This is a genomic window from Ruegeria sp. N11 (assembly GCF_056531525.1).
Genome location: NZ_JBQFLX010000021.1, coordinates 1 through 57,671, shown reverse-complemented (window position 1 = coordinate 57,671; position 57,671 = coordinate 1). Strand labels below are relative to the sequence as shown.

The 57,671-nt window shown below is 56.9% G+C and carries 50 protein-coding genes and 1 pseudogene (1 of these 51 running past the window's edge); 35 read left to right on the top strand and 16 right to left on the bottom strand.

Features of this window, described 5'->3' with window-relative positions:
• Positions 1–677, top strand: partial view of an aldehyde dehydrogenase (NADP(+)) gene (locus ACR0J8_RS19650; protein ID WP_480891754.1) — the 3' portion only. 832 nt of this gene lie to the left of the window's left edge; only the last 677 of its 1,509 coding nucleotides appear in the window; the start codon falls outside the window, past its left edge; the stop codon is at positions 675–677.
• A gap of 285 nt (positions 678–962) precedes the next feature.
• On the opposite strand, the gene ACR0J8_RS19645 is transcribed toward ACR0J8_RS19650, so the two are convergent.
• The gene (locus ACR0J8_RS19645) at positions 963–1,301 is read right to left on the bottom strand and encodes a helix-turn-helix domain-containing protein (RefSeq protein WP_170613896.1); all 339 of its coding nucleotides are present in this window, start codon (positions 1,299–1,301) and stop codon (positions 963–965) included.
• 345 nt (positions 1,302–1,646) lie between these two features.
• On the opposite strand from ACR0J8_RS19645, the gene ACR0J8_RS19640 reads away from it, so the two are divergent.
• Positions 1,647–2,594 carry an Ntn hydrolase family protein gene (locus tag ACR0J8_RS19640; RefSeq protein WP_480891751.1) on the top strand — a complete coding sequence of 316 codons (948 nt, stop codon included), beginning with the start codon at positions 1,647–1,649 and terminating at the stop codon, positions 2,592–2,594.
• Positions 2,595–2,966: 372 nt separating this feature from the next.
• On the opposite strand, the gene ACR0J8_RS19635 is transcribed toward ACR0J8_RS19640, so the two are convergent.
• The 4 genes from ACR0J8_RS19635 to ACR0J8_RS19620 all read right to left on the bottom strand — a co-directional run bounded on the left by ACR0J8_RS19635 (position 2,967) and on the right by ACR0J8_RS19620 (position 6,465).
• Entirely contained in the window at positions 2,967–3,416 is a 450-nt protein-coding gene (locus tag ACR0J8_RS19635) for a MaoC family dehydratase (protein WP_480442023.1), read from the bottom strand.
• A gap of 482 nt (positions 3,417–3,898) precedes the next feature.
• The gene (locus ACR0J8_RS19630; RefSeq protein ID WP_480891748.1) at positions 3,899–5,275 is read right to left on the bottom strand and encodes an MATE family efflux transporter; all 1,377 of its coding nucleotides are present in this window, start codon (positions 5,273–5,275) and stop codon (positions 3,899–3,901) included.
• Positions 5,276–5,287: 12 nt separating this feature from the next.
• Positions 5,288–5,875, bottom strand: a complete 588-nt coding sequence (locus ACR0J8_RS19625; RefSeq protein ID WP_170613900.1) for a helix-turn-helix transcriptional regulator — start codon at positions 5,873–5,875, stop codon at positions 5,288–5,290.
• Positions 5,876–5,886: 11 nt separating this feature from the next.
• Positions 5,887–6,465 carry a carboxymuconolactone decarboxylase family protein gene (locus ACR0J8_RS19620; RefSeq protein ID WP_480526696.1) on the bottom strand — a complete coding sequence of 193 codons (579 nt, stop codon included), beginning with the start codon at positions 6,463–6,465 and terminating at the stop codon, positions 5,887–5,889.
• Between the two features lie 313 nt (positions 6,466–6,778).
• Here ACR0J8_RS19620 and ACR0J8_RS19615 point away from each other — a divergent pair, with 313 nt between their 5' ends.
• The 4 genes from ACR0J8_RS19615 to ACR0J8_RS19600 are packed head-to-tail and all read left to right on the top strand — an operon-like array spanning position 6,779 to position 10,176.
• Positions 6,779–7,525 carry an amino acid ABC transporter ATP-binding protein gene (locus ACR0J8_RS19615; RefSeq protein WP_480492299.1) on the top strand — a complete coding sequence of 249 codons (747 nt, stop codon included), beginning with the start codon at positions 6,779–6,781 and terminating at the stop codon, positions 7,523–7,525.
• A 1-nt stretch (position 7,526) separates the two neighbouring features.
• Positions 7,527–8,369, top strand: coding sequence for an amino acid ABC transporter permease (locus tag ACR0J8_RS19610; RefSeq protein WP_170613902.1), 843 nt, complete (start codon positions 7,527–7,529; stop codon positions 8,367–8,369).
• A gap of 36 nt (positions 8,370–8,405) precedes the next feature.
• On the top strand, positions 8,406–9,239 hold the full coding sequence (locus ACR0J8_RS19605; RefSeq protein ID WP_170613903.1) for a transporter substrate-binding domain-containing protein: 834 nt from the start codon (positions 8,406–8,408) through the stop codon (positions 9,237–9,239).
• A 55-nt stretch (positions 9,240–9,294) separates the two neighbouring features.
• The gene (locus ACR0J8_RS19600; RefSeq protein ID WP_480526697.1) at positions 9,295–10,176 is read left to right on the top strand and encodes an amino acid ABC transporter permease; all 882 of its coding nucleotides are present in this window, start codon (positions 9,295–9,297) and stop codon (positions 10,174–10,176) included.
• 33 nt (positions 10,177–10,209) lie between these two features.
• Here the strand turns inward: ACR0J8_RS19600 and ACR0J8_RS19595 are convergent, their stop codons facing one another.
• The 3 genes from ACR0J8_RS19595 to ACR0J8_RS19585 form a co-directional block, all read right to left on the bottom strand.
• On the bottom strand, positions 10,210–10,527 hold the full coding sequence (locus ACR0J8_RS19595; RefSeq protein WP_480526699.1) for a non-heme iron oxygenase ferredoxin subunit: 318 nt from the start codon (positions 10,525–10,527) through the stop codon (positions 10,210–10,212).
• Positions 10,528–10,530: 3 nt separating this feature from the next.
• Complete coding sequence (locus ACR0J8_RS19590; RefSeq protein WP_480526701.1) at positions 10,531–11,487, bottom strand: fatty acid desaturase family protein; 957 nt, start codon at positions 11,485–11,487, stop codon at positions 10,531–10,533.
• A gap of 156 nt (positions 11,488–11,643) precedes the next feature.
• Positions 11,644–12,729, bottom strand: coding sequence for a hypothetical protein (locus tag ACR0J8_RS19585; RefSeq protein WP_480891741.1), 1,086 nt, complete (start codon positions 12,727–12,729; stop codon positions 11,644–11,646).
• 71 nt (positions 12,730–12,800) lie between these two features.
• Between ACR0J8_RS19585 and ACR0J8_RS19580 the strand changes: the two genes are divergently transcribed.
• Positions 12,801–13,754: a LysR substrate-binding domain-containing protein gene (locus ACR0J8_RS19580; protein WP_480891738.1), complete on the top strand. Its 954-nt coding sequence runs from the start codon at positions 12,801–12,803 to the stop codon at positions 13,752–13,754.
• A gap of 98 nt (positions 13,755–13,852) precedes the next feature.
• Complete coding sequence (locus tag ACR0J8_RS19575; RefSeq protein ID WP_480526706.1) at positions 13,853–14,902, top strand: aromatic ring-hydroxylating dioxygenase subunit alpha; 1,050 nt, start codon at positions 13,853–13,855, stop codon at positions 14,900–14,902.
• A gap of 44 nt (positions 14,903–14,946) precedes the next feature.
• Here ACR0J8_RS19575 and ACR0J8_RS19570 read toward each other — a convergent pair whose 3' ends face one another.
• The gene (locus ACR0J8_RS19570; protein WP_480891735.1) at positions 14,947–15,735 is read right to left on the bottom strand and encodes a phytanoyl-CoA dioxygenase family protein; all 789 of its coding nucleotides are present in this window, start codon (positions 15,733–15,735) and stop codon (positions 14,947–14,949) included.
• A 438-nt stretch (positions 15,736–16,173) separates the two neighbouring features.
• On the opposite strand from ACR0J8_RS19570, the gene ACR0J8_RS19565 reads away from it, so the two are divergent.
• The 8 genes from ACR0J8_RS19565 to ACR0J8_RS19530 all read left to right on the top strand — a co-directional run bounded on the left by ACR0J8_RS19565 (position 16,174) and on the right by ACR0J8_RS19530 (position 24,540).
• Positions 16,174–17,340 carry an FAD-dependent oxidoreductase gene (locus ACR0J8_RS19565; RefSeq protein WP_480526710.1) on the top strand — a complete coding sequence of 389 codons (1,167 nt, stop codon included), beginning with the start codon at positions 16,174–16,176 and terminating at the stop codon, positions 17,338–17,340.
• Between the two features lie 13 nt (positions 17,341–17,353).
• Positions 17,354–17,611 (top strand): sarcosine oxidase subunit delta, encoded by a 258-nt coding sequence (locus ACR0J8_RS19560; RefSeq protein ID WP_480526711.1) that lies wholly within the window; start codon positions 17,354–17,356, stop codon positions 17,609–17,611.
• Positions 17,598–20,468, top strand: coding sequence for a 2Fe-2S iron-sulfur cluster-binding protein (locus tag ACR0J8_RS19555; protein ID WP_480891732.1), 2,871 nt, complete (start codon positions 17,598–17,600; stop codon positions 20,466–20,468). The genes ACR0J8_RS19560 and ACR0J8_RS19555 overlap by 14 nt, the downstream gene beginning before the upstream one ends.
• A gap of 1 nt (position 20,469) precedes the next feature.
• Positions 20,470–20,967: a sarcosine oxidase subunit gamma gene (locus ACR0J8_RS19550; protein ID WP_480526715.1), complete on the top strand. Its 498-nt coding sequence runs from the start codon at positions 20,470–20,472 to the stop codon at positions 20,965–20,967.
• Between the two features lie 174 nt (positions 20,968–21,141).
• Positions 21,142–22,086, top strand: a complete 945-nt coding sequence (locus ACR0J8_RS19545) for an AEC family transporter (protein WP_480526717.1) — start codon at positions 21,142–21,144, stop codon at positions 22,084–22,086.
• Between the two features lie 242 nt (positions 22,087–22,328).
• Complete coding sequence (locus ACR0J8_RS19540) at positions 22,329–23,423, top strand: pyridoxal phosphate-dependent aminotransferase (protein ID WP_480526719.1); 1,095 nt, start codon at positions 22,329–22,331, stop codon at positions 23,421–23,423.
• Positions 23,423–23,971 carry a decarboxylase gene (locus tag ACR0J8_RS19535; protein ID WP_480526721.1) on the top strand — a complete coding sequence of 183 codons (549 nt, stop codon included), beginning with the start codon at positions 23,423–23,425 and terminating at the stop codon, positions 23,969–23,971. Before ACR0J8_RS19540 ends, ACR0J8_RS19535 begins: the two co-directional genes overlap by 1 nt.
• Entirely contained in the window at positions 23,968–24,540 is a 573-nt protein-coding gene (locus tag ACR0J8_RS19530) for a thiamine pyrophosphate-dependent enzyme (RefSeq protein WP_480526722.1), read from the top strand. The genes ACR0J8_RS19535 and ACR0J8_RS19530 overlap by 4 nt, the downstream gene beginning before the upstream one ends.
• A gap of 40 nt (positions 24,541–24,580) precedes the next feature.
• Here ACR0J8_RS19530 and ACR0J8_RS19525 read toward each other — a convergent pair whose 3' ends face one another.
• Positions 24,581–25,159 carry a helix-turn-helix domain-containing protein gene (locus ACR0J8_RS19525; protein ID WP_480526724.1) on the bottom strand — a complete coding sequence of 193 codons (579 nt, stop codon included), beginning with the start codon at positions 25,157–25,159 and terminating at the stop codon, positions 24,581–24,583.
• Positions 25,160–25,544: 385 nt separating this feature from the next.
• Between ACR0J8_RS19525 and ACR0J8_RS19520 the strand changes: the two genes are divergently transcribed.
• Genes ACR0J8_RS19520 through ACR0J8_RS19510 form a run of 3 tightly spaced genes read left to right on the top strand, consistent with a single transcriptional unit; the run spans position 25,545 to position 29,317 of the window.
• The gene (locus ACR0J8_RS19520) at positions 25,545–25,841 is read left to right on the top strand and encodes a hypothetical protein (RefSeq protein WP_480891726.1); all 297 of its coding nucleotides are present in this window, start codon (positions 25,545–25,547) and stop codon (positions 25,839–25,841) included.
• The gene (locus ACR0J8_RS19515; protein ID WP_480891723.1) at positions 25,792–27,990 is read left to right on the top strand and encodes an alkaline phosphatase family protein; all 2,199 of its coding nucleotides are present in this window, start codon (positions 25,792–25,794) and stop codon (positions 27,988–27,990) included. The genes ACR0J8_RS19520 and ACR0J8_RS19515 overlap by 50 nt, the downstream gene beginning before the upstream one ends.
• A 4-nt stretch (positions 27,991–27,994) precedes the next feature.
• Positions 27,995–29,317, top strand: a complete 1,323-nt coding sequence (locus ACR0J8_RS19510) for a hypothetical protein (protein ID WP_170613922.1) — start codon at positions 27,995–27,997, stop codon at positions 29,315–29,317.
• A 42-nt stretch (positions 29,318–29,359) separates the two neighbouring features.
• On the opposite strand, the gene ACR0J8_RS19505 is transcribed toward ACR0J8_RS19510, so the two are convergent.
• A complete protein-coding gene (locus ACR0J8_RS19505) occupies positions 29,360–34,570 on the bottom strand; it encodes an AAA family ATPase (RefSeq protein ID WP_480891720.1) in 5,211 nt (1,736 codons plus the stop codon).
• 109 nt (positions 34,571–34,679) lie between these two features.
• On the opposite strand from ACR0J8_RS19505, the gene ACR0J8_RS19500 reads away from it, so the two are divergent.
• From ACR0J8_RS19500 to mtnA, 14 genes and pseudogenes are all read left to right on the top strand, one after another.
• On the top strand, positions 34,680–35,486 hold the full coding sequence (locus tag ACR0J8_RS19500) for a gamma-glutamylcyclotransferase family protein (RefSeq protein WP_480526730.1): 807 nt from the start codon (positions 34,680–34,682) through the stop codon (positions 35,484–35,486).
• Positions 35,487–35,507: 21 nt separating this feature from the next.
• Complete coding sequence (locus ACR0J8_RS19495; protein WP_480526732.1) at positions 35,508–36,218, top strand: MBL fold metallo-hydrolase; 711 nt, start codon at positions 35,508–35,510, stop codon at positions 36,216–36,218.
• Positions 36,219–36,321: 103 nt separating this feature from the next.
• Positions 36,322–38,052, top strand: coding sequence for a hypothetical protein (locus ACR0J8_RS19490; protein ID WP_480526734.1), 1,731 nt, complete (start codon positions 36,322–36,324; stop codon positions 38,050–38,052).
• A 150-nt stretch (positions 38,053–38,202) separates the two neighbouring features.
• Positions 38,203–39,282 (top strand): annotated as a pseudogene (locus ACR0J8_RS19485) (NAD(P)/FAD-dependent oxidoreductase); the annotation flags it as partial.
• 12 nt (positions 39,283–39,294) lie between these two features.
• Positions 39,295–40,605: a glycine cleavage T C-terminal barrel domain-containing protein gene (locus ACR0J8_RS19480; RefSeq protein WP_480891779.1), complete on the top strand. Its 1,311-nt coding sequence runs from the start codon at positions 39,295–39,297 to the stop codon at positions 40,603–40,605.
• Between the two features lie 4 nt (positions 40,606–40,609).
• Positions 40,610–42,160, top strand: a complete 1,551-nt coding sequence (locus ACR0J8_RS19475; RefSeq protein ID WP_480526735.1) for a trimethylamine methyltransferase family protein — start codon at positions 40,610–40,612, stop codon at positions 42,158–42,160.
• Positions 42,161–42,835 carry a TetR/AcrR family transcriptional regulator gene (locus tag ACR0J8_RS19470; RefSeq protein ID WP_480526737.1) on the top strand — a complete coding sequence of 225 codons (675 nt, stop codon included), beginning with the start codon at positions 42,161–42,163 and terminating at the stop codon, positions 42,833–42,835.
• Positions 42,832–44,082: a sarcosine oxidase subunit beta family protein gene (locus tag ACR0J8_RS19465; protein WP_480526738.1), complete on the top strand. Its 1,251-nt coding sequence runs from the start codon at positions 42,832–42,834 to the stop codon at positions 44,080–44,082. Before ACR0J8_RS19470 ends, ACR0J8_RS19465 begins: the two co-directional genes overlap by 4 nt.
• Before the next feature lie 9 nt (positions 44,083–44,091).
• Positions 44,092–44,358: a sarcosine oxidase subunit delta gene (locus tag ACR0J8_RS19460; RefSeq protein WP_480526739.1), complete on the top strand. Its 267-nt coding sequence runs from the start codon at positions 44,092–44,094 to the stop codon at positions 44,356–44,358.
• Complete coding sequence (locus tag ACR0J8_RS19455; protein ID WP_480891713.1) at positions 44,355–47,153, top strand: 2Fe-2S iron-sulfur cluster-binding protein; 2,799 nt, start codon at positions 44,355–44,357, stop codon at positions 47,151–47,153. Before ACR0J8_RS19460 ends, ACR0J8_RS19455 begins: the two co-directional genes overlap by 4 nt.
• Complete coding sequence (locus tag ACR0J8_RS19450; protein ID WP_480526743.1) at positions 47,146–47,655, top strand: hypothetical protein; 510 nt, start codon at positions 47,146–47,148, stop codon at positions 47,653–47,655. The genes ACR0J8_RS19455 and ACR0J8_RS19450 overlap by 8 nt, the downstream gene beginning before the upstream one ends.
• A gap of 269 nt (positions 47,656–47,924) precedes the next feature.
• Positions 47,925–48,425 (top strand): methylenetetrahydrofolate reductase C-terminal domain-containing protein, encoded by a 501-nt coding sequence (locus tag ACR0J8_RS19445; RefSeq protein ID WP_480492313.1) that lies wholly within the window; start codon positions 47,925–47,927, stop codon positions 48,423–48,425.
• Positions 48,422–49,408 carry a methylenetetrahydrofolate reductase gene (locus ACR0J8_RS19440; RefSeq protein WP_170619776.1) on the top strand — a complete coding sequence of 329 codons (987 nt, stop codon included), beginning with the start codon at positions 48,422–48,424 and terminating at the stop codon, positions 49,406–49,408. Before ACR0J8_RS19445 ends, ACR0J8_RS19440 begins: the two co-directional genes overlap by 4 nt.
• Before the next feature lie 143 nt (positions 49,409–49,551).
• The gene (gene mtnA / locus ACR0J8_RS19435) at positions 49,552–50,655 is read left to right on the top strand and encodes an S-methyl-5-thioribose-1-phosphate isomerase (RefSeq protein ID WP_480891709.1); all 1,104 of its coding nucleotides are present in this window, start codon (positions 49,552–49,554) and stop codon (positions 50,653–50,655) included.
• Between the two features lie 108 nt (positions 50,656–50,763).
• On the opposite strand, the gene ACR0J8_RS19430 is transcribed toward mtnA, so the two are convergent.
• The 4 genes from ACR0J8_RS19430 to ACR0J8_RS19415 form a co-directional block, all read right to left on the bottom strand.
• Positions 50,764–51,003, bottom strand: coding sequence for a hypothetical protein (locus ACR0J8_RS19430; RefSeq protein ID WP_480891707.1), 240 nt, complete (start codon positions 51,001–51,003; stop codon positions 50,764–50,766).
• Positions 51,004–51,152: 149 nt separating this feature from the next.
• Positions 51,153–51,947 (bottom strand): metal ABC transporter permease, encoded by a 795-nt coding sequence (locus tag ACR0J8_RS19425; RefSeq protein WP_170613936.1) that lies wholly within the window; start codon positions 51,945–51,947, stop codon positions 51,153–51,155.
• Complete coding sequence (locus ACR0J8_RS19420; RefSeq protein ID WP_170682418.1) at positions 51,947–52,681, bottom strand: metal ABC transporter ATP-binding protein; 735 nt, start codon at positions 52,679–52,681, stop codon at positions 51,947–51,949. Before ACR0J8_RS19420 ends, ACR0J8_RS19425 begins: the two co-directional genes overlap by 1 nt.
• The gene (locus ACR0J8_RS19415) at positions 52,678–53,190 is read right to left on the bottom strand and encodes a transcriptional repressor (protein WP_170613938.1); all 513 of its coding nucleotides are present in this window, start codon (positions 53,188–53,190) and stop codon (positions 52,678–52,680) included. Before ACR0J8_RS19415 ends, ACR0J8_RS19420 begins: the two co-directional genes overlap by 4 nt.
• A gap of 57 nt (positions 53,191–53,247) precedes the next feature.
• Here ACR0J8_RS19415 and ACR0J8_RS19410 point away from each other — a divergent pair, with 57 nt between their 5' ends.
• Complete coding sequence (locus ACR0J8_RS19410; RefSeq protein WP_480891704.1) at positions 53,248–54,273, top strand: zinc ABC transporter substrate-binding protein; 1,026 nt, start codon at positions 53,248–53,250, stop codon at positions 54,271–54,273.
• 320 nt (positions 54,274–54,593) lie between these two features.
• Positions 54,594–56,426: a C1 family peptidase gene (locus tag ACR0J8_RS19405; RefSeq protein WP_480891701.1), complete on the top strand. Its 1,833-nt coding sequence runs from the start codon at positions 54,594–54,596 to the stop codon at positions 56,424–56,426.
• A 31-nt stretch (positions 56,427–56,457) separates the two neighbouring features.
• Here ACR0J8_RS19405 and ACR0J8_RS19400 read toward each other — a convergent pair whose 3' ends face one another.
• Positions 56,458–57,513: a helix-turn-helix domain-containing protein gene (locus ACR0J8_RS19400; protein ID WP_480526753.1), complete on the bottom strand. Its 1,056-nt coding sequence runs from the start codon at positions 57,511–57,513 to the stop codon at positions 56,458–56,460.
• Positions 57,514–57,671: the final 158 nt, after the last annotated feature.

Sequence of the window (57,671 nt, the reverse complement as noted above, 5' to 3'; positions counted from 1 at the left end):
CGACACGGGGTGCTGAGATTGGCGCCGGTTGGGCAGGTTCGCTTACGATGGGTGCGGGCCAGTTCTGCACCAACCCCGGCATTGCAGTCGTCTTGAAGGACCACGCCGAAGAAATCGCCAAGGCAGCAGTCGAAGGCTTGAAGAACACCGCCCCACAAACCATGCTGACAGACGGCATTGCGGCGGCATACCGTAGCGGTCAGTCGATGATTGCTGCAGAACCGTCTGTTACCGAATTGCTGGCAACCGCGTCCGACGGGCGAACGGCAGCCCCGTTCCTTTATCAGGTCTCGGCGCAGGATTGGCTGGGCAGTGAAACACTGGGACACGAGGTTTTCGGGCCATTGGGGCTCCTGGTAGTCGCAGAAAACATCGGCCAGGTGCGAGAAGTGTCAATGTCCCTGCAGGGGCAGCTCACATGTACGCTGCACATGGATTCAGATGACGCGGAAATTGCGCAAACGTTGTTGCCAGTTCTTGAACGCAAAGCTGGCCGGATCCTTGTAAACGGCTTCCCGACTGGTGTGGAAGTCAGCGACACAATGGTACATGGAGGTCCATACCCGGCTTCCACGAACTTTGGGGCAACATCCGTCGGTACACTGGCCATTCGCCGTTTCTTGCGGCCTGTATGCTTCCAGGACGTACCGGACGTAATGTTGCCAGAGCAGTTCTAGCCTCGTCTGTCGTTTCCGGGAGAGGCAAATGAAATCGGAATCGGCCGGGTTCGTCACAGTTCATCATCAGCCTTCAGATGTGTCGATCCGGAAGGGCCGGTTGCGCTGACTTTGCTGGAGCAACTGTGCGGCGGCGCGGGCCGTAAAACAAACCATCGTCGGCCGATGACATTGCTCTTGTCGGGAAAGGTTAGCTCGGCGAGCCGCTCCACAGTGATTGGTGCGAGTGTTCAAGGTCGACACCGAGCCCATGACTGACGTGCGCTGTTCCCTTTCGGAATAGCATTACTGACGTGCTTCCTGATCGCTGAGCAACGCTCGCATGATGGCGCGAATACGGCGTTGATTGTCCGCGTCTAACGCAAAGTACAGTGCATTTGCCTGGGGGTCGCTTTGCTGGGGGCTAATGAGGTCTCCCGGATCAGCGTGAAGCACATTCGCTATTCGAACCAGAGTTGCGACGTTCGGCGTACGCGCCCTGCCGCTCAGCAGGTCTCTGACCGACGTCACGCCAAGCCCCGCCGCTTTCGCTACAGCACCAGGGTTGGTGCCTTGTTCTTCGATGAGGTCCGCGATTTTTTTTGCAATTCGCTTTCCGAGTTCGACGTCGCTCTCAACCTGCATGATTTTCCATCGGTAAATAATGTTCTGTCATTCCTTGGGTTAATGGCGATCTACACATCAGTCAACGGTACCGACAAAGGTGGCATTGCAAAAACAGAATACCGGAGATGTGCGAAAAATCATTGCACATAGATGATTCAACGTCTATATCGGCCTAACAGAGATGATCAATCACACTAGATAGACGGAGAAACGACAATGACCCTCTTTTCAAAAGTAATGATGGCAACCCTCATGGCCTCGACCGCATTGGCGTCATCAGCGGACGCCTGCTCGCGGCTTGCCAAGCAATCAGACCACGGTGTCGCCTGTGTTCGCTCAGTAGATTAGGGCACAAAAACCGGAATGGATCTTGTGACTTTCGGCGTTGGCGATGACGTCACATCTTACGAAGCCTATGGATACTCGCGCCAATCAGATGAACCGGCGAAGAACTTCACTGTAGCTTGGGTAGAGAACGAGTCTTTCCACGGTGTTCAGGCACAGGCCTTCAACGACAAGGGAATGGTTGCGGATACGCTCTATATGTCCCCCAGTGCAGACTACATTGGTGATTACAAGGACAATGGCGCCCCGGCCGTGAACTTGGCCGACGCGCCGGGTTATCTGGTCGCAATGTACGACACCGCCCCCGAAATCGCCGAGGCGTATAACTCGGGTGAGTTCCAGTTCGCCTGGTCAGCAGATTTGGGTCATGCGGGTCAGCACGGAGTGCATGTTTCGGCCGTGGACGCAAATGGTGATGTCGTTCTGTTCCAAGTGAACGAGGGCGGTGAGGTTCTGGTTTACTCCGGCAATGTTGAAGGTTCGGACCTTGGGGTAAAAGCGAACGCGCCATTGTTGCAGTACCACCGCGAGAACATTGCAGCGTTCAATGCGGAAGATGGAAAGACTGCAGAGAACGTTCCGGCGGACATTTCCTCGGCAAGCCGACACCTGCGTCTGACCTGGCTTAACCAGAACATTTCTCTGGGTGGTATGTCCAAGCCGGAAGCTTTGGGAACGGTACAGAACATGTATGACAGCGGTGCCAGTGTCCCGCAGCAGGTGATCGACCCAACCATCGGAGCGACTTATACCACCAGACAGACCAGCAGAACGATCCTGGGAGACGACGTCATCACAGTGCGGGATTTCGCGACCGCTGCGGAAATTTCGTACTCGATCACAGATGCCAAAATCGCCCACGATCTTAACGGTGGTCAGGTCTGTGCGGATGCCATGGATCAAGCCAACGAAGGTGGGCGGATGATCGAGTTCCGCCCGTGCCCGAAACCCGAAGCAGGCTCCTGATGCAACTCCTATGAAACTCAAAAACAGCCCCCGTTACCCGACGGGGGCTTTTCTTATATTGAAATGCCCCGCTGCCAATATCCCCGTCAACTTTGTTGCGCACTGCCAATCTCTGGCGGCGACAGGATATTGCCTTTGAACCGAAGTACGGTCTGACAGGTCGCCACGCAGCTGTGCGACAATCCGACGAACGGTAAGAAAGGGGCGAGTGCAATAGCCTTCGGCAACCTGTTGAAAGGATGCTGGAACCTCTCCGTTGGCGATAGAGTGCTCCGAGCAGATTTTAAAGTGCGGAGGCCGGCCAGGACCGCGATCCGGTGAGGCGCCGAAAACACTCAGAACCCAACTACCGAAATATGAAATTCAACCGACTTATTGCCGCCGTGCCATTACGTGATCCATAACCAAATTGAGCACCTCGATATCATCCTGGTTAAACGTCAGATAGCGGAACCGTACCGTTCCCCGGTCCGGCTTCGAGCGCGACGGTGTGAGCACCTCAACCGTAACACGAGCACGAAGTGTGTCTCCCGGGAAAACCGGAGCGAGCCATCGTACCTCGTCCATGCCATGGCCGCCCAGGTTGGTGCCAGTAAGTACACCGGTATCACGAAACAGCCGGAAGGTGAGCGCTATGGTTTGAAAGCCGCTGGCAATGATCCCGCCGAAAATCGACTCCTTCGCCGCCACTTTATTCACGTGGAAGGGCTGCGGATCGTGCGTAAGTGCAAAATCAATTATTGCGCCTTCGGTGAGCGTAATCCCACCAGTCTCGAAGGTGTCTCCGACTGACAGATCGTCAAAAAACTTGCCGCTGATCATTCCAAGAGCATAGAAAAACGCGCAGTTGTCCGTCAACGACAACCCAACGCCTGCCGATCAGACGTAAGTGGCAAACGCAACGTATACTTGTTTGAACCTGAAACTGACCTCAATAAAGTTGAATGCCGCCTTCAATAATCACTTTTCGTCGCGAGACCGATGGACTGCTGCAAAAAGTCAGAACCTCCTGGGCGAAGTGATCGATGGATGTCGTTGCACCTACTACGTGGCGCACCTGAATGCCCGGGACGCTCTGGCGGGGATCCCTGATCATTCGTAAGGCCGGCGGTCTTGTACATGCAAGCTCAATCCCGGGTATGTTGGAACATGGCAGTGCCCTTCTGAACATTGCGCCGAAATTGGAACAATTGACGCTGAGTGATATCGTCCCTCAGGCCCGCCGGACGGATTCAGCGGCCCCGAGAACGAGCTAGTGGGAAAGTCAGATCTTCTTCACTAGCAGCATACGTACCGGCCTCTGCCTAGATCACCGGCTTCCAGAGTCCACCAAGCTCGCGACGTGCCACATGTGTTGTGATGAGAAGGGCAATCATCCACCCGGTTATGACCGCTGCGGCCGTTCCGATCCACACGCCGATTTCGTTGAAACTCAGCAGGCCGACAAATATCCATACGAAGAAAGCTACCCCAAAACCCTGCCGATACAGGCTGATCCAGACGGTCCAGATCGGTCTTTTCAGTGCCTGCAAAAGCGAGTTGATCGAAAACAGCATCATGTAGAACGGCAGGATCAGGCTGTCGACGCGCAGGTAGCTTAGTCCCACGCGGATCACTTCGGGATCGTCAGTAAACAGGCCCAGAACCGGACCGCCGAAAATCCACAGGACAGGTGCGGCCATGGCGGTCATGATGAACCCAACCTTCCAGCAATAGAACAAGGCTTCGCGCACCCTCGCACCGTCGCGGGCTCCGAAATTCTGGGACGCTATGGGCAGAAGGGCGCCGGTGACGCCCAACACGGGCAACAGCAGGATTTGCTCCAGACGAATGGCCACGCCGTACCCTGCGATTGCGTGTTCGCCAAAAATCTTAAGCGCAAACTGCATCACGAACCCGGACAGCAACATCACCATGAACGATGTGGATGTGGGTAATACCTGTAGCGAGATTTCAGCAAATTTTTCCAGGCGCGGAACAAAATTCCGCGCCCGCATCCGTTGCATCCTGCGCCGTCTGAGGACCTGACGTATCAGGAAGAGCATGACCCCTGTCTGACTGATCACGGTTGAAACTGCCAAACCATCAAACCCGATGCCGGGAACAAGGCCCGGAACCCCGTAGATCAGCAATGGATTCAGTCCGATATTGGCGAAAAATGCGACAATCAGCGCCCGCTGCATGGAAACGGCATCGCCATGTGCCTGAAGGATACCGTTACAGCAAAAGGCCAGCAGAAAGCCGGGAAGAGCAAGGAGCAACCAAAAGAAATACCGCAGACCTGCATCGCGATAATCCCCGGGCTCGGACACCAAACGGATCAGTGCAGGACCATACCACAGACCAGCCAGCGCAAGAACGCACGCGGCCAGGAAGCCATAGCTCATGCCTTGTGCAGCCAGTCTGCGAGCCTTGCGATGGTCACCCGCGCCCAGTGCGTTGCCGACGAGTGCGCTCATGGCGGCGCCAAGCCCAACGCCTATTGAGATCGCAACAAAAAACGCCTGAAACCCAAGTGCGAGCCCGGCCTGAGCACTTGTGGACAAGAGCCCTGCGAAGAACATGTCGACAACGTTGTAGAGCGTGTTGAAAAGCATTCCGATGGCGCCGGGAATGGCCAAGGTGCGAAAATGCACCGAGATCGGCCCTCGCGTCAGATCAAGTTCGGCAGGAATGGCCATTTCAGCATTTCTTTACGGGCGCTCGGCCTGAACGGTCAGAAAAACGAACTCTGGCGTCAAAACCTCTTCGAACCCATGGTTCAGTTCGGCGTCGACGCTGATGCTGTCCCCGGCTGACAGGGTGAATCGCGCCTCGCCGTAACGATAGACAGCCTGACCCTCCAGCGCCTGAACAAAGACGACACCGTGGCCGACATAAGTCGGCGGGCGCCCTTCATCGCGCAGAAGAGTGACCCGCCGCGCCTGAAATCGCAGGTCCTTGCGGGAATGCAGGGCCAGATTGACGTATTCATGGGAATGCCCGCCAGCAAGACGGGTAGACTTCAGCCCCTGTCCGTGGCGAACCAGGGTATAGTCGGTGTGATCTGTCCGCGCTTCGCGAAACAGCGAGACGATGGGCACTTCAAGTGCCTCGGCCAATGCGGCCAATGTATCGATCGAAGGTGACACAAGCCCGTTTTCAATGCGGCTGACCATTGCTGCTGAAATGCCCGATTGCTCGGCCAGACGACGGGCCGATTGTTTCCGGCTTTGGCGCAGCTCCTTCAGCGATGCACCGATCGCGCGGTCAATCTGTCTTCCCGGAGTGTCATCCTGCATGGTACATCCCGTCACTCGTCGGCGTAGTAACCCACGACATCTCCCTCTGTGGTCACGCCGAGACCGTTCAGCAACCGGTTCACGTAGTTGAAATATCCAACAATCTGGTTGATTTCGAGGATTTCTCCGTCGTCCCATCCGGCTTCCTTCAGGGCCGAGACGTCAGACTCGGCCATCGCGGCGGGCGATTGGGTAAGTTTTCCTGCATAGACCATCGCTGCCAGCTCTGCGCCGTCAAATGCGCCCTCGGGGCGGTTGGCTTTCAGCGCGGCTTCAATTCTGTCGGCGCGTGCATCATCCCCGATCAAATGCCGGGCATTGGCCCAGTGATTGGCATAGGAATAGGGGCAGCCGTTCAGGGTGGACACATAGGAACTTATGACTTCCTGAAACCACATGGGCACGGTGTTGACGTCGTCGTGCAGACAGGCCCGGTACAAAATAACGTGCCCATTCATCGTATTGGGCCGCAGCGAATGCACGCGCATGACATTGTCGACGGTTCCGTGCGGCGTACGGGCCAGGTCCAATGCGGCCTTTAGCTGATCGTCGGCATCCTCGTCAGAAATCATCCGAATCCAGGCAGACATTCATGCTCCTTCCGTTGGCCGTCAGCTCAAATTTCAGGCAGTCAGAAACTACCCGCTGAGTTTTTTATTGACGAATATTGCATATTAAGCAACCATATTAATCAGTGCGCAACAGAATTGAGGATTCCATGGCCTTACCAGATTGCCCTACTCAATCGTATCGCCAAGTCGATGGCACTGCTTGGGCCGACCCAGAATTGCGCCGCAACAAATGTTCCGCGCGCAGGTTTTTCCGAAGGCGACCGCTCTCGCCACAGGCTTCCTGAACGCACAACGCCCTCAATATGCGATCCCGAATTAGAACAGGTCAGGCATGAACCAACCCACTCCGATGATCGAGGTAAGCAATCTGGACAAGTTCTATGGTGGCTTTCACGCGCTGAAGAATATCGATCTGACCGTTCACCAGGGTGAAAAGGTTGTCATCTGTGGTCCCTCAGGTTCCGGGAAGTCTACCCTGATCCGTTGTTTCAACGGGCTGGAGTGGCATAATTCTGGGCGCCTCGTGATTGATGGGATCGAGGTTTTTGAAGGGGCCAAGGAGATCCGGGAGTTGCGTCAGGAAGTCGGTATGGTCTTCCAGCAGTTCAATCTGTTTCCACATCTGACTGTGCTGGAAAACCTGATGATCGGCCCCATGAAGGTACGTAAGGTTCCAAAGGCGAAGGCCGAAGAAACCGCGCGCAACTATCTTGACCGTGTCCACATTCCGGAACAGGCCGACAAGTACCCGGCGCAGCTGTCGGGCGGTCAACAACAGCGCGTGGCTATTGCCCGGTCTCTTTGCATGGAGACCCGGATCATGCTGTTTGACGAACCGACTTCTGCCCTTGACCCTGAAATGATCAATGAAGTGCTTGATGTGATGGTCGAGCTTGCCGACACAGGCATGACGATGGTTGTCGTCACGCATGAAATGGGTTTTGCCCGCAAAGTCGCTGACACGATGGTTTTCATGGAAGCCGGTCAGATCGTCGAAGTTTCGCCGCCGGAACAGTTCTTTACCAACCCATCCAGCGAACGGTGCCGGTTGTTCCTGAACCAGATACTGGAACACTGACATGAGCGATCTGGGCATATCTGCACCAAAGGGCCAGCCGCTGCCCAAGCCACCGCTCTACAAGCGCTTTTTCGGCTCGGTCCCCGTTTCCGTCGTCATGTATGCGATCATCGTGGGGCTGATTGCCTATGGCTCTTACGTTGGCGCGCAGGGCATGGGATACAACTGGCAATGGTACAGGGTGCCGCAATTTCTGTACCGCAACACCGAACTGGGGTTCGAATGGGGTGAAATCCCGATCGGGCTGGTGGCCACAATCAAGCTATCGGTCACCGCGTTTCTGCTGGCAACCGTTATTGGATTGTTCGTGGCGCTGCTGCGCCTGTCCGGTCTGGTCGTTGGGTCGGCCGTCGCCGTCGGTTATCTGGAGCTGATCCGTAACATCCCGCTGCTGGTCCTGCTCTATCTGTTCTATTACGTTCTGGGGCCGATTTTCGGGTTTGATCGCTATACCGCCAGCATCCTGACGCTGGCCGTGTTCCATTCCGCCCTGATATCGGAAATCCTGCGCGCCGGGATCAACGCGGTTCCGACCGGGCAGTGGGAGGCCGCCAAGTCCATCGGGATGAGCCCTGCCCAGACGTATCGTTATATCATCCTGCCTCAATCCGTCCGTTTCATGCTGCCGCCGATGACCGGCGAGGTCGTGCACCTCATCAAATCCTCAGCGATTGTCAGCGTGATTGCAGTGGCCGAACTGACCACTTTCGGACGCAACATCATTTCAGACACGTATATGAGTTTCGAAATCTGGTTCACCATCGCACTGGTCTATCTGGTGGTGACCCTGATCCTGTCGATTGGCGTAAGCCATCTGGAGAAGAAATATGCCGTCGACCAATAAAACTGAAACAATTGTCGGACAACAAGGAGAACCAAGATGAAGCTTTCTCGCAGAATGCTCGGGGCAGCCCTGGGCGCGGTCGTGGCGACTGGTGTGGCGACGTCGGGCTGGGCGCAAAGCGCGACCCAGGAACTGTCCAGCGAAAGTGTTATTGAAACCATCAAACAGGACGGGGTGATCCGGATCGGCCTGTCGCTGTTTGTGCCATGGTCGATGCGCGACAAGAATGGCGATCTGATCGGCTTTGAACTGGATGTCGGCCGAAAACTGGCCGAGGACATGGGCGTCGAAGTTGAATTTGTACCCACCGCCTGGGATGGCATCATTCCGGCGCTGGTATCGGGCAATTTCGACGTGATCATCTCGGGCATGTCCGTGACGGCACAGCGTAACCTGACAATCAATTTCACAGACCCATATGCATATTCGGGCCTTGCAATCCTGGCGAACAAGGAGTTGACGGCAGGCATGTCGCGCGAAGATCTGAATTCGTCGGAGGTGACCTTCGCGGCCCGTCGCGGCGCGACCCCGGCGACCGTGATCGCCAAAGCATTCCCCGAAGCCAACCTGTTGCTTTTTGATGAAGATGGCGCGTCCACTCAGGAGGTTCTGAACGGGAATGCCCATGCCACGATGGCGTCGCAACCGACCCCCAACCGTGAGGCAGGTCGCAACCCCGAGACATTGGTTGTTCTCGAGGGCGAACTTTTCGACCCGCGCGGTGAAGCATTTGGCATGCGAAAGGGCGACCCGGACGCCATGAACTTCTTCAACAACTGGATTGCCCAGCAATGGCGGTCCGGCTGGCTGGAAGAGCGTCACAACTACTGGTTCGCCACCGAAGAGTGGGCTGATCAGGTTGCACAGTAACAAATCCGACCGGGGGCGGGCACACCGCCCCCGGAACTAAAGCGGAGCGGACCCGGTGCAGAACTTCCTCAAGAAACTCAGATGGCCTGATTACCTGATCATGGCGATTTTGTTCGCCTTCTTCGGGTATATCTGGGTGTCGATTGAAGGCACGCTGAACTACAAGTGGCGCTGGGAACTGATCCCGGGATATATCGTTGGCTGGCATACAGGTCGTGAGGAGTATTTTGCCAACCTGCTTTTGCAGGGCCTGGCGGCCACCATTCGCATCAGCATTTATTCGGGCATTCTGGCTTTGCTGCTGGGTACGATACTGGGTGTCGCGCGCTGTTCGGCCAACCTGACGATCCGGATGCTGGCGCGCACCTATCTGGAATTCCTGCGCAATGTCCCGCCCGTTGTTGTTGTCTTTATCTTCTTCTTTTTCCTGTCCCAGCAATTGATCGATGCGTTGAACCTGGAACGCTGGGCCCGCGGAATTGCACGACAGGAAGACAACCAGATCTGGACGTTTTTCTTCGGCGAAATGCGGCGTTTCCCATCGTTGGTTTCCGGCGTCATCGTTCTGGCCCTGTTCGAAAGCGCGTTTGTGGGGGAAATTGTCCGGGCCGGGATTCAGTCCATCCCAAAAGGTCAGCGCGAAGCTGCCCGTTCGATCGGGATGAGCCGTTTTCAGGAACTGCGCTACATCGTTCTGCCGCAGGCGATGAAAAAAGTGGTCCCGCCGCTGGCAAACCAGTTCATATCCCTGATCAAGGATAGCTCGATCCTGTCACTTATTTCGGTTCAGGAACTTACTTACAAGACCGTTGAACTCGTCGCTTCATCAAGAATGATATTCGAGGCGTGGATCACGACCGCGGCGTTTTACTTTGTCGTATGTTTCGGTCTCAGCCGTCTTTTTGCACGCCTCGAAAAACGATCAGACAAAAGATGAGTTCGTAATCCGTCTGAACGTTCAGCGCGGTTGTCAGAAACGGGCCTGAACCATCCCGTTTTCAACCCGCGTCTCGAACACCCGCATAGAGCGCGTGGCCGGGGCAGACACAGGCTTGCCGTCCCGCACGTCGAACGCACCCTGATGCAGCGGACACTCGATCACGTGGCCATCAAAATAGCCGTCGCAAAGATCGGCCCCGCCATGGTTGCACAACGCCAGCGATGCGTAGATGCCGGTTGGCGTATCGTAGATCGCGATCATGCGCGGGCCGATTTCGACCCGCGTGACCCAGTTTTTCTCAAGTTTGGACACCGCGATCACATCGCGCCAGGTTTTTTCAGCCGCCATCGTTCAAACCTCAGCCGCATGTTCGCGTTTGCGCTGCAAGATCTGCCGCAGAATGTCGCGATGGGCGGCCAGATACCCGCCATTTTCAACGAAAATATGGTCTTTCAGCTTTTCATGCAGACGGGGCAATGCATGAAACGGCACGGAGGCGACATAGTGATGTTCCGCATGATAGTTCATGTTCCAGCACAAAAATGCCATCGGTGCGGAAACCAGATTGGTCCGGGTGTTTTCCGACATTCGGGCAACAGTGGGCCGCCCGACATGTTCGGTCATGCGCACAAACCGCATGACCGGTTCGCCCAGAAACAACGGAATGATCCAGTACCAGATCAAACCCCACCACCCGGTCAGCGCCATGGCCAAGACCAGTGCGGCATAGATACCAAGCATCATTCGTGCGTCCCTAAATACGGCCTGGTGTTCGACCTTCGGGATAAATCGAAGCTCTGCCTCGCTCAGGCGGCCGCATGCATGGCGAAACACCTCTGTGAACTTGCCGCGCCAGTAGGGCAGAGCGGAAAGGTACAGAAAGTACTGCCCCAGGGACTTGGGCAGCGGAATCAGTTCAGGGTCTTCTCCGGTCAGCTGAGTGTACGTGTGATGATCGCAATGCTCGTACCTGAAAAAGCGGTGCGGCAATATGATGATCAGCCCGCAGATCTGTCCCACCAGATCATTCAGCCAGCGCGTTCGAAATACCGTATAGTGCACACATTCGTGCTGCAGCGAGAAATGGTGCACCAGAACGACGCCTTGCAGGAACATGGCAGGCCAAATCAGCCAGCTGTCCCAGGCAAGAGTGATGAGTGTTGATGTAAAGGCAAGTAACAGGACCCAAAGCGCCAGGTGGCGTAATCCCGGTCCGTTCGAACGTTGCATGAAGCTTCTGAGCTCTTCGCGCGTGAGTTTTCCTTCGGCCAGGGCCTGAGTCAGCGGCGTGACGATTGGTTTTGGCATGTGATTTCCACAATTTTTGCCGGTGTGGGGGTCGCGCCCTCTGCACATGATCCGGCACCGGAGACGGGAGTGCTCCGCACCATAAGGCCAACTCGGTCAGGCCTTATTAACAATGGATTATCTAACCAGAGCGTGATTCGATCAAGCCGGGATAGGTCAGACAGCCACGCGCAGCCCGATATCCGGATCGGGATTTGCAAACAAATCCGCCGCGCAAGAATGCCGGGCCAGTATCGACGGACCGTTGGGCAACCTTTCCGCGTGGAAAACACCGTGATCCCAATACGTCGCCCCATCGATCACGATTGTCGGATCAATCACGTTCCAACTGATCTCGCCCGGGGCATATGCTCCGCATGTGTGGAAATGCAGGATGCGAGGATTGCCGAAAGCGGCACCTCCCCAGCGCTCGAAATTTTCCCGCATGTCCCAGGGGTATCCGCAGCCGGGATGAATGCCCGCGTGCCAGGAATGAACAAAATTCCGGTCGATGCCGAACTGTCCAGAGACCCGATCATAGTGCGCTTCGGCCCTGGCGGCATTTTCGGGGTCACCGTCAAACCGCGTCAGGCGACCGTTCTCCATCATGGCGAAGACCGGCCTGTCAAATTCCAGTGTATAGTCGTCATAATACTTCGATCCTGTGCCCGTCAGGAAGCTGATGGCCACACGACCGGAAAAACTGTACGCGGGAACCGGTGTGAATACGGACATAGGAAACCGCAAAATGGATGTGTCGCCAGTGGGTTTCAAATCCATCATGGGACGCCCACGCACGTCCGATCCCAGAGGGCAGGTGATCCGCACGTCTTCCGCCCTGTCCAGAACCGCGTTGACGTCGGCCTTGAGTTCCATGAAGGCATCGTGGTGTCCGTTGGAAAACCCTGAACCCAGAAGCTCCTGATTCACGGCAAAGCTGACGACGATCTTCTTGCCTTGCGGCATGTCCGAAAACCGCAACTGATCCCCTAGACGCGCCAGAAACAAAATGATGTCCGCAGCCTGAAAACGGGCCAGAAGATCAGGCGAAAGATGCGGGTTGTCAGGGTTGAAACCGACATCGACCGCGTCAACGACCAACCCCAGCTGCTGGGCGGCATTTCTGACCACCTTGACGCAGTCGGCATCAAAATACCCAAACTCCGGGGGTTCATACGCGATCAGCAGCCGGTCGCCTGCGGATGCACGCGCACAGTTCACCAGCAGATTTCGCGCTCCTCGCTCGGGCGTCGTGTCGGACATCAATAACCCCTAATACCTGACTTTAATGAATTTAATGGACGCACGCGGTTCTAATCCATTTGAAAGAAATAATGGCTGACATTAGGGTGGCTAATATGATCCTGAACCTACCATACTCGGCGCTGCGCGCATTTGAAGCTGTGGTGCGCCATTCGGGCTTTTCGCCCGCAGCCGAAGAACTGGGTGTCAGTCAAAGCGCCGTAAGTCAGCACGTCAGGTCTCTGGAAGAATGGCTTGGCAGAGAGTTACTGGTCCGTGGAGCGCGCCAGTCCCGCCCCACGCGCGAGGGTGAGCAACTTGCCCTGGCAATCTCCGATGGGTTAGGGCGCATTTCAGATGTTTGCACGCAATTGCGGGACAAAACCCGTAGTGACCGGACAATCGTTATTTCGTGCTTGCCGGGTTTCGCCTTTAACTGGTTGTTTCCAAGGCTTATTCACTTTGACCTGGCCCACCCGGATCTTTCGATTTCGATTGCCACCGACACCGGGCAACACCCTTTTTCACGCGTCGATGCAGATATCGGGATTCGATATGGACTGGGCGAATACCCTGGGTTTCAGGTCGATTTGTTGATGAAGGAACAGTTGTTTCCTGTATGTGCGCCCGGCCTTCTGCCAACGCTTCAGAGTATCGAGGATCTGTCCCTTCATACGCTTTTGGTGGATGAAAACCTGCACCATGGCACGGCCAGCCCGACATGGGATTTCTGGGCGCGGCAATGTCATTTAAGTTTGCCGACTGCACTACGCACGCGCAGGTTGGGGCAATCGAATATGGTTGTGCAGGCCGCAATCGAAGGGTTGGGTGTGGCGCTTGGTCGTGAGCCTCTGGTTATTGATGCGCTCTGCGATGGTCGCCTGGTACGGCCTTTTCCCCACCTGACGCAATCGCCCCTGTCTTACTGGCTTGTGCGCCGACCCGAAACCAAGGACAGCCAGAAGGTAAGCGAGTTCCTGAACTGGATTCAGGCAGAGGCTCGGGCGCAGCCGGACATACCCGATCCTGCACCGGTTTCTAATTAGTCTACCTTATATGTCGCATTACCAATCCGGCATGGCGAAACGCGGGTAAATTGCTCCATACTGGCGCAAAGCCAACAAACCGAACGGAGATCCGGATCATGTATCTGAAGAACTGCTGGTATGTCGCTGCGTGGAGCAAGGATATCAGCCGCGACCTGAGGGCCGAGACGTTTCTGGGCGAGAATATCGTGCTGTACCGGCAGCAAGATGGAACTCCGGTCGCGTTGGAAGACGCGTGTCCCCATCGCAAGCTGCCGCTCTCGAAAGGCAACCTTAAGGGCGATCTGGTCGAGTGCGGTTATCACGGTTTGACCTTCGACTGTTCGGGCACATGTATCGACAGCCCTACACAACGTGGCATGACGCCCCGGCGTGCGGTTGTGAAATCCTATCCCGTGGTTGATCGGTATCGGCTGCTTTGGATCTGGATGGGCGATCCGGCACTGGCCGATCCCGACAAAATATTCCCGGTGGAGAATTTCGACGATCCAAGCTGGGGTCTGACCGATGGTGGCGTGATGGACATCGACTGCCACTACCTTTGGGTCTGCGACAACCTGCTGGATCCCAGCCATGTGGCCTGGGTGCACGTTACGTCCTTTGCAGGCGCGGGCACCGACGAAGAACCCCTGAACGTCGAGAAGACGGACCGTGGCGTGATCGTATCCCGGTGGATCGAGAAGAAGCCGCCGTCTCCGTACTATGCGAAACTGGTGTCCTTCGACGGCGATTGTGACCGGTTACAGCATTACGAGATGTGTATGCCGGCAATCGGACTGAACAAATCCATCTACACACCCGTTGGTACAGGTGGATATGACAAGGACCCGGTTGATGAGACATTCATTAATATCTCGTACAACTTCATGACCCCGATTGATGAGGACCGGACGCGGTATTTCTGGTTCCAGCACCGCAACTCCTATCCGGACAATGCCGAAGTTTCGAAATTCATGAATGATGGGGCTCGAATGGCGTTTCTTGAGGACAAAGACGTGCTGGAAGAAGTTCACAAGGGAATGAAATACGCCAAAACGCCCCACATAGATCTTGGCCTGGATGCCGGGGCAAAACAGTTCCGCCGTGTGCTTGACCGCGCGATCGAGGCGGAAAACGCCGCAACGGAAAACGTCGCGAAATCTGCCTGAGGTCGCGGTGAAGGGCCGGAACACCGGCCCTTGCCACATTCAGCCTATGCAGTTTCGTAGATAACCGGGAAACGTCCGCCTGCAAACGGGGCGCCGGGTTGCAGGCTTTCATCATGCAGCCATTCGGTCACCGCATCGCGCGGTTCATAGGTTGCCCCTTTGACTGCAAACCGTATTGCATATCCGCGTCTTCGGCGGGTCGTGGTTCTGTTGCCCATCGCCGAATGCTCGATCATCCCGTCAAAGGCCAAAGCGTCACCGGGCTCCATATGGTCATAGTGAAAGATGTCATAGTCTGCGCGGTTGGCCTCAAAGTCCGGCATGTCGATGTATTCCGGGTTGTCCTGCTCAAGATAATGCAAGAAACCACCCAGTTGATCGGTTTTGAACGGTCGGTATTTGGCGCCCCAGGCATGTGATCCACGCACAAATTCCAGTGCGCCATTGTCAGGATCGACAGGGTCAAGCGCGATCCACATCGTCATGATCGGGCCGGACACCGGCCAATAGGGTTGATCCGTGTGCCACCCGGTCTGGGTCTGTGTGCCGGGCTCTTTCACGAAAATCTGGTCATAGATCAACGATGTCCAGGGGCTGCCGGCCACCTCTGCCACACGTTGGCCTATGTCCGAGGTCAGGCAATAATCCTGAAACACGCCCGGCATTTCACGCATGTTTTTGTAGGCAAAATACCGATCGCCTTTTTGGACTTCGGTGTCCACAGCCTGGCGCAGTTTGGCCAACCACTCCTCGGACAGGATATTCTTCAGCAACACGACACCGTCGCGTGCATAGGCTTCCTGAACGGCCATTGTGTCAATTGTACATGTCATTGCATTTCCATCCACTAAATCCGCCCGAATTGCAGGACGGTAGAAAATGGGCGCGACGCGCCCGGGCTCTCATGGATTCAGGAGGCAGGTGAACTACGGCAATTGATTATTAAACAGGGCCATTTCGACCGGGCCGACCACTTGCCTGCAAGGCTTCGATGAAACTGTTCAACGCGGCGTATCATGGCGACATCCTAGCCAAACTGCTGTGAATAGCCAGAAAATACGGAAGCAACCCGAATGGTCCGCCAAAACAACGGTTCGGTTCAGAGGTTCTGGACGCGAAATTTTGGTTGCTTCCTGGTAAATATGTTTATTGACGTGGTTTGATTAATAATAAATATTATTACCATCATGCAAAGATATTCCATATTCTCGCTCGCTCGGAATGCGTTGTCCGGACACCGCAACTGGCCTCTGGCTTGGCGAAGCCCGCCCTTGAAAGACAGATATGAGGTCGTTGTGATCGGGGCAGGGGGGCACGGTTTGGCTACGGCCTATTATCTGGCGAAAGAATTCGGCATCACAAATGTCGCAGTTCTGGAACGCGGTTGGCTGGGCGGTGGAAATATCGCGCGCAACACGGTGACGATCCGGTCGAACTATATGCGTGACGAGTCGATCCCTTTCTATGTCAAATCTGTTGCGATGTACGAAGGCCTCACGCACGAGCTTAACTTCAACATGATGCATTCAAAACGCACCATGGTTGATGTTGTGCAGACCTGGCCCAAACTGCGGGAGCTGCGGCGGCGCCAACTGGTCATGGATATCTATGGCTCGACCTATGAACAGATCACGACGGAAGAGCTGCGTCGTCGCATTCCGGCGCTGACCGGCGGAGGGCCGGATGCGCGCCTGCCGGTCATTTGCGGCATGGTTCATACCGATGCAGGCGTGAACCGACATGATGCTGTGGCCTGGGGGTATGCTCGTGCGGCTGACGCTATGGGTGTGGAAATCCATCAACAGACCGCCGTGCAGTCGTTGATCCGCTGCTCGGATGGTAAGATTGCCGGTGTCGAGACCAATCGGGGAACAATACACGCGGATAAGGTTGTCGTGGCGGTGTCGGGCCATACAACGACGCTGACGGAAACCGCAGGGCTCAAACTGCCGTTGCGGACGATGAACCTGACGGCCTTTGTGTCGGAACCTGTCAAACCGCTGGTCGACGTCATAGTGAATTGCCCGGACAGTGGGTTCTATTTCAGTCAGTCCGACAAAGGCGAAATGGTGATCGGCGGCGCTCCGGATATGGGGCAGAGTTTTCGTCGGGACATCAAGCAAAACGTCTTTGAAGACACGGTTGCTTCGATGCTTTCCCTGTTCCCGTCCTTCAAAAAACTCAAACTGATGCGCCAATGGGGCGGGCATCTGGACATTGCGCATGATGCATCCCCCATCATGGACCAGACCGAAGTGCCCGGACTGTTCGTCACGGCGGGTTGGTGGGGCGGATACAAGGCAATCCCGGCGGGCGGTCTGACGTTGGCGCATCTGGTCGCCAAAGGAGAACCGCACCCGCTGATGGCATCCTTCACCCTCGACCGGTTCCGTCATCTTGAATTCGTGATGGAAGCCGGCACGACCACGGCGCGATGAAAAGGACAGGACCATGATGCTGATACCCTGCCCATTTTGCGGCAAACGAAACGAAAGCGAATTCATCTTTGGCGGTCCGGTCGGGGCGGACCGGCCCGATCCGAATGCCGTCAGTGACACGGAGTGGGTCGAATACCTGACTGTTGTGCCAAACCCATTGGGACCTGTGCAGGAAAAATGGTGGCACGCGCGCGGATGCGGTGAATGGCTGACGATCTGGCGCGATACCCGGACACACGAGATTGTGGAGGCGCCCCATGGCACAGAGTAACCGCCTCGCGTCCGGGGGGCGCATAGACCGCAATCGACCTTTGCAGTTTCAATTCAACGGCAAACGCTACGAAGGGTACGAGGGCGACACTCTGGCTTCGGCCTTGCTGGCCAATGGCGTTCGTGTGACAGCCCGCAGTTTCAAGTACCACCGCCCGCGCGGCATTGTCGGTCATGGCCCCGAGGAACCGTCAACTCTGGTAGAACTGGATGGCGAGGACGCATCGGGCAACCGCCCCGCAACCACCGTACCCCTTCGCGATGGGCTGAGCGCCCGTTCCGTCAATTGCTGGCCTTCGCCCGATTTCGATTTGGGCGGGGTGAACCAACTGCTTGGTCGCTTCATCCCGGCCGGGTTTTACTACAAAACCTTCAAATGGCCGGATTGGCACTTGTTTGAACCCACAATCCGCAAGGCTGCGGGGCTCGCCGCAGCACCCTCTCAGCCCCCCTCTGCGGGCCGGTTCGAGGCGCGGCACGCCCATGCTGATGTTCTGATCGCCGGAGCAGGCCCCGCCGGCCTGCAGGCCGCGCTTGAGGCAGGCCGTGCAGGAAAGCGGGTGTTCATCGCGGATGAGGGACCCGAGGCAGGAGGAAGCCTGCTCAACCGGACGCTGACCATCAATGGGCGGCCAGCAGTGGAATGGGTGGCCGAAGCTGTTCGGGAACTGCGCAAGATGGACAATGTCACCCATCTGCAAAACGCAACTGTCTGGGCTTATCGCGAACACAACCTGCTCATCGTGAACGAACGGGAGCCGGAACAGAACAGTATTCTGGAGCGCAGCTGGCGGGTGCGCGCAGGTGAAGTGATCATTGCCACCGGCGCCACGGAGCGTGCAATGGTCTTTGCCGACAATGATCGTCCCGGCGTCATGCTGGCCTCTTCGATACAGGCCTATGTGAACCGCTGGGGCGTGGTTCCCGGGCACCGCGTGGCCTTGTTCACCAACAACAACAGCGTCTATGCGGTCGCCGCTGATCTGTTGGCGGCGGGTTTGGCTGTTGTTGCAATTCTCGATAGCCGCAAAAAAGTGCCTCAGGCCGCGCTGGACAAGGTGCCGGGTATCTCGGTTCATCCAGGGACGGTGGCTGCGGATGCACGCGGGCACAAACGTCTGCGCGCCGTCCGCGCAGTCGCCGTCGACAGTGGCGCTGAAACATGGATTGACTGCGATTTACTGGGTCATTCCGGCGGCTGGAACCCGACTGTGCATCTGTGGTCGCAATCCCGCAGCTCGCTGCGGTTTGATGACAATCTGGCCGCATTTGTTCCCGAAACAGCGGCCCAGGCTTGCCGCGCCACGGGTGCCGCGGCCGGGGAAATGAACCTGGGTCGGATCATCGACGGCGGCCAAGATCTGACGTACGACATCGAACCGCTCTGGCGTGTCGATGTGCCGGGGCAACGCGGCAAGGCGTTTCTGGACATCCAGAACGATGTCTCGGTCAGCGATGTACATCTGGCCTTGCGCGAAGGCTATGACAATGTCGAACACGTGAAGCGTTATACGACTGGTGGCATGGGCATCGATCAGGGGAAAACCGGCAATATCAACATCATCGGCACCGTCGCAATGCAAAAGGGCGTACCGTTGCAGGAGGTCGGTACGACAACGTTCCGGTCGCCGTACACTCCGGTCTCCTTCGGCGCGATCGGAGGGCTGCGAGAGGACAGCGTTCTGTTTCCCTATCGTCACACTCCGGTGACACAATGGAACAAAAACAACGGCGCGGTGATGTACGAGGCTGGCGCACGCTGGCGGCGTCCTGGCTATTTCCCAAAACCCGGCGAAGGATTGCAGGAGGCTGTCAACCGTGAATGCCGGGCAGTCAGAGAAGGTGTCGGTGTCTATGACGGCTCGCCGCTTGGAACGTTCGAATTGAAGGGCCGCGACGTACCGCGCTTTCTCGATTTTCTGTACACGAACTTCATGTCCAGTCTGAAACCTGGCGAGGGGCGGTACGGGCTGATGCTGTCGGATGACGGGTTGATCATGGATGACGGGGTGGCATTTCGGCTGGACGCGCATCGCTGGCTGGTCTCGACCTCGACGGGCCATGCGGATTCGATCAACCAGCATATGGAGAAACTTCTGCAGAACGAGTTTCCGGACTGGCAGGTGATGATCACCACAGTCACGAGCCAGTGGAACAATGCTACGATCTGCGGGCCGCGCGCCCGGGATGTTCTGCATGCACTGTGTACGGACATTGATCTGTCAACTGACGCGTTCCCCTTCATGTCTTTCCGGGATGGCACCGTTGCCGGGTTTCCGGCCCGTGTCGTTCGTGTCAGTTTTACCGGAGAGCTGTCCTTTGAAGTCAATGTTGCCCCGCGTCATATGGCCGAACTGTGGGACAAAGTGATGGAGGCGGGTGCCCCATTTGGGATTCTGCCGGTCGGTTCGGAATCCAGCCATGTACTGCGGGTCGAAAAGGGGTTTCTTTCGCTGGGTCACGAAGTCGACGGCACCGTCGACACATATGATCTGGGGATGGGCTGGGTCATGTCCAAAAAGAAGCCGGACTATCTTGGCAAACGCTCGGTCTTGCTGCGACGCGAAAGCGGGCGCGTTCGCCGCGAACTGGTTGGCATTCTGCCCGAAGACACCAACCAGCAGGTTCCGGAAGGCGCGCCACTGACCCCCGGCGGCCGAAAGGAGGCGACCGAAGGCTTGGTTACGGCCTGCGTCTGGAGCGTGGTAAACGACCGCTGGGTCGGGTTGGCTTTGCTGGAAAACGGACATGCCCGGCACGGTGAAACCGCGTATGTCCGTCTTCGGGACAAGGTCATCCCGGTCACAATCACCAGACCGGTGTTTCACGACCCCGACGGCAAACTTCTGAGGTCCTGAGATGAGCTATGACGTACAAGTTGCGCGCCAGAGCCTGAGCGCACTTTTTGATCTTAAGGGGCAACCCGAGGCAATCGAAAGCTGGGTCAAGGACCTGTTGCCGAGCTTGCCAAAACAACCCAATACCCGCATCGGGCAAGAGGGGGCCGAACTGTACCATGTCGGCCGAAATCACTGGATTGTTCGGACTGGGCTAAATCGTGAACAGGAATATGAGGAAAGGCTCAAACCGGCCGATTGCCCGGAAGATATCAGCATCGTACGAATTTCGGACACGCTGACGTTTTTCCGCGTTGCCGGACCCGAGGCGGCCGACGTGATGGCCATTGCCTGTCCGCTGGATCTGAACGAAACCATATTCGGCCCGGATGACGTGACCTATTCCGAGGTGTTTGGCCTGAAGGCGCTCGTGACAAGGTGTGATGGCGGTTTCGAATTCGCAGTCGAACAGAGTTTTGGCGATATGATTGAGGATTATCTGGCCCGGGCGACCGCCTGAAGAAACGGAGGTTCACAGCTTGGGCCTTTGTTCTTGCAGCTTTGAATGGGCCGCCTAGCGGACCAATTTCCGCAACTCACGAGAATAACGATCCTGACTTGAAGTCAGAGCGAAACCACCTGTTGAATTGCAATATCCGGCATGAAAAGGTCCGCTCAATAAGCGCCTTTCGAAATGCTGATTGCCATGCTGACAACGCTGACCTCCATTCTGCCGATCTTTCTGATTATTGCCCTTGGGCTGGCCCTTCGGAAAGGCGGCATTCCCAGCACGGACTTCTGGAATCTGAACGACAAACTTGTCTACTGGGTATTGATGCCATGCCTGCTGTTCAGCAAGATCTCAATGTCGCCTTTGGACAAATCAGCGCTTGGGCTTTATTCGGCCACGATCCTTGGCGGGTTTGTTGCTGCGCTGATCTTTGCGGTTGTCAGTACGCGCCTGATGGGTTTCGCACCGCCACAGGGGACATCCATTTTGCAGGGCAGTGCCCGGCACAATTCCTTCATAGGACTTGCTCTGGCGGCAAACCTTTTCGGTCCGGCCGGGTTTGACATCGCCATTCTGGCTACGGCGATCCTTGTTCCGATCACCAATATCGTCATGGTGATCATGCTGGTCGGTTCTTTGAAAAGCGACAGAACCACGAGTCTGCCGCTGGCCATTCTGCGTGAACTGGCCCGCAACCCCTATGTCATTTCAATCCTGCTGGCAGTGGGTGCCAACCAGCTGATCGGAGACCGGATTCCGGTGGTTCACGATGTGGCCGATGTTCTGGGTGCGGGGGCGCTGCCTATTACTCTGCTGGCCGTTGGCGCAAACCTGAGAGTCCGCGCAATGGCTGCCAGCACAATACCCCTGATCCTTGCGTTCACGGGCAAGATGGTGGTTTTCCCTGTCGCGGTTCTGGTAATCGGACTGGCCGTTGGACTGCCGCAGAACGTGCTGCAGATCGCCGTGGTTTATTCCGTTGTTCCGACGGGTGCGTCCTCTTACACGTTGTCAAAACAACTGGGTGGTGATGCGCCTTTGATGGCGGCGATCGTCACGCTGCAGACCCTGATTGCTGCGGTCAGTATACCGCTTTCATTGGCGATACTGCTTCCGATGGCCGGGTAATACAGTTCCAAGCGACCCTCGCTGAAGTTTGCCCAAAAGCCGTTTGCCCTTTGGGCTGTCGTTTCATGCCTTTCAATTCCAACCCGATGCCGCAGGTATCCGGGCAAACAAGCGTCGCGCCGCCTTCATCCATGAAGGCTTACTTTATTCATAATATTTTTGAAATTGAGTTGCTAAAAAGTAAACATTGTATGATAAAAGTAAGCGCCACCTACCCGGCCAGTGACTGCTGGAGGACAAGAATGACAGTAGCCTTGGCGAAATCAGGAATTTCGCGCATCAAACCCCACATGGTCGCAGGGGCGATTGATGCATCACCTCCACCGTCTGTCCTGCTAAATTCCAATGAAAGCGCGTTTGGTCCCAGCCGTTTGGCCCGGACCGCCGCGCAGGCAGCCACAAGTTCAATCGAACGGTATCTGGAAAACCCCGATCTAACTCTCGCCCCGGCCATCGCTGAACATTTCGGCCTCGATGCCACGCGGATCACAACCGGGCAGGGATCGGACGACCTGCTGGCACGGCTTGCCCGCGCTTATCTGGGTCCGGGTACTGAATTGATCCGCAGCGCGAACGGGTACCTGAAGGTCCCGAACTATGCGCACGCCAACGATGCAGGCGTCGTGTCGGTTGCGGACGATGGTTTCAAACCCTCTGTCGACCGCATGATCGAAGCCGTGACCGAACGGACCCGCATCGTCTATCTGGCCAACCCGGAAAACCCCGCAGGCACGTATCTGAACGGCTCTGAAATTCGCCGCCTGCACGCCGCCTTGCCAGACAATGTACTGCTGATAATCGACGCGGCGTATGAAGAATACATCGATGCCGAAGATTACGAGCCAGCGCATATTCTGGTTGAAGAGGCCCAAAACGTGGTCATGTGCCGTACATTCTCAAAAATCTACGGTCTGGCAGGCGCGCGCGTGGGCTGGTTGTATGGGCCTGACGACATCGTCGATGTCGTTCGCAGGATCGGGCTGACCTTTCCGGTTGCTTCGCCTTCGGCAATGGCTGCGATCGCCGCATTGGAGGACACAGCCCACACTCAGTATGTTCGCGATGCCAACCGCTTGGGCAGGAACTGGATCACCGCCGAGATGCAGGGGTTGGGACTGGACGTCATCCCCAGTCAGGCAAATTTCGTTCTTGTTCACTTCCCGGATGGCAACAAGTCAGCAGAAGCTGCGACACGCGCGCTTTTGCAGCACTGCATTGCCGTGCGGCGGTTCGCATCGCCAGCGTACACGGACTATCTGCGCATTACAGTCGGGCATATGCATGAATTGAAAATTGCACGGGACGGAATTGCCAAATTCCTGAACGGTGGCGTGTAATGGGTATGTCTTCCGGAATTACGGTGGACGCGCCAAAGGTTGCATACCCGTCGGGGCGCGCGATCATTGCGCAGCTCAAGGCCGCACAGGTTCAGGAAATCGTCGCCCTTCCGGATATCGTCACCAGCGACGGTCTGTTGTGGCCCATTTCCAAGGATCCCGATTTTCGACTGACGCGGATCTGCAAAGAGGATGAAGGTGTCAGTATTTGCGGCGCCATGTCCTACAATGGAACCCGGGCCGTTCTGATGATGCAGCAGACAGGGTTGATGGACTCCCTAAATGCAATTCGTGCGATCGGGATGGATTATGAATTGCCCGTTGTGATGATGGTTGGTTTGCAGGGCAAGGAACCACATGTGCACCCGGATCAATCTTCCTCCTACGGTGTTCGGATAATCCGCCCTGTCCTTGACGCGATGGAGGTATCGCATTCGCTGATCGAAGAACCCGGCGACGAAACCCACATACCGCAGGCCATCGCAATGGCCTATGCATCCTCGCAGCCTCATATCTTTCTGATCGGCAGACCTCCGGAGGCGTCATGACGATGCGTCGCGACGAGGCGTTGCGGGCGCTGATCCCCCACATTCATGACAGTGACATTGTAGTTGCAGTCTATCAAAGCTGCTTTGACTGGCTGGCCCTGAACCCGCGAGACCTGAACTATGTCGCCGTTGGCGCGATGGGTCAGGCATCGTCCCACGGGCTGGGTCTGGCGCTGGCCAATCCGGACAGGCGCGTAATTGTTCTTGATGGCGACGGCAGCCTGCTGATGAACCTCGGGTCGCTGGTGACGATCGCCGGCGCTGGCGTGTCGAACCTCTATCACTTTCTTTCGGCCAATCGGGTTTACGAGGTGAACGGAGCGCATCCGTTGCCCGGTGCTGAAAAGGTCGACTTTGCTGCAATGGCCTGGGCGGCTGGCTATGCCGGGGTTCAGCGATTCACCAATGTTGACAGGTTCGCCAAAGCCGCGCCGCAGATCCTGTCTCTGGCAGGCCCTCAGTTTGTTTCGATGGAGATCACGGCAGGAACCTCCTATCCCAGAGACTACGCCTACATTCACAGCGCAGAGGCGCGTTCGACTTTTCGCGCAGCGCTCAATCGCCGATAGCTGCAAGGTTCGGCCTCACAGGCCGAAGCTTGGCAGCGCCCTATTGCGGGCGGGTTGAGACCGTAATGAACTCGACAGCATCAGACAGGATTTCACTGAAGCCGTGCGGAAGCTTGGCATCGAAGCTCAATGTATCCCCCGCAGACATCTGGAAATTCTCTCCTCCGCAACGGTATGTGGCCTGCCCTTCGATCATGTAGATGAACACATGACCTTCGTGCTGATAGTTGGGCAAATTGCCGGATTGCTCTTTTGAAATGCGAATTCGCGCAGACTGAAAAATCCCCCCGGGTGCCGAGTGCTTGCCCAATAGGAGATAGTTATGCGCATGCCCCTGCGTGATGCGCCGCGCGGGCAGGCCATCGCCAACGCGCGCGTGATGAACATCTGCAGCGATATCCGACCGGGCAAACAGCGCCATCAGCGGCACATCCAGAGCATCTGCCAAAGATTGCAGTGTTGAAAGCGAAGGCGAGACGTTGGCGTTTTCGATCCGGCTGATCATCGCAGTGGATACTTGCGCCCGAGCCGCAAGATCGCCCAGCGTCAGTTCCCGTTCATGCCGCAACCGCTGAAGCGTCTGACCGACTTCACTTTCAGGGTCGTTTTTCTTTTCCACTTTCAACGCTGCCGATCAGGTTATCCGGGGCACAAGATTGGCACAGCATCGACATCCATACCAGTGCAGGATTCACAAAAAACCATTGTCGCGAGGCTTATTGGTCATCCGTTGCTTCGATTGGATTTTTGCAATCACATCACGGTGATTCTTTTCGCTTTCGGCGGAACAAAACCGGTCTCTCGCAGGTTTGAGCATCCACAAATGAAGCTTAATGATGTTATCAATCTCTATCACTCGCCCGCGTATGGGACATGTTGGTTTTCGGATGCTCAGTTCGTTTTTCGGTAAACCCCGGCACCACCCCATCTGTCGATGACGACAGAATTACGTTCACACGGCAGACCTTTGTTCTGTAATGCAATCTTGAACGTAGGTCGTCTTCTTGGGACGTGGCGCACGGCAATCGTTTTTGTCGACGGAAAACTGGCTGACAGTCTATTGGGTCGGTTTCCAGCGCCTCATAGCAGCGCAACTCAAAGCCAAAAATCCACCCCCAGCCATGCGCGGCTCATTCGGAGGTCAGAAGATTTTTCTTTTTGATTTGGCGTATTTGTTGCAAATTGGTGAACAAATCGTTTCCCATTTCTCTCTTTTTTCAGTTTTTGACCCCGCATGGATTGGACGGAAACATGGCCGAGAAAGACTTTATCGCAAATGCAGCACCAACCTATCTGATTAACCAGGCCAACAGCGGCGACACCTACAGCCTGTGGCGGCTGAACATGGATCTGCCTGAGCTGTTCGAACAGATCCTGTTGTCGCCCGGATCAAACTTTCCATCCAGCACAAAGCTGTGTCCGATCGGTGGGTATATGCTCTCCTATGATCTGTCGCAGCTTCAGGACCCAAAAGATCCCCATGTTCCTTATGATCTGTTCGAATTTGACCCGACCAACCCCGACCCGCTGAGCGTTCAGCCTTTGCAATCGGGGAAATGGAAGCAGCACAAATTCTGGCAGTATTTCGATCACTATACCTGGGATGCCTCTGAAACGGATATCGTGCAGCTTGTGCCCATGACGGGATATGTCATGGCCTATATGCCGACAGCTGCACGCGGGACATATATGCTGTGGAATTTCGATCCCGCACCCAGCCCGATGTCGCCGCCCGACCCGCTGCCTACCTCGATGGGGCCGCAGGATGCCTTTGCTGAGATCACCGGCGGTAGCGCATTGCTGCCCATGGGCAACTATGTGCTCGAATGGATCGCGGATCATTCGAAATACCGCGTGTGGAACTTTGATCCGCAAAACTGGCATCCGTTGTCGATGCCGACGATATCTGAAGGCACGCGCCCGGACATTGATGCCTCGCACCACCTAATCGCCATGGGTGAGAACATTCTGGACATTGCGCCCGGAGATGGGAGTTACCGGCTTTGGGGGTTTGATCCGTTCCTTCCCGACCCGTTTGTCGGCCCCCTGAAACAGGGCGCCTTGCCTCAGGGGTTTGATGTGTCCGGTCAGCTGACTCCGGTACAGATGCCGATTCCCATTGATGCCGCCAAAGCCCTTGTTCCCGGCACTATGGATTTCATGCGCACCAATATCGAACATGTGGTCGTCTACATGCTTGAAAGTCGGACAATGGACAGTGTTCTGGGCTGGCTATACGACGCGGACGCACCCCACCTGAACTATGTGAACGCGGAACCGCCGTTCAAGGCAAACTCAAAATCCTATACGAACACTTACAAAGGCACCCCGTATCCGGTGCACCAGTATGAGGATGGCAAGCTGAGCGATCAGTTCGTACTCTCCTCGCCCAAGATCGATCCGTTTCATTCGACAGCCGACAGCATTCAGCAGCAATACAGCGGCGGTTTTCCTGCCTATCAAAGCGGTGCAGTGCCGGACATGGGCGGGTTTGTGTCCAACAACCTCAGCCCCGAAGCAATGAGTTCGTTCAGCCCGACACAATTACCGGTGCTGAACGGTCTGGCCGAGAATTACGCGGTGAGCGATTATTGGTTTTCACCCATGCCGGGCGGCACAATTGCCAACCGGGGTTTTGCCCTGTCGGGATCGAACTACAACATTACGGTAAACTGCGAAGGTGAGCCGCAATACACGCAATACGCAGAGCGGCCCTTGCGGCAGCCGATCTGGAAAGTGCTTCAAAACAACGGCCATCAGGACTGGAAGATTTATTACTCGGTGGAATGGGAGAACCAAGTGTTCACCTATCACCTGTATATGCGCAATCAGTTGCCCAGCGTGGACAAAAGCAAGTTTCAGTACGTGCAGCCGCTTAGCACATTCATTGCAGATGCGAAGGCGGGGATGCTGCCGAAATTCTCGTTCCTCGAACCCGCCTGGATCGCACCAAGTGGCGCGACCTCGTATCATCCCGGTGCTTCCGGCGACATGGTTCCGGGCGAACGCAAACTGAAAGAGATCTACGAGGCGCTGAGGGCCAGCCCGCAATGGGACAAAACCGCATTGGTGATCACGTTCAGCAAGGGCGGAGGAATGTACGACCATGAGGCACCACCGATGGCACAACCGGCCTGGCCGAGGGATGTGAACGACGGGTTCAAGTATGATGTTTTGGGTCCGCGTGTTCCGACAATAGTGGTGTCGCCGCGAGTGAAATCCAACACGGTGTTTCGCAGTGGCCAACCGCAGCCGTATGAAGGCACCTCTCTGCTGTCGACGGTTTTGGACTGGTACGGCATCCCGCGTGCGCGCTGGGGCTTGGGCGATCGGGTACAGGCGGCACCGACTTTTGAATCCGTGTTTGAACTGAGCGATCCGCGCACCGATCACCCTAAGCTCTCGGTGCCTTACGACAAGGACTATCCGCCTATCGGTTCGGATGGCTGATCCGATGGCTGAGTTTTCCTATTCTCTGGGGGCGGTGGAGCTGTTGAACGAACTGTTCCCACCTGCCGAACTTGCCAATTCCGATCTCGGGTTGACCGACCGCGAAAGCGTGATTGCGCATTACACAAGGAACTCGCTTGAGGCTGACGGGTTTTCCTCGGGCAACGTGCAGGTCACAAAGTCAGGCGGGCAATACCGGGTTTCGATCTCGGCTGATCAGCCGGAAGCGGCGTTGTCTGTCTTTGCCGAACACCATCAGAAACTGTTCGCGCCGGATGCCGCGGGCAAGGCGGTCGCGGGAAAAAACCTGTTGCAGGACCTTGGGGTCTGGAACCCGATGGCCGGTTATCCGGTCAACAGCGACAAGGACGACGGCCTGTGCAAATGGCATCTCTTCCCGCCACTGGGGCTGAACGTCCTGGGTCAGCGGGGTTTGTTGCTGATGCATTACCCGCCGTGGCAGGTGTTGCAGCAGGGTACTTTTCTGGAGTGTATGACCATGCATCGCTGGGATACCGTGTTGCGGGCCAGCGGAATTCCCGCGGATGACGTGAGTTTTTACCGAACCATTGTGGATGTAAATCCAATCGCCGCGCCCGGTGCAGGTCAAAGCGAATACCCCAATGACTATTTTCCCATCATGATGGCCTCGGGCTTTTTCGATGGCCCGCCCGAGCGCAGCTATATCCGATCGATGCTTAACCTCTATCTGAATGGGCCCAACGCAACAGGTGAGCGTCACACGCTGCCGCTGCTGGTCTGCGGATCACCTCTTTATGATCCGCAGGCTCCCGGCTGGTTCAGGGTCGCGTTCAAGGATGATATGCCGAAAGACGAAAACGGCACGCCGGAAACGCCGGTCTTGCAGGTCGGGAAAGTACGGATTTCCCCCGACGACCCGCGCGAGACACCGTATATGGTTGCCAACCACATGATCGCGGCAGGAGTGACCGGAAAGTGCACGGACTGCGCGAAAAAGATACCGGATATTCGGATGTACGAGGCGCAGGATTTGGTGGCTGCGTCCTTTTTGTTTGAATACACCAAAAACCCCGATATCGAGCCGGAGCAGGCAAAGGAGAATGCCTGCCAACGCTGGTTCGGCAACACCAAAGGGCTCGGGCCGCCCAATCCCGGTGACCCACACGACGCGCAGGTCATGTGCGCGCTGGCCCAGATGGACTTGTTCTATTGTCCGGGACCGCCGCCGCACCCGAAATACACGTTCGACGAAGCGATGGCGCGGTGCGCCGGGGCTGGGAACGAAACCTGCGGGTGCAAGATTGCGCCTCCGTCCGGACCGAAGAACAGCATGACACACAGCTAGCGAGGCGTCCAAGAACGGGACAATTGATGTCTTTCATGTACCTCAGGTGTTTTCGTCCTGTTTCAGACCAGTGATTTCGTATGTTCTGACGGGCGCCCCGATGCCGCGCAGTTCAACCGTTCCATGTTCGACGCAGGCGATTTCGGGTTTGATCCGGTCATACGTGTCCTGCGAAATCAGAATGCTACCGGTGCGCGCAGCGTTTTCAAGGCGCGAGGCCTGGTTCACAGCGCGGCCAATCAGGGTGTAATCCATTCGGGACTCGCTGCCGAAATTGCCAACGGTGCAGTATCCGGTGTGAATGCCCATGCGGCATTCCAGAGGTTTTCGGATGCCTTCTTTCAGCCACTCCTCGCGCAGCGCTCCAAGTCTGTCACGCATGGCAATCGCCATTTTGGCGCATGCAATGGCATCATTTTCAGGCCCGCGGGTTTCCGGATCGCCAAAAAAGATGACAATTCCGTCGCCGACAAACTTGTCGATGGTCGCGCCAAAAGACAAAGCAACTTCGGACATTTCTGACAGGTAGTGGTTCAGCAATGTCTTCAGATCTTCGGAACTCATCTGTTCGGCAAGCTCGGTGAACCCGACCAGATCCGAAAAGAAGATCGTCAGAAGCTTGCGCTCCGACGTCAGTCTGACTTCTTTCCTGCGATCGAAAATCGATCGATATACCTGCGGTGACAGGTACTTGGACAGCTGGTTTGCAACGGCTTCCAGTGCATTTGTTTTCTGACTTAGTTCAGCGGTGCGCTGTTCGACCTTCTGCTCAAGATCGACATAAAGCTTGGCGTTCTCGATGGATATTGAGGCTTGCGCCGTCAGCAATTCGGCAATTGCAACCCGCTCCTCCGGGAATGCTCCGGCGGCCAGGTTGTTCTCCAGATAGGCAATCCCGGAAAAGCGGTCGGAACGGATCACCGGAACACACATGACCGAGCGGATCTGATTCCTGACGACATAAGGATCAATGCCATACCGCGGATGGCCGGCTGCATCGTCGAGAACCAGAGGTTTCTGGGTTCGGGCCACATAATTGACAACGGACATTGCTAGGGTATCGGGGTCGGGTTCAAACTGAATATTGCGTGTTTCCAGGTCGCCCTCTTCAACGAGGCATTCAACTTCGGCCAGTAGTTGATCGTCATTCATTGACAGGAAAACGCCACGCTGCGCGCCCGTGCTTTCCAGCAGAATGCGCATTGTGCGTGACAGCAGATTGCTCAACACGATTTCGCCCGAAATCGCGCGGGCCGCATTCATGACCGCCTGCAAGTCAAGAGCGCTGTGCGAGATCGAATATCCGCTGTTTTCTGCATCCCTGTCCCCCGATGAACGGGTTGGTGCGATGAGTTGAAGGGTGGGGTTCTCGGCATCCATCAAATCGACTTTCCGCCTTGCACCCCATCGGTGATACAGGCGGCGAGCAGCGTCCAGATGCGCATTGGCCGCAAAACTCTGGCCGATCTTCTCAAAGGCCGACGACGCGAGTTCGTGAATCATGGCCCGGTCGCGGGTAAACCCGTTCTCTTCGGCACATGCGACGGCCCGGGTATAACACGACAGCGCATTCAACATATCGCCCTGCAAGCGCGCAAACTCTCCGCGCATGGCAAGGTCGAGATGGCTGAAATTCTCGGGGCAGTGCTGGGCCCAGTCGGCCATATGATTGGCGTGTTCTTCCATCTTCAGCCATAGGTGCGGTTGCTCGTCCGCAGGGGATGTCTGGTACGTCGCGGAATAGGTCAGAAAGGCCAGAAACCGGAACCGAACGGATTGCGGCAGCGACATGACACTGTCCATCAACCTTTCCTGCGCGGTCACGTGCGGAACGGCTCCCTTGAAGTCGCGGTACAGGCAGTAAAGTTCGGTCTTATAAATGTGATAATTCGCGACACCTGTCATGAACCCGCGCTCGGTCATTCTATTCAGGCAGGAAACTTCATCGAACGTCTCATCGCTAAGTGAATACAAATCCCGGGTGTTGCCTGCGAAATTCTGCAACATCTGCAGAAAAAGACTGCCTGAATCGTAGCTGTCCGCATAGTTGCAGTCTTTGACGATCACCATGTATCGCGACTGTTCGGCAATTGCGGTTTCAAGATCCAGACGCGGGTCCCAGATGATGCAATCCTGAGCGTTATAGGCCAGATACAACAGATCGCCCGACTGGTATCCCGCCTCCAAGCCACGGGTGAACCATTCTGTCATCGTGCTCCAGTGGTGGCCCCAGTGGTGGATGAACATCGTGTAGACGTAAATAATGCGGGATTTCAGGGCGATGTCGTCATATGCCTCGTTCATTGCAAGCGAGAGCTTGCCGAACTTGATCGCTTCAGCAGGGCGGTTCATGCCCCCGCACAGCAACATCCCGTACGTCGAGTAGGCAAAGGCGGTTTCGGCCGAGTTTCCGAACCGCAGTGACAGGTTGACGGATTTTAGGATCAAGAGACGGAACAGGTTTCCGGCACCTGACAGAAAGGCCGCAGGAAAGATCTCCATCAACAGCCCGACCGCCGTTTCCATATTGGCGTCCGTCATACGGCCCACGTTGATCAGATCGGCAATCTCCCGGCCTGCCAGGTTGACCGAAATTTCTGCGATTTCTGCTTCAACCTCTGCATCCGAGACATCCGCCGTGAACCTGATCCCAAGAAGGGAAAGCCCTTCGAGTGCTGAATCGATGGAGTCTTTCATCCGGCCTAAGGTCGAGTAATGCCTTGTTCTCATCGACAACACACGCGCCTTGTCCAGCGAGGTCCGAAGGCTTTCCAGCGCGCGCGACAACTCGGCATCGGCCTCGTCATGCAAGCCGTTCAGATAGGCAGTTTGTGCATAAAGCGATGACAGCGATCTGGTCAGCCCATAGGCCTCTTGCCACGGGTTCGAAGGAAGGAGGGACCGGGCAACACGCAAATAGTTCAAAGCCACCTGATAAGAGGACGCATTGTGCGCAATGCGAGCAGCCGCCAGGTTCAGTTCTGCCAGTTCGCGCTTGTCATCTTTCCCGGTGATCAGTTCGCGCGCCACGTTCAGATGGCGAACGATCTTGATCAGGCGTTCGTTTTGCGGCTCATCCGTGTCTTCGCTCTGCAAAAGTCGTCCGATCGACAGATGAACGGGCTGTTTTTCGGCATCATCAATCAACTCGTAAGCGGCCTGATGCAGACGATCATGCTGGAACCGGTAGCGCGGGTTGACTGCCGCATCTGCCCTGGCGTCCGTCAGAGCTGCGGCCTGATCGAAAAGCTGGTAGCTGTCGTCCAAGGGCAGGATGATGTTGCGGGCCAGGGCGCTCATCAGGGACAGGCCCAGCTGCTCTTTAGAGCGCTGATGAATCAGAGACAGCTTGGCCATGTCGAACTCGTGTCCGATACAGGCGGCCATGCGCAACGTTTCCTTGGTGTCATCCGGAAGCTTGTTCAGGTTTCCAATCAGGAACTCGACAATGTTATCGCCAATTTCGGCCTTCCTGATCGCAGCCAGATCCCATGTCCAGCGACCATGTGTGCGGTCAAAGTTAATCATCCCATCGTCGAACAGGGATTGAAGCAGTTCTTTTACAAACAGGGGATTGCCTTCGGTTCGTTGAAAAAGAACAGCGCCAAGCTCTTGCGTGTCCGCCTCATCCGTTCGGAATGTCCGGGCAACTATCTGGTTCACGACCGCCTGATCCAGCGGCGGCAAGGTCAGATCATGTACCGCCCGTGTCTTGGCAACCTCCTTGCGCATCAGGCTCAGCAGGTGGCCGCTGTCCACTTCATTCTCGCGATAAGCGCCCAGAATAAGCAGATGACCTATGTCCCGGGCCGTTGCCATTTTCTGCAAAAGGTTAAGTGTCGGTGCATCGCTCCATTGCAGGTCGTCAAGATACAGTACCAGCGGGTGGTTTTCATCCGCCAGCAGCCTTACGAAGCTTAGAAATGTCAGTTGCAGCCGGTTCTGCGCCTCGGTCGGAGGAAGGGTCGGGACCGGCGGTTGCGGTCCGATGATCAGCCCCAGATCCGGCAGGACATCCAGCAACACTTGTGCGTTTCGTCCCAATGCGCCGACTATGTTTGATTTCCACGTCGCCAGGGACTCTGGCGGTTCCGCCAGCAGTTCCTGAACCAGCCCGGAAAATGCAGCGGCAATGCCGCTATAAGGTCTGACCCTTTCAAACTGGTCAAACTTGCCGCGCAGAAAAAAGCCGCGCGCCTCAAGAATTGGCCGGTTCAGTTCCGCGACCAGCGCGGTTTTCCCAACCCCTGAACTGCCGGAGATCAGGCATAGCTCGGATGCGCCGGCCTCTACCTTGGCAAGCAATTGGGTCAATTGTTCCAGCTCGGCATCGCGTCCGATCAGCACTTGTGGAACACGAAACGTTTCGGACGTGTCTCGCTGCGCGATATCGAAGGGCGCAATTTCACCTGTGCGCGAGAGGCTTCGGCGGCAGATCTCAAGATCGTGCAACAGGCCAAACGAGCTTTGGTAGCGGTCTTCAGGGTTTTTGGCCAAAAGCCGCAGCACAATCTCGACCAGCGTCGCTGGAACATATGCCCCGGCATCATCCGGGACACGTGGCCGCTTGGCGATGTGCGCATGGACCCATTCAAGTTGCGTTTCGGCCCTGAATGGCAATTGCCCAAACAAAAGTTCAAAGAATACGATACCAAGAGAATAGAAATCCGATCGGTAGTCGACATCGTGCGAAATCCGTGCGGTGTGCTCGGGCGAGATATAAGGCAGATGGCCCTCGATCAGTTTCGAAGCGACTTTCCCCTGATGTTCCCGCGAAAGGGCCGTCGCGATTTCGAAATTCATCAGCCGGACGCTCCAGTCCGTGTCATCCAGCAGAATATTCTGTGGTGCGATGTTTTTGTGAACCATACCGCGCGCATGGATGGCGTCCAGCGCAGTGGTAAGCCGGACTATGATGTCGACAACACGCTCAAGCGGCCATGTGGCGGTTCGTTTGGCGCGCAGGTAATGCGACAATGTCCATCCGGTCGCGGGGCTGATCATGACCGGGGCGCCATTGCCAAGGAAAACCATATCCGTGACCGGGATAATCCCGTCCAGGCTGCCTAGCTCGTTTAACAGCCAATACTCACGTTCCAGCCGCTTGGCATCCCGAATATCGGGGAACTCGGCAGACAAGGTTTTGACAATCGCCGGCTGCCCGCTTTTGCTGTTGCGGGCATGAAAAAGCGAACTTGCGTAAAACGCCTCGATCTGCTGTTCGATCTGGTATCCGGCGATTTCAAGATGCAAGGCAGAAACTACCTTCCTGAAAGACTACAAGGAACTGTTTAAAAAAACTGTGACACAAACGCGGGCTCCTGCATTATTACACAGGATGAAATTAAGATAGAGCATAACCTTGATTAACTATTTTGGATACGGCTCTAATATGAATTTTACTTCATTAAGAGCTAAAGGCGTCACACCTTCGGCGTCCCGTGCGGCGACGCTCAGGGGGTGGCGTTTAACGTTCAATGTCGAGCATTTCTTTCGCCACGAAGGGGGCGTTGGAAATATCGAACAAACCGGAAACCCACAGGACCGGGTTCTGGGCGTTCTGCATTGCTGCAACGAGGCCGACCTTGCAGCGCTGGACCAGATGGAAGCCTATGGCGTGGGGTATGACCGGACTGTGGTCGACATCGAAACTGTTCAGGGGACCGAGCAGGCGCTGGCCTATGTTGGCTTGCCGGATTTTGTCAACGACGCCTGCCTGCCAACACGCCGCTATCTGAACATTCTGGCGCGCGGGGCGTCCGAGGCCGGCATTGACCCGGAGTACATTGCGGCGCTGAACCGGCATCCGGTTCTTCAGCCACCGGTCCTGCCCGCCTTTGACCCGGGACCTGTTCCCCGTGTCATTGACCACACCGGGCTTGCCCGGCACCTGACGGTGTTGGCGGGATCTGTCTTTGACATGACGAATGCGCGTCCGGCGCAATCTATCGGGAAGGACTGGTTCGGCGGCAGGGAAGTCACGGTGTTTTTGCTCAAGCGACTGGACACCAGCGACGGGACCGAATGTCTCGAAGATATCCTGAACGACCGGCTGCGGCCGGACCAGAAAGACTGTCTGAACACCTATCTGCACGCCTTTGCGGATGAGTATCAGTATGCAGGTCAATTCGACTATACTTCCCTGCCAGCCGAAAAAAGGCTAGGATAGGGCTTTTTAAAGGGGGGTATTATGGGCCATCTGGCAGCGTCTCCGCATGGAGTCATCTCGGAACCTTTGCCTGACATATTTTTCGTCACCGGCACACGAGAGATGCATTTCAATGACATTGACTGGCAGTTCAGCCGGAACATGACGATAGTTCGCGAAGGTGTCAGGCTGATATTGTTCAATGCGGTCAGGCTTTCCGATGACGGGTTGAAGGCGCTGGAGCAGTTGGGCCGGATTACCGACGTCGTTCAGGTCGGTGGTTTGCACGGAGCCGACGATGCCTTTTACCGGGACACATTTGGCGCGACCTACTGGGCCCAGCCTGGTGCCGGTCAGGAAGGCGTTCCGGTGGATCGTGAACTGGTCGAAGGCGGCGAACTGCCGGTATCAGGTGCGCAGCTTTTCACCTTCAAGACCACCAAGACCCCGGAATGCATTTTTAGGCTCGACCGGGACGGCGGTGTAATGATCGCGTGCGACGCATTGCAGAACTATCTGAACCCTGACGAATTCTTCAGTAAGGATTCTGCCGAAATGATGGAAGGCATGGGGTTTTTTACACCGGCCAATGTCGGCCCGGTCTGGATGCAGGTGTCTGAACCTCAGGCCGAAGATTTTCAGCGCTTGTCGGCTCTGGAATTCAGGCACGTTTTCTGTGGCCACGGCGCGCCGGTGTTGGGTGGCGCGTCTGATGCCTACAAGGCGACTTTCAGGCGGCTTTTTGAATTTTGACTGACCGGCGCGTGTGCAAACGGCACACGCGCATCCTTTTACTTTTGGCCCGCCCCTCGGGAGCGTGCCCAAGACCTATTGTTTGTTCAAAGAGGAATTCGTCATGACGAGCGCAAATTGGAAAGCAAATCCCTCCTCAGATCAGTGGAACGATCCTAACAACTGGGACACAGATCAGATACCGATGGCAAACGCCCAGTTCGGAGGATCCTCTCATACCGCGATAACCTTCACTCCTGATTCAATGGCTCAGATCGAGTGTCTTGAGTTTTCGGAACAGTCGGATGCCTATTCATTCACAATTCGGGATCTTGCCAAGCAGCCCGCGCTGACGATCACCGGGCGCGGCATCGTCAATCAATCGCTCAATACCCAAAGCTTCATCGTGGCGTCCTTTGGAACCTACAACCAACCTCAGCTGAAGTTCACAGGTTCTGCATCCGCAGGCGAGGGGCCGGTCACGTTTTACGCAGGCCCTCCGTCGCTGGAAACGACCTACGGGGGCGGCACGATCGCCTTTCATGACGACGCCGATGCCGGGGCCGCGTACTTCACGCTCAGAACCGGGAAAGTGCCCCCTCCGGACAGAAACAGCAGTCTTGGTGGCACAGTAAAATTCAGCGAACGTGCCCGCGCGGGAACCGCGACCTTTTCGATTTTTGGAACTCTGGGCAGCGACGGGGATACCTTTGCCAATGCCGTGTTTCATCAGGCGGCATCGGCGGATCGGGGCACTTTCATCAATCACGGTGGCACTGTCCCGGGCGGTGATGGCGGCAACACGCAGTTTTACGACTATTCGACCGCCGGACAAGCGACCTACCTGAATTTTGGCGGCACCGCAGTGGATGCGGACTGGCATGGGGCCAATGGCGGTGACGTCGCTTTTGACGGCTGCGCGACAGGCGGGCAGGGAAAGTTCAACAACTACCCGGCTACAATCGACGGTGCGCATGGCGGCGTGACCAGTTTCAACAACAACCCCAACTATCCGGCGATGGACAATCCCGGCGCATCAGCGGGCGACGGGACCTATATCAACTATGGTGCAACAAAAGACTGGCCCGGAGGCGGCGGGCATACCGAATTCACAGCGCGCTACGGTTATGCCACAGCCGCCAACGCAACCATTGTGAATTTCGGAAGTGCCGTAAACCGCAGCTCGGGCGCGGGGCATACGATCTTTTCAATCAAACCCCCGAACGAATTCTTTTCCAGTGCCGGTAAGGCGACAATCTGGAACCACCCCGGTCAGGCTGGCGGCTATACGATATTTGAATCTTCCTACGGCACCGGCGCGCCAAATCTTCCACCGACCGCAGAAACTGCGATCTTTCACAATCTGGGCGGCAATGAACCGGGTCAGGAGGGCGGATATACCTCGTTCACGGATGTGGGCACCGCAGCCAGCGCCACTTTGATTGCTTATGCAGGGGCGCGCGGCGGCGATGGTGGTCAGGTCCTGTTTTCCGACAAATCCACCGGAGGCTCGGCAACGGTTCAGTTGATCGGCAATGGCGTGCTGGACCTCAGCGGACATGATGACGGTCTTGGAATCGGACAACTGGATTTGACCAATGGCATACTGAAGATCCAGCTTGGTCCGAACCCCACAACGCTCAGTGTTTCCGGGGCCGTAAATGTAAATCGTTCCCCGGTAACATTGGTTTTTTCCTTCCCTCGCGGTCATGGTCCGAAAAACGGGGTTGAGTACCCCGTTCTTCAGGCTGCGAACATGGCTGAACTGGATGTGGCCCAATTCGTTGGCAACGCCATTGATGGCAATTCACCGAAATTTGTGATCACCGGTGACACCCTGAAGGTATCCTACTAGGCCCGCATCCGAATTTATGCGGGTTATTCCCGAAAGTGCCTTGCAGAAAACACTAGACAGAACTGTCTATTGATGCTGTTGTGGAATGGACAGTTATGAACAGTACTATTGTTGTCCGAATCCAAAGCACTCAGGGAAGGGAATGGGCCGATGAAGTCACACTATCGTGCGGTCGTTATTGGTGGGGGCGTTGTCGGCGCGTCTGTTTTGTACCATCTGGCCAAATTCGGCTGGAAAGATGTCTGTTTGATCGAGCGGAACATTTTGACCGCGGGCTCAAGCTGGCACGCCGCAGGCGGCTTTCACGCCCTGAATGCGGACCCCAATATCGCTGCATTGCAGGCCTATACGATCGACCTGCTGTCCGAGATCGAAAAGGAATCCGGACAATCCGTCGGGATGCACATGACTGGTGGCCTCACACTGGCCGGAACACCTGACAGATGGGAGTGGTTGCAATCGGCGTATCGCACATTTCAGGCCATCGGCATCGACGACGTGCGCCTTGTGTCGCCCAAAGAGGCCAAAGAGCTGTGCCCGATCATGTCCGATCACGGGATTCTGGGCGGCATGTGGGCCGAGCGCGAAGGATATATCGACACCACCGGCACGGTCCATGCCTATGCGGGCGCGGCCAGGAAGCACGGTGCAGAAGTCATAGAACACAACCGGGTTCTGGAATTGAATCAGTCCCCGGACGGATGGGAGGTCGTGACCGAAAAGGGGACGATCCACGCCGAACATGTTGTCAACGCCGCCGGCCTGTGGGCCAAGCAGGTGGGTCACATGGCCGGTATCGAACTGCCGGTCTCGCCGCTGAACCATCATTACCTGATCTCCGACACGATCCCGGCCGTCGAGAAGCTGGAACGAGAACTGCCGTTGGTCGTGGATCTCGAGGGCTTTACTTACATGCGGCAGGATCAGAACGGCATCCTGCTGGGCATTTACGAGATCGATCACTAACACTGGATGATGGACGGCGCGCCCTGGGAATACGGTTTCGAGTTGCAGCAGGAGGACCCGGATCGGATTGAAAAAGAACTGACGCTGGGTTTTGAGCGTTTCCCGGATCTTCAGCATGTGGGCGTCAAAACATGGGTGAACGGCGCCTTTACCTTTTCACCGGACGGCAACCCCTTGGTCGGTCCGGTACGCGGCAAGCCCGGCTACTGGTGTGCCTGCGCGGTGATGGCAGGTTTTCTGCAAGGCGGCGGCGTCGGGAAGTCGCTGGCCGAATGGATGATCCATGGTGAGTCCGAGGCGGATGTCTTTGGCATGGATGTCGCGCGCTACGGGCCATTTGCCGAGAACAGACAATACATCAAGGAAACCACCGGTCAGTTTTACACCCGGCGGTTTGTGATGACCTATCCGAACGAACAATTGCCGGCCGGCCGTCCGCTGAAAATGGCGCCTGCCTATTCGGACATGACCGAAGCGGGCTGCCAGTGGGGCGCCAGTTGGGGACTTGAGGTTCCGCTGTACTTCGCCCCCGCCAAGGATTTTGCAGAAACACCAACCCTTAAACGATCCAACGCATTCGATCTCGTGGCCGAGGAGTGTAAAGCCGTTCGAGAAACCGTTGGGCTGCTGGACATCTCCGGATTCTCGCGTTTCGAAATCTCGGGTCCCAATGCAGAAGCCTGGCTGGACAATCTGATGGCCAGCAAATTGCCTGGGCCCGGACGGGCAAGACTGGCCCCAATGCTGTCCCCCGAAGGCAAGCTGAAAGGTGATCTGACAGTCTTCAACTGGGGCGACGGCACATGGTGGATCATGGGCAGCTACTACCTGCGCGAATGGCACATGCGCTGGTTCAATACCTACCTGACCGATGGTGTCACGATCCGCGACATTGCCGATGATATTGTTGGGTTCAGCCTGTCTGGGCCAAACAGCCGCAAGGTTCTGGAAAAACTGACGGATGGCCCTATCGGCGACCTTCGGTTTATGGGGTGCGGTACATTCGATATCGGACTGATCCGCGCCAAAGTCGGCCGGCTTTCAGTAGCGGGAGAGCTGGGATACGAAATCCACTGTCGAGCGGCTGAACACATCGCTCTGCGCAAGACACTTCTGAAGGCCGGAGCGGATCTGGGCATACGTGAAGTTGGTTTCAACGCGTTGCTGTCACTGCGGCTGGAAAAGAGTTTTGGCATCTGGTCGGCTGAGTTTACGCAAGCGTACACGCCCGCGCAAACGGGAATGGATCGATGGATTGACTGGTCCAAGTTGTTCATCGGAAAGTCCGCGGCCGAAGCGGAACGCATGGCCACACCGGATCAGGTCATCGTCACGGTTGAGATCGACAGCCAGGATGCGGATGCCAGCGGTTATGAACCTGTTTGGAAAGATGGCAGGCGCGTGGGCTTTGTGACATCGGGTGGATACGGGCACACAATACGGAGATCGCTGGCCATGGCCATGGTGGATCGGGAATGTGCCGAGGAAGGGACTGAGTTGCAGATCCACGTGGTGGGCGTTGAAAAAACGGCGCGTGTGATTGCCGCATCGCCCTATGATCCCCAAGGCCTGGCGATGAGAGGGTGATGCGATGAGCCCAGAAAGCAACGGCCGGGGTGGCAGGCGCAGGGGACGCGGCGGCGAGACCGTCAGGACCCCGGCGCGCGATGTGAACTACCGCCAGCTCAAAAACCCGTTTCCGGCGATGGACGTGTTTTCGGCAGATGAGATTGCGAACATGCACGCAACTGCCCTGCGATTGCTGGAAGAGCTGGGCATAAAAGTTCTGTTGCCCGAGGCCCGGGCTATTTTCGCGAAAGGCGGTGCCCGCGTCGATGAGGACACCGAAATGGTGAATATCGGACGCGACATGGTCGACGCGGCGCTGGCAACGGCGCCAAAGTCCATCACCTGCCGCGCGGGGGCGCGACACCGGGATGTGATACTGGAGCTTGGCAGCCTTGTATTTCAAGCCGGGGCAGGGGCACCCAACGCGACCGACCTCGAACGGGGGCGGCGTGCGGGTTCGGCGCGGGACTACAGGGAATACACGCAGATCAACCATCACTTCGATGTGTTTCAGATGCTATCACCCTCGGTCGAACCTCAGGATGTGCCGACCCATCTGCGGCACTATTTTACGACCGAAGTTCAACTGACGCTGTCAGACAAGTTTCCGTTCCTGTTTTCCCGTGGCACACCGCAGGCAATGGACAATTTTGAGATGCTGAGGAACTTTCGGGGTCTGTCGGACGATGAATTCCTTGCCACGCCTCATGCGTACACGATCATAAACACCAATAGTCCCCGTACACTCGACATCCCGATGGCGCAGGGTCTGATCGATTTTGCCCGACACGGGCAACTTTCGATTGTCACGCCCTTCACGCTGATGGGGGCGATGGCTCCGATCACGGTGGCCGGGGCGATTACGCTCAGCCATGCCGAGGCGCTGGCGGCGATCACGCTGACCCAGCTGGCCCGTCCGGGTGCGCCGGTCTGCTACGGCACGTTCACGTCCAATGTCGACATGAAATCCGGGGCGCCCGCCTTTGGGACACCTGCGCATTTTCACGCCTCGCTCGCGGCCGGGCAGCTGGCGCGTTTCATAGGTTTGCCATGGCGTTCCGCTGCCGGTTCAGCGTCCAATCTGAACGACGTGCAGGCGGCAAACGAAAACCAGTTTGGCCTGTGGGGGTGCCTGATGGCCGGTGCAACGGTGATCATTCATTCCGCAGGATGGCTCGAAGGTGGGCTTAGTGTTTCCTACGAAAAACTCATCACCGACGCCGAGGTTCTGAACATGGTGGCCGAACTTTGCGCCGGGCGCGCGGCGGGGGCCGATGAAATCGGACTGGATTCTGCACTGTCGCAGGTAGAACCCTGTGGACACTTCTTTGCCGCGCCGCAGACAATGGAGCGTTACAACACCGAATTCTATGAACCGATTGTGCACGACTATGCCAATTTCGGCACCTGGAGCGAACGCGGCTCAGTTGACGCCTCGGCGCGGGCGACCAAGGTCTGGAAAGATATTCTTGCTGCAGACAAAAGACCCGATTTGGATGGTGCACGGGTCGAAAACCTGAAACAGTTCATCGCAAAGCGCACGGCGGAAGGCGGTGCACCGCCGGAGAGTTGAATGAACAAGCGTGCCCAACCCATTTTGAACCGGGATGACCCGGAAAAGGACCCGCTGGTCGGAAACATCAAGGTCACCCGCGAAGACTGGCTGAACCTGTCGCGCGACGTTCTGGTTCACGAAGGTGTTGCCGAGCTGAAGATACTGTCTCTGGCCCGTCGGCTTGGGGTCTCGCGGTCCAGCTTTTACTGGTACTTCGAGGACAGGGCCGATCTTCTGGCAAAGCTTCTGGAGGAGTGGGAGGCGCGGAACACGCAAACGATCGTAACCCACTGCGCAAAACCCGCGCCAGATATCTGTGCTGCGGTTTGCAATTTCTTCCGCTGCTTTGTGACCTCGGATCTGTTCGATCAGGGGCTGGATTTTGCGGTGCGGGAATGGGCGCGCCGCGACGATCAGGTCAATGCTCTGATCGACGCCGCCGATAAAACCCGACTGGCCGCCATAACCGAAATGTACGCGCGCCACGGCTACGACGCCGGCGACGCAGATGCGCGTGCGCGCATACTGTATTTCATGCAGATCGGATATCACGCGGCAGAAATGCGCGAAACCATGGAGGTGCGAGTAAGCCGGATCGAAGGGTTCCTGAATGGTTTTACCGGAAAGGAACCTTCAGCTGAGTTGATTCAGAGTTTCGTGGCCTATTCACTGGCAATGGATAAGAAAGAATGACGCGGTATTCGGCATTTCAGGTTTTTCGCGAAGGTTTGCGCGGTCAGAAAGGCTGGGCCAAAGCCTGGCGGTCTGCCACGCTGAAACCAGCCTATGATGCGGTGATCATCGGCGGTGGCGGGCACGGGTTGGCAACCGCCTACTACCTTGCCAAAAACCACGGGATGACCAATGTCGCCGTACTTGAAAAAGGCTGGCTTGGCGGCGGCAATACCGGGCGGAACACCACCGCGATCCGCTCCAACTACTTTTATCCTGAAAGCGCCGCGCTTTATGATTTTTCGGTCCGGTTGTACGAACGCCTGTCCAAAGAGCTGAACTACAACGTCATGTTCTCGCAACGCGGTATGCTTGTGACCGCCCATTCCGAGCACGATATGGAAATGGCCGCGCGGCAGTACAACGCCATGCGTCTGAATGGCATAGATGCTGAGCTGCTTAGCCGGGAAGAGATCCGCAAGCGGGTTCCTGTTCTGAACTTCCGGGACGATGCGCGTTATCCCATTCATGGTGGTGTCAATCAGCCGCGTGGCGGAACCGGTCGGCACGACGCGGTTGCCTGGGGATATGCGCGCGCGGCCGACCAATTGGGCGTGGACATCATTCAGAACTGCGAAGTGCAAGGCTTTGTGATGGAAGCCGGGCGTTGCGTCGGTGTGCAGACGTCATTGGGTGAAGCGCGCGCGGGCGTGATTGGCGCTTCTGTGGCGGGGCATTCGTCTGTTCTGGGGCAACTTGCCGGGTACAAATTGCCCATCCATTCCTATGCGCTGCAGGCGTTTGTATCCGAGCCGTTGAAACCGGTTCTGGATACCGTCGTGTTATGCCCGGCACTGGGAACTTATGTCAGCCAGTCCGACAAGGGCGGGCTGGTGGTCGGCGGTGGGCTGGACCGAGTGCCGTCCTACGGTCAACGCGGCAACCTGCCGATGCAGGAAGTCGTTTTGGGCGGGCTGGTCGAGATGATGCCGGCCTTGGCCAAGGTGAAGCTTCTGCGCCATTGGGCCGGGATCGTCGACGTGACGCCCGACAGTTCTCCGATTATCGGGCCGTCGGGCGTGGATGGCATCTATCTCAATTGCGGCTGGGGTACCGGCGGCTTCAAGGCGATCCCGGCGGGCGGATATCTGCTGGCACATCTGATGGCCACGGGCGGCCATCACGAGATCAGTCGCCCCTTTGACATCAGCCGTTTCGCAACAGGCGCGCTTGTGGATGAAAGCGCGGCCTCTGGCATTCCGCACTAGGAGGTTGAATTGCAGATATTTCCCTGTCCCTTTTGCGGTCTCCGGGACGAGCGCGAATTTCACTTTGCAGCCGAGGCGGGAAAAACCCGCCCGGATACCAGCGGCGCGGTTTCCAATGCGGAATGGGCCGCCTATCTGCACATGCACCGCAACGATAAGGGAGTGGTTCGGGAAATCTGGATGCACACAACCTGCGCCGAGGTGTTCCTGTTGGAGCGTGACAGCGTGACGATGGATGTCCTTGGCTCGACCCCTCTCAGAAAGGTCGCGCCATGACGTCATTTCGTACTACTTCGGGCGGGCTGATTGATCGGACCCGGCCGCTGAATTTCACATTCGATGGCAAACCCTATCAGGGATTTGCTGGCGACACTGTGGCTTCGGCGCTGATGGCCAGCGGCGTGCGTGTGATGGGGCGCAGTTTCAAGTACCATCGTCCGCGCGGTGTCTGGAGCGCCTGGGTGGATGAGCCCAACGCGATCATGACAGTCACCTTGAACGGCCGCGAACTGCCCAATTGCCTGGCCACAACCACGCCTCTTGAGGATGGGATGCAGGTCCGCGCGGTCAATGCCTGGCCAACGGCACAGTTCGACATCAAGGGCGGCCTTGATTTCTTTCACCGTTGGTTGTCTGCAGGGTTCTATTACAAGACCTTCATCTGGCCCGACTGGCATCTGTTTGAACCATCGATCCGGAAAATGGCCGGATTGGGCGCAGTGTCGACCGACGTTTTCGATGGCTATTCCACGGACAAAACTCATGCGCATTGCGACACGCTGGTTGTGGGCGCGGGCCCGGCAGGGCTGGTCGCTGCCCGCACTGCCGCTGAGGCCGGGCAGGACGTCGTTCTGGTCGATGATCATCCGGAAACCGGCGGCAGCGCCTATCAGTTCGAGGCGATTGAATCCGGGGCGCCGGCAGAATGGGTTACATCGCAAAGAATAGCCATCGAGTTGGCAGGCGGGCGCATCCTGACATCGACCACAGCTTTTGGGGTCTATGACCACGGTTTGGTTGGGCTGGTTGAAAACGGCCCTTTCGGCACCGCTCCGCGCCTATGGCGGATGAGGGCAGGGCGCGTCATTCTGGCCAGCGGGGCTTTGGACCGGCCGATAACGTTTGCCAACAATGACCGGCCGGGCGTGATGTCGCTAATGGGCGCGGCCGAGTATCTTGCGCGGTATGGTGTTCTGGCCGGGCGGGAGGTTGCGGTTCTCAGCAATCACTCATTGGCCGATCCGATCATTGCCAAGCTCAAGGACACCGGGGCGCGGGTCGTCGAAATCGACCCTTCGACGGGACCGGTCAAAGTTTCTGGCGGCAAGTCTCTGAAATCAATCTTTGCAGGTGACAGAACCTACCCGGTCGATACCGTGCTGAGCTCAGGCGGGTTGACGCCGCTGGTGCATCTGTGGCGGCACGCTGGGGGTAAACTGGATTGGTGCGCCACGCGGCAGGCCTTCCTGCCTGGCGCCGCCCCTGGCGGGATGATCGCGATCGGCGCGGCCAACGGCACCTACGATCTGAACGCAGCGCTGGATGAGGCAAGTGCGGCCGGTCGGGGCGAAACTACAACACGTCCGGACACCACTATTGCCCTTAAACCGTTGTGGCCAACACCCGGCTCGAATGGGCGTCAGTGGATCGATTTTCAGCATGATGTCACGCTCAAAGATGTGGAGCTTGCCGCCCGCGAAAACTTCGTCTCGGTCGAGCATCTGAAACGCTACACGACACTTGGGATGGCGTCCGATCAGGGCAAGACATCAAACATGGCCGGGCTTGCGGCAATGGCGGCCATTCAGGACCGGCCAATCCCCGAGGTTGGCACCACAACTTTCCGCCCCCCCTTTGTGCCCGTCCCGATCGAGACCTATCATGGGGCGCGGACCAAGGAACTTTGTAATCCGCTGAAACGCTTGCCGCTGGAACCGCAGCACCGCGCGCTTGACGCGGCGCTTTGTGAATATGGCGGGTGGCTACGCCCGGGATGGTACGGCAACGGAACGCCGGAACAGTTGATCCGGGCCGAGGCAGTGCGCACACGCGAGAGCGCGGGCATTCTCGATGGCTCTCCCTTGGGTAAGATTGAGGTGATGGGCCCGGATGCCGAAGCCTTTGTGAATTTCATCTTTTATAATACCATCAAAACACTCAAACCCGGTGCAATCCGTTACGGGTTCATGCTGACCGAAGGCGGCATCGTCTATGATGACGGGGTGATCTCGCGGTTGGATCAGAACCGGTTTGTGATTTCCTGCTCGTCCAGCCACGTGGACAGCGTGCGCATGCACCTGGAATCCTGGCGTCAGGATGGCAACGACCCCGATCGTATTTTTGTGCACGACCTGACCCATCAATATGTCACGGTTACGGTCACCGGGCCCAAAGCCCGGGAAATCCTGATGGTTCTCGATCTGGGTATTGATCTGTCCGCTCAGGCGTTCCCGCACATGACCTTTCGCGAAGGGAGCTTCAATGACGCCTCTGTTCGGGTGTCACGTGTCAGTTTTACCGGCGACCTCAGCTATGAAATCTCGGTCCCTGCATCGTCTGGGCGAAGCCTGTGGCAGGCCGCAGTTAAAGCGGCTGCGCCTTTCGGCGCCGCCCCTGTCGGCATCGAGGCAATTTCGGTCCTGCGTGCCGAAAAAGGCTATATCATGATCGGCAAGGACACGGATGGAGAGACCATGCCACACGATCTGGGTTATTCCATCCCCCGGGGAAAGAAGAAAACCCCGTTTGTCGGGGACCGCAGCCTTCACACCGCCACGGCCAACCGTTTGGACCGCAAGACACTGGTCGGCCTGACCGTTCCGGCGGGCGAACCGGCCATTCCGACCGGCGCGCATATGGTGACTGGTGACACACCACCCCGCTCGCTGGGTTACGTAACATCAAGCTATGACAGCCCCAGTGTCGGCGCGCCGATTGCATTGGGGTTGATGGAAAGCGGCGCAGAACGAACAGGCGAAATGATCGACATCTGGCACGACGGCCAGCGACGCAAGGCGACGTTGTGCGCGCCTTGCTTCTACGACCCGGAAGGGGAGCGTCTGAATGCGTGACGACCGGAATAAATGGGCCCCCGCTGGGCAATACGGGCAAGAGATTGATTTGGGGTCAACCGCTATGTCCCGAGTGCATCTCGAACGCCAGACCCTGATGTCCGGCCCCGACCTTGCATCGCGATCGGTGCCACCGTGCACCGGCTGGCCTGATGTCGTGGCAGATGACGTCTACACCATCGCCCTGCGTCGCGACAGATTGCTTGAGGTCAACGGACCAGACCGACAGGAAGGCTGGCACGAAGAACAGAACATGGCTGTTTCTGACGTTTCGCACGCCTATTCGGTTTTTGCCCTGAGTGGGCCGGGGGCGATGGATTTGCTACAGCGCGGAACCGAAATTCGGCTTGATCAGCCATCCAAAAGCGCGGTCCGTCGATTTTTCGGGTTCGAGGTCATTCTTTACCGCGTTCAATCGGAAACCCGGTTTCGCCTGCATATCGCAAATGCACACGACCACGCTTTGTGTGAGTTTCTTGCCAAAGCGGCCAATGCTTTCTGACAGTATCTGTGTCGCGAGCGAAGGCCCGTTTCGGGCAGATGAATGGTCGTTCGGTTGATCAGCGAGTGGGGCAAAAACCCACGTTTGGCTTGACTTGGCTTCCCCAAGCAGGAACCGTTAAGTCAGAGGGGTTTATCGGGCTCGGTGGGCATTCCGCTATCTGACCCGCCGGCTTCCGCAGGAGGGCCAGGAACATGTATCGCCTTCGTCTATTTTCGGTCCGGCATTCGGGTACATTTGAAAAAATTTACAAGTACGTGGAAAGGGCGATGGTTGCGCTTGACCCGCTGTTCGACCGGATCGGATATCACCGGGTGGAAAAACCTGTTGCGCTGGTTGAACGGGGTGTGAAATCGCTGCTGTTTGATTGCCGCATGTGCGGTCAATGCGTTTTGTCATCGACCGGTATGTCGTGCCCCATGAATTGCCCGAAACAGTTGCGCAACGGCCCCTGCGGCGGGGTTCGGCCCGGCGAATACTGCGAAGTGAAACCGGACATGAAATGCGTCTGGGCATTGGCCTGGAGCGGGGCGAGCCGGATGAGCAGCGGTGCGGCACAGATCAATGAGGTTTTGCCTCCGGTCGAGCACACCTTGCAGGGGACGTCTTCGTGGCTGCGGGTCAGTCGGGAAAAAGCAATGCGTGCGCGGGATCAACGTGACCTGGCCAAACAAGCCCTGGCGCAGTCCTTCCCCGAGGCCCGGTCGATGGAGCCGGTTGCCGCACCTTTGGCGCAGGAACCCGAAAATATCGGGAGCGGTAAGAAATGACTGGTCATATCGAAGCGCTGGACACTCATTCATCCCGTTCCGCACTTCCGGAAGGATTTGTCTCACACAGTCGTCTGGAAAAAGTCCTGCGGTCTGGCCGGTTTGCCGTCACGGCCGAATTGAACCCTCCTGACAGCGCCGATCCGTCCGATGTCTACGATGCCGCCCAGCCGCTCAGCGAGGTTGCCGACGCCATCAACGCAACGGATGCTTCGGGTGCCAACTGCCACATGTCCTCGATCGGCATATCCGCGTTGCTGACACGGGCCGGGTACTCGCCCGTCTATCAGATATCCTGCCGTGATCGTAACCGTATCGCAATTCAGGGCGATGTGCTGGGCGCTGCCGCGCTTGGTGTCAGCAACGTCCTCTGCCTGACGGGCGACGGGGTCGGTGCAGGGGATCAGCCCGGCGCGAAACCTGTTTTTGACTTTGATTCGCTGACGTTGCTGCGCACCATCCGCTCGATGCGGGACAACGGAACATTTCTGTCGGGGCGCAAAATAACCGCGCCGCCGCAGATGTTTCTGGGCGCAGCCGAGAACCCATGTATTCCCCCGTATGAATGGCGTCCAAACCGATTGGCCAAAAAGATCACTGCCGGGGCGGATTTCATCCAGACCAACTACATTTTCGACATGCCGTTGTTCGAATCTTTCATGTCTCGTGTCCGGGACGAAGGGTTGGACAAGAAAGTGTTCATTCTGGCGGGGGTCGGCCCGCTAGCATCGGCCCGAGCGGCCCGCTGGATGCGCAACAACGTGCCCGGGATTCATATCCCGGACGCGGTCATCGAACGGCTTGAAAAAGCGGACAATCCCAGCGAGGAAGGCAAAAGGATCTGCATTGAACTGCTGCAGCAGGTACAGCAGATCAGGGGCGTCGCGGGGGCGCATGTCATGGCTTATCGACGCGAACATATGGTTGCCGATATCATCCGCGAAGCCGGAGTTCTGCACGCCCGCCGCAGGACCAACCGATGACACCGGCGCCCTCGTCCAAGCGCAGCGAACTTGGATTGTGGCAAAGAATTTGAATATCATTAGAGTATTGAACAACAAAACCGAAAGACAGTGGCGCTGGCTGTGTGCGCCGTTGCGGTCTAATTCAAGGGAAGGTCTGCATCATGAAAATTGACGGCAAGCATTACCGCTCGCTCTGGTTCAACACAGAAAAGGATGTGCTGGAGATCATTGATCAGCGATGGCTGCCGCACAAGCTGGTGATCCGGCCTGTCGACACCATGGATGCCTTTTGCACTGCAATCGTGGAAATGAGCGTGCGTGGCGCGCCTTTGATCGGAGCGACCGCCGCCTACGGCATGGCGCTGCAAATGCGGCTGGACCCATCGGATGCGGCAATGGATCAGGCCTGGGAAACGCTGCACGCCACACGACCGACCGCGATCAACCTTCGGTGGGCGTTGGACCGGTGCCGCACGGCTATGCGTCAGCTGGCCCCGTCTGACAGGGCGGTAGCGGCATTGCAACTGGCCCATGACATTGCGGACGAAGATGTCGAGATCAATCGGATGATCGGTGTCCACGGACTTGAACTGATCCGTGACATTGCAGCGAAGAAGCCCGAAGGCGAACCGGTCCGCCTGCTGACCCACTGCAACGCCGGCTGGTTGGCGACGGTCGATTGGGGCACCGCCACCAGCCCGATGTATCACGCCTTTGATGCGGGTATTCCCATCCATGTGTGGGCCGATGAAACCCGGCCGCGCAACCAGGGTGCACTGACATCATGGGAACTGGGCAACCACGGCGTGCCGCACACCTATATTGTCGACAACGCAGGCGGGCACCTGATGCAGCACGGGCAGGTCGACATGGTCATTGTCGGCACCGACCGGACCACCCGCCGCGGCGATGTCTGCAACAAAATCGGAACCTATCTCAAGGCGTTGGCCGCCCATGACAACAATGTGCCTTTCTATGTGGCTCTGCCGTCGCCGACCATTGACTGGACGGTCAGTGACGGCGTTCGCGAAATCCCGATCGAGAAGCGCGATCCGCGCGAAGTTACGCATATCTGGGGCAGGGACGATGCGAACGAGATTTCTTCGGTGCAGGTGACACCTGACGGAACAGAAGGCATGGATTTTGCGTTCGACGTCACACCCGCGCGGCTTGTCACGGGGCTGATCACCGAACGTGGCGTATTCGAAGCTTCAGAGGAAAGTCTGGCAGCGGGGTTCCCCGAGATGCAGCGCGGCGCTGCCTGATCTGGCACGGCACAGAACAGATCAAATAGTTATTTAGCGAAACGCTGGTGCACTTGCAGCCCGCCTAACTATGGCGGGCTAGATGCTTTCGAAGGCGAAATTCAGGCTTTAGAAGAAAATGAATTCATCCACGTGGAACGGATGAAACGCCTGAGCTTTGCCTGTGCTGATGCCATTCGCTTTGGCCTGTTGAGGGGCGGCTTCCTGCGCCCTTGCCGCCCGGATACGTGCCCGCTCAAGCTCTGCCCAAAGAAAAAACAGGCCCTCACGTTTCCCTACCAGGGATTCCGGCACCAAACGCCGCGATTTTTTGACTTTCTGCTCGATTTTTGCCTCCGGGCTTTGCACCCCTTTTGCACATTTCTAACAATGCGGCAAAATTTGGGCAACGAAATTCCCGGAGGACGTGAGGTTATGCGCTGATATACGCCCGGAAAGCCCACTTTCCGTTCATATCCTGCCACCCACATGACGTTTTGACAGTGTATGAACCGAGGCTAGTTTGCCCTGTTCACCATGTTCGTCACGCTTGTTGCCGCGAAGAGCAAGGCAGCCACACAAACGATTGTTGGCCCGGCAGGCGTATCGAATTCCAGGGCAGCGCGTAGCCCCCCAATAACCGATAAGGTGCCGATCACGGCAGCTATCACCGCCATGCTTTCAGGCGTACGGGCCAGAGGCCGGGCTGCTGCCGAAGGGATGATCAGCATTGCGCCGATAAGCAACACGCCAACAACCTTGATGGCAACTGCAACCGTGACAGCCAGCGCCAGTGTCAGAAACAACTGCTCTCGCCTTGGGTCAATACCGCTTGCGTAAGCCAGATCGGTGTTGAGGGTCGCCGTCAGTAATGCCGACCAGCGCCACGAAATCAACAGAACAACCAGCGCCGCACCGCCCCAGATCACAGCCAGATCACCGCGTGATACGGCCAGAATATCGCCAAACAGATAGGCCATCAGGTCTATTCGCACCCCTGACAGAAACGAAACTGCGACCAGACCGAAGGCAAGTGCGGAATGGGCCAGTACCCCCAACAAGGTGTCCATCGTGTATCCGCGCCCGGACAGGAACGTCACAGTCAGCGCCAGTAGAAGCGCAACGGCAGTCGCGCCTGCAAAGATCGACACCTGAAAAGAAAGGGACAAGGCAACCCCCAGAATTGCGGCATGGGCGGTTGCATCGCCGAAATAGGCCATGCGCCGCCAGACCACAAAAGAACCCAAAGGTGCCGCTGCGCACGCTACACCAACCCCGGCCAGCGTGGCGCGCGTCAAAAAATCATCCAGCATTACTCGGCAGCCTCCTTCGAAGCGTGATCATGACCATGGTCGTGGTCATGGCGATACAGTGCCAGTGCACCACCTGTCCCCGAACCGAACAGGGCCCGGTATTCCGGCGCGGTTGCCACCGTTGCAGGCGTACCTTCGCAACAGACGTGGCCGTTCAGGCATATGACACGGTCCGAGGCGCTCATGACCACGTGTAGATCGTGGCTGATCATCAGTACGGCGCATCCGGTCTCGGCACGGGTGGCTTCGATCTGTTGATAAAACGCTGCAGAACCCGGTTGATCGAGCCCCTGAGTCGCCTCGTCCAGCAACAGCAACTCGGGCTGATTCAGCAAAGCCCGCGCCAGCAGGACGCGCTGGAACTGCCCACCGGACAGTTGCGACATTTGCTGCCCGGAAAGATCGGGAACGCCCGCACGTTTCAACGCTTGTCTGCAGGCCGATCGATCAACGGCGCCCGGAAGACGCATGAACCGTTCCACCGTGATCGGAAGCGTAGGATCGATATGCAGCCGCTGCGGCACATAACCCAGCCTCAGGCCCGGTTTCAGCCGTACACGGCCAGTCGAAGCACGCGTCGCCCCGATCAGGGACCGCAGCAGGCTTGTCTTTCCAGATCCGTTTGGCCCGACTATCGTGACGATCTCACCCGGATTTATCGACAGGTTCACATCGCGCAGCACGGTTTTTGCGCCGTAGCGGATGCTGAGGCCTTCAATGGTTGCCAGACTCATGAATTTTCTTTCCCAACGCAGGTCGGGCACAGGCCTTCTACTTCGATGATGGTTCGTTCGATCCGGAATCCGGATGTCTTGGCAGCTTCTCCCAATGCCCCTTTTTCGGGGGTAGATTGTGCCTCGGCGACTATTTCGCAGTTTCGGCAGATCATGAAGGCAGGGGCGTGCGCTTCGCCGGGATGGGCGCAGGCAACGAACGCGTTCAGTCGTTCGATTTTGTGAACGAATCCATGCTCAACCAGAAAATCCAGCGCACGATACGCGACCGGTGGTTGAGATCCGAAACCCGCCTCGCGCAGCCTTTCAAGGATCGCATAGGCGCCAAGCGCCTTGTGGTCTTCCAGCAGCACTTGCAACACCTTGCGTCGAACGGGTGTAAAGCGAAGGTTCTCTTTCTCGCAACGCGCATCTGCCGACGCAATCGCGTCGGTAACGCAGGCCGAATGGTCATGCTGTTCGAACCCGACGCTGACGGCTTCCTCGCGGTTCTGCAAGTCACTTGTCATGTTATTACATATCGTATAATTGAGCGATTAATGTTATAAAATCACATAGGGAACCCCATGTCCAGAAAGCTTCTTTCCCTGTCCATCAGCGCAACCTTTTTTGGAAGTGTGGCGTGGGCTGATACACCGAATGTCGCAGTTGATATCGCGCCCGTGCATTCACTGGTCGCGCGGGTAATGGATGGTGTCGGCAGCCCGGTTCTGATTGTTCAACCCGGAGCTTCGCCGCACGAATACTCCCTGCGCCCTTCGGACGCCGCTGCACTGCAAGACGCGGACTTGGTGTTTTGGGTCGGAGAAGACCTGACACCCTGGTTGGAAGGGGCAATCGAAACGCTTTCGGAAAACGCAGATGTGACATCCCTGATGGAGGCTGAGGGCACGGTCGAACTGGAGCTTCGCGAGAGCGCGTTGTTCGAGGCGCATGACCATGAAGCACATGCCGACTCGGACAATCACGATCACGATGACCACAATGATCATGAAAACCATGATGAACATGATGACGATCATGCCGAAGAAAAAGACCATGACGACCACGATCATGATGATCATGCTGAACGCGATCATGGGTCACACGACACTCATGTCTGGTTGTCACCCGAGAACGCGGCAATCTGGCTGAACCTGATCGCCGGGAAGCTCTCAGCCGCTGATCCGGACAATGCAAGTGCCTATTTCTCGAACGCTGTGGCGGCACGGGAAGAAATCGAAGCCCTGAAAGCCGAGATCAACGAGATATTGGAACCGGCGCGCGGGAAAGAGTTCATTGTCTTCCATGATGCCTACCAATATTTCGAAGTTGCCTTCGATTTTCCGGCCGCCGGGGCAATTTCGCTTTCTGATGCCTCCGATCCCAGCCCCGCACGGATCGCCGAGATTCAGGGCCGCATTCGTGCGGAGGACATCGACTGTGTCCTGACCGAACCTCAGTTCGACCCCAGACTGGTCCAGACGGTTCTGGACGGGACCGAGGCCAATACCGGCGTCAGCGACCCGATCGGCGCAAATATCGAACCGGGTCCATCGTTTTATCCTCAACTTCTTCGTAATCTGGCAACCACCCTTTCCGATTGCCTTTGACCATCCGGCCTGCATTCCCCAGAAATTGGAATGCAGGCCGAAACCCCGCAAGGAAACCACTCGGTTAATCGGTGGCTTCATCTGAATTCGCCCAATTTCAGCGCAACGCTTTTCGCGCTGCAACTCCTCGGCTACACTTCTCTAATTGATAACGAGTATTTACCGCTGTCCCGGCATTCATTTGTTTGTTGAGAGGAAAAGTCATGAGCAAACGTCCCACAAAATCGCGGAAGTCAAAGTCTGGCGGAAAGTCCAGCTTGCCAAAAGCGCTTGCTGCGGCCCCGCGGCTTGGTAACCGGGTGCTGAACGCTCACAGGGACATGACTGACCTGCGGGACAGAGCATATAAGCCAACATTGCGACAGCTTCGCCTGACGATGGATCCGCCGCATCCCGATCTAAGCCCCATACGGGATCAGGGACGGGAAGGGGCTTGTACCGGGTTTGCCCTGTCCAGTGCGATCACCCTGATGAACCGGCAGCGCCACGCACGGATCGATCCGTCCGCACGGGCCCCGATGGCCAGTGCACGCATGCTGTATGAGATGGCCAAGATCAACGATGAATGGCCCGGGGAAGACTACGAAGGGTCCAGCATCCGTGCGGCCTTGAAAGGGTTCTACCACAACGGCGTCTGCAGCGACGAAACCGCACCGTACCAGGATGGTGACTCCGGCTGGCATCTGACTGTTGAGCACGCCAAGGAGGCCCGAAACCTTGGACTGGGCGCATATTATCGCATGCGCCCAGAAATTATCGACTACCACGCCGCTTTGAATGAGGTTGGCGTCATCTACGTGTCCGCGCGGATTCACCGGGGATGGCGAAATCCGGCGGATGGCGAAATCGAACCCTCATATTTCAGCGAGGGCGGACACGCCTTCATCATCGTCGGCTATAATGAACGCGGGTTCCTGATCCAGAATTCATGGGGCGAGGACTGGGGCGGATTCAATGGCCGTCCGGGAATTGCCCTGTGGAAATATGAAGACTGGTCCGCCACCATTATGGATGCCTGGGTGTTGCGCCTGGCGGTTCCGACGCCGGACGCCTTTGACCTGACAATCAGCAATCCTTCACCGCAATCTCGAACCCTGTTCGGTTCACAGGAAGTCCGCGCGCCCCGGCACGAAGACATCATCGGACACATCATCCATCTCGATGACGGTCAGCTTAGGGAAACCGGGAAATACCCGACACCGATGACGACCATACAGGAGACTGCGGACTTTCTGTCCGACGAAGCCGCAACGGCTGAGCGTGGGTACGAACACCTGTTATTCTATGCGCATGGTGGCCTGAACAACGCCAACGCCTCGGCCAATCGCGTCCGGAAAATGAAGGAAGTGTTCAAGCGCAACGGAATCTACCCCATCCACTTTATGTGGGAGACCGGTTTTTTTGAATCGCTCACAGATGTCGTCTTTTCGTCGCGCAGTAGGGCCGAGGCTCGGGTCGGCGGCCTGTCGGATTTCTTCGATACCGCCCTGGAATCCTTTGCCCGCAAACCGGGAACAGCTGTGTGGCGCGACATGAAATGGGACGCCCGGGAAAGCTTTAGGGCCGGGGGCGGCGGGCGTAAAGCTGTCAAGGCACTTCTAAAGGGCAACGCGCAGCGGTCCAAACCCCTTCAGATCCATTTTGTGGGTCACAGCGCGGGCTCGATACTTCTGGCGCATATGCTGGATGCCATGGACAAAATGAACCCGCTCAACACCCCGGTTGAATCATGTTCCCTGATGGCTCCGGCCTGCACCGTTGATCTGTTCAAGAAAAGCTATCACCCCAGAATACGCAAAGCCGGAGTTGCCAGCGGTGTCACAAACCTTTGGCAGTATAACCTGATCGATCAGCGCGAACAGGATGACAGTGTCGGGCCCTATCGGAAATCCCTGCTGTATTTCGTGTCCAATGCATTTGAAGACCAAAAGGAAATGCCGATCCTGGGCATGGACAAGTTTGGCAAAAAGGTTCCCGGGAAGAAGGGCTACAAAGTGCACTTTGCCGGGCGTGCATCATCTATAACGGACAGTCACACCCATGGCGGATTCGACAATGATCGCAAGACCATGAACGATATTCTCAAAAATATCCTTGGAAAAAAACCGTCACCGGCGAACGGGTTCCAGCCCAGCGACCTTGTCGGTTACTGACATGCGCTCTGCTTAGAACGCTGACGTCAGTTCAATAAGCGACCGAGGACGGAAACTGGGCCAATGCGGTGGCACCTGAACTGTGTTGTTTCACCGGTCCAGGCAGGCATCCGGAGAACCGCTGTTCCCGGACCTTTTCCGGAGTGTTGTTGTACATTGTCCGAAAGGACCGACCCAGGGACGTGATCGACGAAAACCCGGTCGCGGCAGATATTTCTCGCAATGACATGTCCGTATTGCGCAGCAGGCTGTTTGCACGCTCCAGCCTCAGCGCCCTGTAAGTGCATAGCAGCTTGGTTCCTGTTTTGCTCAGAAACCTTCGCTGAAGCTGCCGGGTCGACGTACCCAGTACGGTCGAGATATCAGGGATTTTCAGCGGCTCTTCAATGTGGGTCAGCATAGTGTCCACGGCCTGCCTGACCAGTGGGTCTGCGCCCGACCGTTGTATAAGCCTGATGGCCAGTTGGCTTTGGTATTGTGGTCCCGACTCGGTCAGACCGATATAGTCGCGCAGGGATTCCGCAATGTAGGCCCCGTGATCAAGCGACACGAATTCCGACATCAGCCGCAGTGAACTGAGCCGGGTCGAAGCACTGTGCATGCGACCTGTCGAAGCAAGATGTGTATCGGTTCCGCATTGCCGCAACCCGTTTTCCTGCGCTGCGGCGACAAAGTTTGAATGGACAGCGGCGTCTGTCTTGTCGGCCCGTCCCATCTGCGCCAGCAGCAGAACGGCGCCACCGACCAGAATTGTTCTTGGTGCCAGGCTAAACACCTGCGAGGTCCAGTTGCGCTCGCGCGAGGAGAGTTTCCAGTTTTTGTGAATATCCCCCCAGAAAATCGCGGTCCGTCCGGCCCAGTACAAGGGTGTTCCCGCGCTTTCGACGGCGACACGCCGGATGTTTACTTTATAGGAATGCCCCTCGATCAGATCGTTCAACGCGTCGTAGAATTCGACGATCATATCGGTGGATGGCAGTGCACCCGTTTCCTTTACGAAAACGTCAACTTCATGAACCTTCAGAGCCTTGAGCGCGGCCGGCTCAGCCAACTCGCTGCTGGCGTTTTTGGGGATATAGTGCTTCATCTCAATAACAGTGACCTGCTTTCAATTTGTGCACCGGAGTGTGGCTGCGGACGAGGCTGAACGGTGCCCCCGCCATTTTGCTGGCGGGGTTTTATCTTTCACTCAGCGGCTTCTTCGTATTCTGACATTGGAGGGCATGTGCAGATGAGGTTTCTGTC

Excerpts from the sequence above, each read along its gene's own strand:
- ACR0J8_RS19540 (WP_480526719.1), top strand. The coding sequence starts at position 22,329 with ATGACAGTAGCCTTGGCGAAATCAGGAATTTCGCGCATCAAACCCCAC.
- ACR0J8_RS19615 (WP_480492299.1), top strand. The coding sequence starts at position 6,779 with ATGAACCAACCCACTCCGATGATCGAGGTAAGCAATCTGGACAAGTTC.
- ACR0J8_RS19575 (WP_480526706.1), top strand. The coding sequence starts at position 13,853 with ATGTATCTGAAGAACTGCTGGTATGTCGCTGCGTGGAGCAAGGATATC.
- ACR0J8_RS19480 (WP_480891779.1), top strand. The coding sequence starts at position 39,295 with ATGATCCATGGTGAGTCCGAGGCGGATGTCTTTGGCATGGATGTCGCG.
- mtnA (WP_480891709.1), top strand. The coding sequence starts at position 49,552 with ATGAAAATTGACGGCAAGCATTACCGCTCGCTCTGGTTCAACACAGAA.
- ACR0J8_RS19450 (WP_480526743.1), top strand. The coding sequence starts at position 47,146 with ATGCGTGACGACCGGAATAAATGGGCCCCCGCTGGGCAATACGGGCAA.
- ACR0J8_RS19535 (WP_480526721.1), top strand. The coding sequence starts at position 23,423 with ATGGGTATGTCTTCCGGAATTACGGTGGACGCGCCAAAGGTTGCATAC.
- ACR0J8_RS19605 (WP_170613903.1), top strand. The coding sequence starts at position 8,406 with ATGAAGCTTTCTCGCAGAATGCTCGGGGCAGCCCTGGGCGCGGTCGTG.
- ACR0J8_RS19530 (WP_480526722.1), top strand. The coding sequence starts at position 23,968 with ATGACGATGCGTCGCGACGAGGCGTTGCGGGCGCTGATCCCCCACATT.
- ACR0J8_RS19490 (WP_480526734.1), top strand. The coding sequence starts at position 36,322 with ATGACGAGCGCAAATTGGAAAGCAAATCCCTCCTCAGATCAGTGGAAC.
- ACR0J8_RS19595 (WP_480526699.1), bottom strand. The coding sequence starts at position 10,527 with ATGGCGGCTGAAAAAACCTGGCGCGATGTGATCGCGGTGTCCAAACTT.
- ACR0J8_RS19570 (WP_480891735.1), bottom strand. The coding sequence starts at position 15,735 with ATGACATGTACAATTGACACAATGGCCGTTCAGGAAGCCTATGCACGC.
- ACR0J8_RS19640 (WP_480891751.1), top strand. The coding sequence starts at position 1,647 with ATGGATCTTGTGACTTTCGGCGTTGGCGATGACGTCACATCTTACGAA.
- ACR0J8_RS19425 (WP_170613936.1), bottom strand. The coding sequence starts at position 51,947 with ATGCTGGATGATTTTTTGACGCGCGCCACGCTGGCCGGGGTTGGTGTA.
- ACR0J8_RS19495 (WP_480526732.1), top strand. The coding sequence starts at position 35,508 with ATGGGCCATCTGGCAGCGTCTCCGCATGGAGTCATCTCGGAACCTTTG.
- ACR0J8_RS19465 (WP_480526738.1), top strand. The coding sequence starts at position 42,832 with ATGACGCGGTATTCGGCATTTCAGGTTTTTCGCGAAGGTTTGCGCGGT.
- ACR0J8_RS19620 (WP_480526696.1), bottom strand. The coding sequence starts at position 6,465 with ATGTCTGCCTGGATTCGGATGATTTCTGACGAGGATGCCGACGATCAG.
- ACR0J8_RS19550 (WP_480526715.1), top strand. The coding sequence starts at position 20,470 with ATGAGCTATGACGTACAAGTTGCGCGCCAGAGCCTGAGCGCACTTTTT.
- ACR0J8_RS19635 (WP_480442023.1), bottom strand. The coding sequence starts at position 3,416 with ATGATCAGCGGCAAGTTTTTTGACGATCTGTCAGTCGGAGACACCTTC.
- ACR0J8_RS19645 (WP_170613896.1), bottom strand. The coding sequence starts at position 1,301 with ATGCAGGTTGAGAGCGACGTCGAACTCGGAAAGCGAATTGCAAAAAAA.
- ACR0J8_RS19440 (WP_170619776.1), top strand. The coding sequence starts at position 48,422 with ATGACTGGTCATATCGAAGCGCTGGACACTCATTCATCCCGTTCCGCA.
- ACR0J8_RS19415 (WP_170613938.1), bottom strand. The coding sequence starts at position 53,190 with ATGACAAGTGACTTGCAGAACCGCGAGGAAGCCGTCAGCGTCGGGTTC.
- ACR0J8_RS19555 (WP_480891732.1), top strand. The coding sequence starts at position 17,598 with ATGGCACAGAGTAACCGCCTCGCGTCCGGGGGGCGCATAGACCGCAAT.
- ACR0J8_RS19475 (WP_480526735.1), top strand. The coding sequence starts at position 40,610 with ATGAGCCCAGAAAGCAACGGCCGGGGTGGCAGGCGCAGGGGACGCGGC.
- ACR0J8_RS19590 (WP_480526701.1), bottom strand. The coding sequence starts at position 11,487 with ATGCCAAAACCAATCGTCACGCCGCTGACTCAGGCCCTGGCCGAAGGA.
- ACR0J8_RS19515 (WP_480891723.1), top strand. The coding sequence starts at position 25,792 with ATGGCCGAGAAAGACTTTATCGCAAATGCAGCACCAACCTATCTGATT.
- ACR0J8_RS19420 (WP_170682418.1), bottom strand. The coding sequence starts at position 52,681 with ATGAGTCTGGCAACCATTGAAGGCCTCAGCATCCGCTACGGCGCAAAA.
- ACR0J8_RS19630 (WP_480891748.1), bottom strand. The coding sequence starts at position 5,275 with ATGGCCATTCCTGCCGAACTTGATCTGACGCGAGGGCCGATCTCGGTG.
- ACR0J8_RS19455 (WP_480891713.1), top strand. The coding sequence starts at position 44,355 with ATGACGTCATTTCGTACTACTTCGGGCGGGCTGATTGATCGGACCCGG.
- ACR0J8_RS19470 (WP_480526737.1), top strand. The coding sequence starts at position 42,161 with ATGAACAAGCGTGCCCAACCCATTTTGAACCGGGATGACCCGGAAAAG.
- ACR0J8_RS19510 (WP_170613922.1), top strand. The coding sequence starts at position 27,995 with ATGGCTGAGTTTTCCTATTCTCTGGGGGCGGTGGAGCTGTTGAACGAA.
- ACR0J8_RS19625 (WP_170613900.1), bottom strand. The coding sequence starts at position 5,875 with ATGCAGGATGACACTCCGGGAAGACAGATTGACCGCGCGATCGGTGCA.
- ACR0J8_RS19585 (WP_480891741.1), bottom strand. The coding sequence starts at position 12,729 with ATGTCCGACACGACGCCCGAGCGAGGAGCGCGAAATCTGCTGGTGAAC.
- ACR0J8_RS19580 (WP_480891738.1), top strand. The coding sequence starts at position 12,801 with ATGGCTGACATTAGGGTGGCTAATATGATCCTGAACCTACCATACTCG.
- ACR0J8_RS19445 (WP_480492313.1), top strand. The coding sequence starts at position 47,925 with ATGGTTGCGCTTGACCCGCTGTTCGACCGGATCGGATATCACCGGGTG.
- ACR0J8_RS19545 (WP_480526717.1), top strand. The coding sequence starts at position 21,142 with ATGCTGATTGCCATGCTGACAACGCTGACCTCCATTCTGCCGATCTTT.
- ACR0J8_RS19405 (WP_480891701.1), top strand. The coding sequence starts at position 54,594 with ATGACTGACCTGCGGGACAGAGCATATAAGCCAACATTGCGACAGCTT.
- ACR0J8_RS19410 (WP_480891704.1), top strand. The coding sequence starts at position 53,248 with ATGTCCAGAAAGCTTCTTTCCCTGTCCATCAGCGCAACCTTTTTTGGA.
- ACR0J8_RS19560 (WP_480526711.1), top strand. The coding sequence starts at position 17,354 with ATGATGCTGATACCCTGCCCATTTTGCGGCAAACGAAACGAAAGCGAA.
- ACR0J8_RS19610 (WP_170613902.1), top strand. The coding sequence starts at position 7,527 with ATGAGCGATCTGGGCATATCTGCACCAAAGGGCCAGCCGCTGCCCAAG.
- ACR0J8_RS19400 (WP_480526753.1), bottom strand. The coding sequence starts at position 57,513 with ATGAAGCACTATATCCCCAAAAACGCCAGCAGCGAGTTGGCTGAGCCG.